We start from the raw sequence: 57,671 nt of genomic DNA, 5'->3' as shown, positions 1-57,671 counted from the left end.
ACAGGTGGCAGATTTATCCCCCACCTTTGCGGTAACGATAACAGAGTCGGTGGCTTTCAGGGCCTTAATTTCTGCAATGTAGTTATTCTCTCCGGAGGAAGTCAGAGAGACAAACTCGCTCTTATAATCCCATTCTACATTTTTTTCAGACGTGGTATCTGATGGTTCATAGCTTACTTGCAGTTCAACAGTGCCATCAACCTCGAGCGAGTAGGAAGAGTGGTTGAGAGAAATGTTGGTGAGGGTCTTGTCGTCTTGAGCAGACGGTCCATCAGGACCTTCCGCCGCCCATGCGGTGGGCAGCATGGTAAAAATCATGGCCAGGGTCAGAAGCGCCGAGAGAATCCGGGCGCGTGAGCGTGTTTTCATCATAAAAGACTCCTTCCAAACTCTGTTTTGCTTGGTGTGCGCTCATCTATATCATACATCGATTTTAGACGGAGAAATGTGACAAAGGTTTCAAAAAATTCTTACAAATTTCTAAGGAATTTCGTTAGAAGGGCAATAGACCTCTGAAGCAAGGGAGATGAGGGCCAAAAGAAGGGCGCATAGCAGCAGAAGAGAACCCAACCCCATGGGGAAGGCGTAGCGCAGGAGCAGGTAGGCGTGGTAGGCCCCCAGGGAGGCGATCTGGGTGAGGACGGCGGGCAGGATGCCCCGACGGTCAACGCAGGCCCAGGTCAGGGTGAGAACGTCGGCCAGGAAGAAGTAGCGGTCGTGCATGTGGGGCAGGAGGAGGGGGATGCCGATGGCAAAGACCACCCCCGCCAGAAAGACGGCCCGGCGGGATAGGTCCTTCCGGCGGAGGAGCAGCCAGCCCAGCACCCCCAGCACCAGGACAAAGGCGGCCAGGATGCCCACCCGGGCGGCGAGGGCAACGTTGACCGGCATGTCAGAGGGAATCAGGGCGTAGAGGGAGGGGGCATTGAGGGTGAGGTAGGCGCTGTACTCGGCGGCCTGGCCGAAATAGACCCCCAGCACGTCCCCCAGAGGCTTGCCCAGGGCCAGGGCGGGGAGGACGGAGAGCACACAGGCGGCGGGGAACCACAGCAGGTGCCGGAACCGGGTGCGCCCGGACATCCACAGCACCGCCCACACGGGCAGGAGAAAGACGGTCTGGAGCTTGCAGGCGAAGGCCAGTCCCGCCAGGAAGGCGGAGGAACGGGGCCGCCCTTCCAGACCGGCGGCCAGGCCGTGGAGGCACAGGGCGCCGTAGATAGCGTCGCACTGGGACCAGGCCGCGCCGTTTAATACCACCGTGGGCAGCAGCAGGAGCAGGCAGAAGGCGGCGGCGCCCCGGCACTGGTCTCCGGGGATCAGGGCCCGCACCAGTCGGCAGCCGCCCCAGGCCAGTATCACATCAAAGAGGATGGAGAAGAGCTTGATGAGGTAGAGGTCGTAGATGGGCAGGTAGGAGATGGCGGCCAAAAAATAGAGGTATGGGGCTGTATAGTTCCCCTTGGGGAGAGCCACCGCCGCCCAGCCGCCGTTTTCCCGGAAAAAGGCGGCCCAGTCTGAGAGAAAGGTCACATAGTCGTCGGTGACGTGGTCCAGGAGCAGGGTGCGGAGCAGTAGGGCCAGCCCCAACGGTACGATGGCAAGGAATACCGTCTCCCACCGCCGGCAGCACAGGAAGAGAAGCCCGGCTGACAACAGGAAAAGGAGGACCAGGGTGGCCATGACAAAGGACTGTGAAGGGGCATGGGAGAGGGCTGCCACCCGGGCCAGGGCACACAGCAGCAGAGCCGTGCCGCCGCTCAGACAATACCGGGAAAGGGGATTGAGATGGGACATGAAAAAACCTCCTGGTATGAAAAAAAGTTCGGATCACTCCGAACTTTCCAGGCAAAAGACTTGACGTGGGAAAAACTGCATGGTATACTTAAATGCTCTCGTGTGACTGCCACCATTTTGAGAGACCCTCCCACGGTGGGTCAAGTATAACAGTTTTGGTGGATATGCGCAAGAGGAAAGCACAAACAAAGCAACAACGCCGCCGCGTGTATCGAGCATGGCGGGAGCGGCGTTTTTGGCCAATTCCACGGGAAGCGGCCTGTGCAGCCATGAGAAAACAGCCGAAAGCCGCTGCTTTTGGCGCCGAATGCGAGAAAACGGAGTGTGATTTTCGGAATGGTCAACGACAACCTGAACGGCATGGTCAAGGACGTCTATTACGGCAAGACCCTGCGCAAGAGCTATGCCCGCCACCAGGAGATTCTGGAGATGCCCTACCTGCTGGACGTCCAGAAGCATTCCTACCAGTGGTTCCTGGACACCGGCCTGCGGGAAGTCTTCAAGGACGTGGCCGCCATCACGGACTACGCGGGCAACCTGGAGCTGAGCTTCATCGACTACACCATGGATGAAGCCCCCAAGTACAACGTGGAGGAGTGCAAGGCCCGGGATGCCACGTACGCCGCTCCCATCAAGGTCCGTGTGCGCCTGCGCAACAAGGAGACCGAGGAGATCAAGGAGCAGGAGATCTTCATGGGCGACTTCCCGCTGATGACCAACGCCGGCACCTTTGTCATCAACGGCGCTGAGCGTGTCATCGTCTCCCAGATCGTCCGTTCCCCCGGCGTCTACTTCGCCAAGAACGAGGATAAGGCGGGTAACGTCACCTTCGGCACCACCGTCATCCCCTACCGCGGCGCCTGGCTGGAGTACGAGACCGATCTCTCCGACATCTTCTATGTCCGCATCGACAAGAACCGCAAGCTGCCCATTACCTGCCTCATCCGCGCGGTGGGTCCCCGCACCGATGCCGAGATCATCGACATGTTCGGCGAGGATGCCCGCATCCTGGCCACAATGGAGAAGGACACCTGCAAGACCCGGGAGGACGCCCTCCTGGAGATCTACCGCAAGCTGCGTCCCGGCGAGCCCCCCACGGTGGACTCCGCCGAGAGCCTCCTCAACGCCCTCTTCTTTGATCCCCGCCGGTATGACCTGTCCGCCGTGGGCCGCTACAAGTTCAACAAGAAGCTGGCCATCTGGTCCCGCCTGAGCGGCCAGAAGCTGGCCCTGCCCATCGCCGACCCCATGACCGGCGAGATCATCGCCGAGGCCGGCGAGGTCCTGACCCGGGAGCGGGCCCAGGCCATCGAGGCCAAGGGTGTCAACGAGGCCGTCATCGATCTGGAGGGCACCCTGGTGCGGGTCTTCTCCAACAGCATGGTGGACGCCAAGGGCTTCCTGCCCTTCGACCCCGAGGAATGCGGCATCACCGAGAAGGTCTATTTCCCCCTCCTCCGGGAGCTGCTGGAGCAGTACGCCGGGGATGAGGAGGGCCTGAAAGAGGCCGTGAAGGACCGGGTGGACGACCTGGTGCCCAAGCACATCTTTGTGGAGGACATCATGTCCTCCATCAACTACCTCAACTGCCTGGCCAACGGTGTGGGCACCCACGACGACATCGACCACCTGGGCAACCGCCGCCTGCGCTGCGTGGGCGAGCTGCTCCAGAACCAGTTCCGCATCGGCTTCAGCCGTATGGAGCGTGTCATCCGGGAGCGCATGACCATCCAGGATCTGGACATCGTCACTCCCCAGTCCCTTATTAACATCCGGCCTGTCACCGCCGCCATCAAGGAGTTCTTCGGCTCCTCCCCCCTGAGCCAGTTTATGGACCAGACCAACCCCCTGGCCGAGCTGACCCACAAGCGCCGTATGTCCGCTCTGGGCCCCGGCGGTCTGTCCCGTGACCGTGCCTCCTTCGACGTCCGTGATATTCACTACTCTCACTACGGACGTCTGTGCCCCATCGAGACCCCCGAAGGTCCCAACATCGGCCTGATTTCCTACCTGGCCTCCTACGCCCGCATCAACCGGTACGGCTTCATTGAGGCCCCCTACCGGAAGATCGACAAGGCCACCGGTCGGGTCACCGATGAGATCGAGTATATGACTGCCGACATCGAGGACGAGTACACCATCGCCCAGGCCACCGAGCCCGTGGACGAGAACGGCTTCCTCCTCAACGCCCGTATCACCTGCCGTCACCGCAATGAGGTCATTGAGGTGGACCGGGAGCAGGTGGACTATATCGACGTCTCCCCCAAGATGATGGTGTCCATCGCTACCGCCATGATCCCCTTCCTGGAGAACGACGACGCCAACCGTGCCCTGATGGGCGCCAACATGCAGCGTCAGGCTGTGCCCCTGCTGACCACCGAGGCCCCCATTGTGGCCACCGGCCAGGAGCACAAGAACTGCATCGACTCCGAGATTGTCATTCTGGCCGAGGGCCCCGGTGAGGTCACCAAGGTTTCCGCCCAGTATATCACCGTCCGCTACGACGAGGGCCGTGTGGTGGAGTACAAGCTCACCAAGTTCATGCGCTCCAACCACGGCACCTGCATCAACCAGCGGCCCATCGTCAGCGTGGGTCAGCGGGTGGAGAAGGGCGACGTCCTGGTGGACGGCCCCTCCACCTCCAACGGCGAGATCGCCCTGGGCAAGAACATCCTCATGGGCTTCATGACCTGGGAAGGCTACAACTACGAGGACGCCATCCTGCTCAACGAGCGTATGGTCAAGGAGGACGTCTTTACCTCCATCCACATCGAGGAGTACGAGACCGAGTCCCGCGACACCAAGCTGGGGCCCGAGGAGATCACCCGCGACATTCCCAACGTGGGCGAGGACGCCCTGAAGGACCTGGACGAGCGCGGCATCATCCGCGTGGGCGCCGAGGTCCACGCCGGCGACATCCTGGTGGGCAAGGTCACTCCCAAGGGCGAGACCGACCTCACCGCTGAGGAGCGCCTGCTGCGGGCCATCTTTGGTGAGAAGGCCCGCGAGGTCCGTGACACCTCCCTGAAGGTGCCCCACGGCGAGAGCGGCATCATCGTGGACGTGAAGGTCTTCACCCGCGAGGCCGGCGACGAGCTGTCCCCCGGCGTCAACGAGGTGGTCCGTGTCTATATTGCCCAGAAGCGTAAGATCTCCGTAGGCGACAAGATGGCCGGCCGTCACGGCAACAAGGGTGTCGTGTCCCGGATCATGCCCCAGGAGGATATGCCCTTCCTGCCCGACGGCACCCCCCTGGACATCGTGCTGAACCCCCTGGGCGTGCCTTCCCGTATGAACATCGGTCAGGTGCTGGAGGTCCACTTGGGTTACGCCGCCCAAGCCCTGGGCTGGAAGGTAGCCACCCCCATCTTCAACGGCGCCAACGAGCCCGAGATCGCCGCCACCCTCCAGGCCGCCGGCCTGGCCGAGGACGGCAAGAGCTGGCTCTACGACGGCCGTACCGGCGAGCGGTTCGATAACCGCGTCACTGTGGGTTACGTCTACTTCCTCAAGCTCCACCACCTGGTGGATGATAAGATCCACGCCCGTTCCACCGGCCCCTACTCCCTGGTCACCCAGCAGCCTCTGGGCGGCAAGGCCCAGTTCGGCGGCCAGCGCTTCGGCGAGATGGAGGTGTGGGCTCTGGAGGCCTACGGCGCTGCCTACACCCTCCAGGAGATCCTCACCGTCAAGTCCGACGACGTCACCGGCCGTGTCCGCACCTACGAGGCTATCGTCAAGGGCCACAACGTGCCCAAGCCCGGTGTGCCCGAGTCCTTCAAGGTTCTGGTCAAGGAGCTCCAGGCCCTCTGCCTGGACATCCAGGTCCTGGACCACGACGGCAACGAGATCGAGCTCAAGGATGACGACGAGGACAACTACCAGCCCGACCGCATCCGGGACGACGACGACTTCTACGGCTACAACGCCGGTGGGGAGTCCGATTTCGCCGCCGCCGGCTTCACCCTCAAGGAGGGCAGCGACGACGATGACCTGGCGGCCTCCGACAGCGATGACGACGGCCTGGAGTTTGAAGAGGGAGAAATCTCTCTCGACGGCGACCAGGACGATATGGAATAAGAAAGGGAGGACGATAGAATTATGAGCTACGCTGAGTTTGACGCCATCCGAATTGGCATCGCCTCCCCGGAGCAGATCCTGGAGTGGTCCTACGGCGAGGTCCTCAAGCCGGAGACCATCAACTACCGCACCCTGAAGCCCGAGCGGGACGGCCTGTTCTGCGAGAAGATCTTCGGGCCCACCAAGGACTGGGAGTGCCACTGCGGCAAGTACAAGAAGATCCGTTACAAGGGCAAGATCTGCGACCGCTGCGGCGTGGAGGTCACCCGGGCCAAGGTCCGCCGTGAGCGCATGGGCCACATCCAACTGGCCGCCCCCGTGTCCCACATCTGGTACTTCAAGGGCATCCCCTCCCGGATGGGCCTGCTGCTGGACATCAGCCCCCGCATCCTGGAAAAGGTGCTCTACTTCGCCGCCTATATTGTCACTGACCCCGGCTTCTCTCCTCTGGCCAAGAACCAGATCCTCACCGAGAAGGAATACCGGGACATGCGGGAGAAGTACGAGGACGACTTTGAGGCCGCCATGGGCGCCGAGGCCGTGAAGAAGCTCCTTCAGGACATCAACCTGGAAGAGCTCTCGGAGCAGCTCCGTGCCGAGCTCAAGGACGCCTCCGGCCAGAAAAAGGCCCGCATCGTCAAGCGCCTGGAGGTGGTGGACGCCTTCCGCATCTCCGGCAACAAGCCCGAGTGGATGATTATCGATGTGCTGCCCGTCATTCCCCCTGAGCTGCGCCCCATGGTGCAGCTGGACGGCGGCCGCTTCGCCACCTCTGACCTCAACGACCTCTACCGCCGGGTCATCAACCGCAACAACCGCCTCAAGCGCCTCATCCAGCTCAACGCCCCCGACATCATCGTCCGGAACGAGAAGCGGATGCTCCAGGAGGCGGTGGATGCCCTCATCGACAACGGCCGCCGCGGCCGTGCCGTCACCGGCGCCAACAACCGTGCCCTCAAGTCCCTCTCCGACATGCTGAAAGGCAAGCAGGGCCGTTTCCGTCAGAACCTGCTGGGTAAGCGCGTGGACTACTCCGGTCGTTCCGTTATCGTGGTCGGCCCTGAAATGAAGATCTACCAGTGCGGCCTGCCCAAGGAGATGGCCATCGAGCTCTTCCGGCCCTTCGTCATGAAGAAGCTGGTGGAGGACGGCCTGGCCAACAACATCAAGTCCGCCAAGAAGATGGTGGACAAGGGCCGTCCCGAGGTGTGGGACGCCCTGGACTTCGTCATCAAGGAGCACCCCGTGATGCTCAACCGTGCGCCTACGCTGCACCGTCTGGGCATCCAGGCCTTCGAGCCCGTCCTGGTGGAGGGCCGCGCCATCAAGCTGCACCCCCTGGTGTGTACCGCCTTCAACGCCGACTTCGACGGCGACCAGATGGCCGTCCACGTGCCTCTGTCCGCCGAGGCCCAGGCTGAGGCCCGCATCCTGATGCTCTCCGCCAACAACCTGCTGCGTCCCCAGGACGGTGGCCCCGTCACCGTGCCCACCCAGGACATGGTGCTGGGTTCCTACTACCTCACCTATGAGAAGTACGAGGACCATGACTTCGCCTACGAGGACGTGGCTGCCGTGAAGGCCGCCCTGGCCGAGGGCACCGTCCAGCCCGACGACAAGGTGTGGGTGAAGCACCCCGGTTCCCTGGACGACATCCCCACCTACGCCGGCATCTGCGCCGACACCCCCGACGGAGAGCTGCCCCGTGAGATCTACCGGGTGTACTCCGACGATGGGGAGGCCCGTCTGGCCTATGACGAGGGCGAGCTGGATCTGCATATGCCCATCCTGGTCCGCCGCTCCATGGAGGTGGACGGCGAGACCCGCCACAAGCTGGTCCGCACCACTGTGGGCCGCCTGATCTTCAACGAGGGCATCCCCCAGGATCTGGACTTTGTGGACCGCACCGATCCTGAGACCATGTTCGATCCCGAGATCAACTTCATCACCGGTAAGAAGCAGCTGGGAAAGATCATTGACAAGTGCATTACCAAGCACGGCTTCACCGTTTCCGCCACCGTGTTGGACACCATCAAGGCCCGGGGCTATAAGTTCTCCACCCGGGGCGCCCTGACCGTCTCCATCCACGACATGACCGTGCCTCCCCAGAAGCCTGAGCTCATTGCCGCCACCGAGAAGGAGATCGTAAAGATCGACCGCCAGTACAAGCGCGGCTTCCTGACCAACGACGAGCGGTATCGTCTGGTGGTTCAGGCCTGGGAAAAGACCACCAAGGACGTGACTGACGCCCTGATGAACGTGCTGGACCGGTACAATCCTATCTGGATGATGGCCGACTCCGGCGCCCGTGGTTCCACCGCCCAGATCCGTCAGCTGGCCGCCATGCGTGGCCTGATGGCCGATACCTCCGGCCGTACCATCGAGATCCCCATCAAATCCAACTTCCGTGAGGGCCTGTCCGTCCTGGAGTACTTCATCTCATCCAGAGGCGCCCGTAAGGGTATGGCCGATACCGCTCTGCGTACCGCCGACTCCGGTTACCTGACCCGCCGTCTGGTGGACGTGTCTCAGGAGGTCATCATCCGCGAGCACGACTGCGGCACCCGCGACGGCATCCTGGCCAGCGAGATCGTGGAGAACGGTCAGGTCATCGAGACCTTCGGCGAGCGCCTGAAGGGCCGCTATCCTGTGGAGGACATCTGCGATCCCAAGACCGGTGAGCTCCTCATCAGCCGGGACACCATGATGACCCCCGACGACGCCAAGCTCCTGGAGGACCACGGCATCCACTCTGTTATGATCCGCTCCGTGCTCACCTGCGAGTCCCGCAGCGGCGTGTGCTCCAAGTGCTATGGCATCAACCTGGCCATCGGCGAGACCGTGGGCGAGGGCGAGGCTGTTGGCATCATTGCCGCCCAGTCCATCGGTGAGCCCGGTACCCAGCTGACCATGCGTACCTTCCACACCGGCGGCGTGGCCGGCGGCGATATCACCCAGGGTCTTCCCCGTGTTGAGGAGCTCTTCGAGGCCCGCCGTCCCAAGAAGATGGCCCAGCTGGCCGAGATCAGCGGTAAGATCAGCATGGAGGATGCCAAGAAGGGCGGTATGGTCAACGTCAGCATCACAGCCAACGACGGTGAGGTGGTCACCTACACCCTGGCCTACAACTCCGGTATCCGGGTGAAGGAGGGCGACACCGTCCAGAAGGGCGACATGCTCACCGACGGTGCCCTGTACCCCGCCGATGTGCTGCGCATCCGCGGCATCCACGCCGTGTACGACTACCTCATCCAGGAAGTCCAGAAGCCCTACCGTCAGCAGGGCGTTGATATCAACGACAAGCACATCGAGGTCATCGCCCGTCAGATGATGCGGAAGGTCCGCGTGGAGGACGCCGGCGACTCCGACCTCCTCAGCGGCTCCACCATCGACCTCATTGAGTTCAAGGACGCCGAGCGCGCCGTCCAGGCCCGCATCGACGCCGGCGAGACCAACAATGGTCTGGAGCTGAAGCTCCCCGTGGCCACCCGCCTCATCATGGGTATCACCAAGGCCTCCCTGGCCACCGAGTCCTTCCTGTCCGCCGCCTCCTTCCAGGAGACCACCAAGGTCCTCACCGAGGCCGCCATCAAGGGTAAGGTGGACCACCTGCTGGGCCTGAAGGAGAACGTCATCATCGGTAAGCTCATCCCCGCCGGCTCCGGTCTGGCCCGGTATCGCCAGTTCGACTGGGATACCATGAGCCCCGACGACGAGCCCCCTGCCGAGCACCCTGTGGAGGCCGAGGAGGCCCCCGTGGAGGCTGACGAGGACGCCTCCGCCGAGAGTGACGACACCATCACCGTGGAATAAGGGCTGTTCTAAGCCTGTGAAGAGCACCGGCGCACAGATTTTTGTCTGTGCGCCGGTGCTTTTTTCCTTGCAAATATGAACGGCTGGAGCTAAAATATTTTTAGTAAAATTATCTTGAGCATTGGAAAGGAGGGGAGCCCATGGCCACCCTGAAGGAGCTCTCGGAGCGGACGGGGTATGCTCCGGCCACCATCTCCCGCATTCTCACTGGGGACCCGGGTCTTGCGGTGAGCCCGGAGGCCCGGAAGAAGGTGCTGGAGGAGGCGGGTAAGCTCAACTACGCCGCCACCAAATCCCGGCGGGGCCGGGCGCCCAAGACTCTCATGCGGGCGGCGGCGGCGGAGCGGCTGACCCCGGCCCAGCAGTTGGAGGACCCCTTCTACCTCTATCTCCGGGGCTATGTGGAGCAGGCTTGTCTGGATCAGCGCATCGCCTTTCAGTATTTGTCCAGAAGGGGGGAAGGTTTCGCTCCTCCGGAGGGAGCGGTGGACGGGGTGGTGGCCATCGGCCGCTTTCCTCTCCGGGAGGCCGAGGCCCTGGCGGCGGTGAGCCCCAACCTGGTCTTCCTCAACTCCTCTCCCGATGAGTCCCGGTTCGACTCAGTGGTCCTCAACTACGACCTGGGCATTCGGCTGGCGGTGGATTACCTGCTGGGGCTTGGACACCGGAGGGTGGGCTTTATCGGCCCCGCGCTCCGGCCTGACGACCGGGGGGAGCCGGCGCCAGAGGTCCGCCGGGAGCGGTTTATGGCCCATATGGCCGCCCACGGCCTGCTGGACCCCGCCTATCTGGTGGAGGCCCCTATGGATGCCCACTCCACCGCCGCCGCCATGGGCGCCTACCTGGCCTCCGGCGCCCCACGTCCCACCGCCTTCCTGGCCGCCAGCGAGGAGACCGCCCTGGGTGCCATCCGGGCCATCACCGAGGCGGGGCTCTCCATCCCCGGGGACCTCTCCCTGGTCTCCTTCAACGACACTCCTCTCTCCGCCCTGGTCACCCCCGCCCTCACCTCGGTGTCCACCCACGCCGAGGAGATGGGCCAGGCCGCTGTCCGACTCCTGGCGGAGCGAGCCGACCTCCCGAACAGGCCGCCGGTGCGTACCCTGCCGGTGAAGGTGGTGGTGCCCCCCTCCCTGGTGGTTCGGGAGAGTGCCGCCCCTCCGTCAGAATGCCCATAAGAGACCGGGTGCAACTGTGCGCTCTGACAAAGTTGAATTTTTAGTAAAAATTCAACTTGCTATTTGATCTCGGTATGGATATACTGGAATTACCAGAGGAAATGTGGAAAGGAAGGCGCATCAGAATGGCGATCTTAGTGTTGGGCGGGGCCGGCTACATCGGCTCCCATACGGTGTACGAGCTCATCGACGCGGGCCGGGACGTGGTGGTGGCGGATAACCTCCTCACCGGCTTCAAGCAGGCGGTCCACCCCAAGGCCCGGTTCTATCAGCTGGACATCCGGGACAAGGGGGCGCTGGACACCCTGTTCCAGGCGGAAAAGATTGAGGGCGTGATCCACTTTGCCGCCTCCTCCCAGGTGGGGGAGAGCATGTCCGACCCCCTGAAGTACTATGACAACAACCTCTACGGGACCATGGTGCTCCTGAAGTCCATGGTGGAGCACGGGGTGGACAAGATCGTCTTCTCCTCCACCGCCGCCACCTACGGGGAGCCGGAGCGGGTGCCCATCCTGGAGAGCGACAAGACCGTGCCCACCAACTGCTACGGCAACACCAAGCTGTCCATGGAGCAGATGATGGGATGGGTGTCCAAGGCCCACGGCCTTCGGTATGTGGCCCTGCGGTACTTCAACGCCGCCGGCGCCCACATCTCCGGCGCCATCGGTGAGGCCCATGACCCGGAGACTCATCTGATCCCCATCATCCTCCAGGTGCCCAACGGCCAGCGGGACCACGTGGGCATCTTCGGGGACGACTATCCCACTCCCGACGGCACCTGTATCCGGGACTACATCCACGTCACCGACCTGGCCCAGGCTCACATCCTGGCCCTGGATTACCTGCTCAAGGGCGGCGAAAACAACGTCTTCAATCTGGGCAACGGCGTGGGCTTCTCGGTGAAGGAGGTCATCGACGTGGCCCGGAGCGTCACCGGACACCCCATTCCCGCAGAGGTCTCCCCCCGCCGCTCCGGAGATCCCGCCCAGCTCATTGCCTCCTCTGCCAAGGCCGTGGAGGTTCTGGGGTGGAAGCCCAAGTACAACGACCTGAGCACCATCATCTCCACCGCCTGGAAGTGGCATCAGGCTCACCCCCACGGCTATGGGGAGGGCTGAGCACATGGTGGACAGAGAGATCCAGGCCCTTGTTGCCTACGCCCTGGATACCGGCCTCATCGAGCCCTGTGAGCAGGTGTGGGCGGTGAACGCCCTGCTGGAGGCCCTGGGGCTGGACAGCTATACCGAGCCGGAGACCCCGCCACAGCGGCCCGTGGACCTGCCCGCTGTGCTCACCGCCCTCATGGACGATGCTCACGCCCGGGACGTGCTCAAGGAGGATTCGGTGGTCTACCGGGACCTCTTCGACACCAAGCTGATGGGGGTGCTCACCCCACGGCCCGCTCAGGTCATCAGAAAGTTCCAGACCCTCTGCGCCGAGAGCCCGGAAAAGGCCACCGACTGGTACTACAAGTTCAGCCAGGACACCAACTATATCCGCCGGGACCGCATCGCCAAGGACGTGAAGTGGATCGCCCCCACGGAGTACGGGGACCTGGACATCACCATCAACCTCTCCAAGCCGGAGAAGGACCCCAAGGCCATTGCCGCCGCCCGGAACTTGCCTGCCTCGGCCTACCCCCGGTGCCAGCTGTGCGCTGAGAACGAGGGCTATGCCGGCCGGGTCAACCACCCCGCCCGGGCCAACCACCGCATCGTCCCCATCACCATCAACGGCTCGCCCTGGTTTTTGCAGTACTCCCCCTATGTCTACTACAATGAGCACTGCATCTGCCTCAACAGTGAGCACGTGCCCATGAAGATCGACCGGGCCTGCTTTGCCAAGCTGCTGGACTTTGTGGGCCAGTTCCCCCACTATTTTGTGGGTTCCAACGCCGACCTGCCCATCGTAGGCGGCTCCATCCTGGCCCATGACCACTTCCAGGGCGGCCACTACACCTTCGCCATGGAAAGGGCGCCAGTGGAGACCCCCTTCACCTTCCCCGGCTACGAGGATGTGAAGGCCGGTATCGTGAAGTGGCCCATGTCGGTGGTCCGCCTCACCGCCGCCGACCCGGCCAGGCTCATCGATCTGGCCGACAAGATCCTGCGCTCCTGGCGGGGCTATACCGACGAGGCCGCCTTCATCTTCGCCGAGACAGATGGGGAGCCCCACAACACCATCACCCCCATCGCCCGCCGCCGCGGCAGCGACTACGAGCTGGACCTGGTGCTCCGCAATAACATCACCACGAAGGAGCACCCCCTGGGGGTCTACCACCCCCACGCCGAGCTCCACCACATCAAGAAGGAGAACATCGGTCTCATCGAGGTCATGGGCCTGGCCGTCCTCCCCGCCCGGCTGAAGGAGGAGCTCTCCGCCGTGGCCGACGCCCTGGTGAGGGGTGCCGACCTCCGTGCCGACGAGCGCACCGCCAAGCACGCCGACTGGGCCGATTGTTTCAAGGGCAAGTACGCTATCACGGCGGACAACGCCCTGGACATCGTGGAGAAGGAGACCGGCCTGGTCTTTGCCCAGGTGCTGGAGCACGCCGGCGTCTACAAGCGCACCGCCGAGGGCAAGGCCGCCTTCCTGCGCTTCCTGGAACAGATTTGAAACAGGTAAAAAACGGTCCCGCCTTTTTTAGGCGGGACCGTTTTTTAATGTTCCGAGGTGGGCGGCTCCTCCCGGCGGACCTGGGCGATCTCAGAGAGAAGGGCCTGCTGGGTGTCGTTGAAGAGGAGGGACTTGTTGTGGCGGTAATAGGCCTCGCAGCCGAAGTTCTGGATGAACCAGGAGGTGTGGGTGCCGGCGGTGAGCTCGGTGGCAAAGATGACCAGCTCCTGGCCTTCCCCCAGGGCGGACTCCAGGAAGGCAAAGGACTGCTCCAGATGGTCCCCCACCTGGGCGGCGGCGCTGGCCCGGAGGGCCACATCGGACTGGAAGTCGGCCTTCAGAATGTCAAAGGCGGCGGCGCTGTTGGTGGGGACGGCCTTTTCCAGGTGGCGGAGGAGCTCCTCCAGCCGCCCCAGATGGGCCAGGACCAGCCGCTCTCCCTGGCGGTCGCCGGAGCCGGCGGAGCGGCGGCGGGAGAGGTCCTGCCGGAGGGCGTCGGCCTTCTCCGTCAGGAAGGCGTCAGGCCGGACGGCAGGGAGCTGTCCTTTCAGGGCGGCCAGGTCGGCGTGGAGGGCGTCGGCCAGGGCGTCCAGCTCCCATACCTTCCGGCACTCCTCCCGGAGCCGGGAGAGGAGCAGCCCCAGAATGCTCAGCCGCTGGTCGAAGGGGGCGGCGGAGAGCTCCCGGACCATCAGGGGGGACCACGTTCCGGTAAGGATCTCGTCCACGTGGTAGACCTTGCGGTACTGGTCGTAGAGAGCCAGATAGTCGGCAAAGTCCCGGGCGATGCGGGGGAGCTGGAGGTATTCCCCCACCACCTCCCGGTCGGCGGGGATGCCCAGAGCCTCGTAGGAGAGGAGGAGCTCGGAGAGGTCCTCCCAGCCCCGGGCGGTGACGAACTGGAGGCCGTCGGCGGTGCGCTCCACGGCGTAGAAATTCTCCTTGCGCAGGTCCAGATAGGAGAGGATGGCCCCGTGGATGCCCCGGGCCTGGGCGTACTCCTTCCACACGCCGTAGTCGGCGGTGATGTCCATGCGCTTCACCCGGTCCAGGGTGACCACGTCGAACTCTCGCACCGACTTGTTGTACTCCGGCGGGTTGCCGGCGGCGGCGATGATCCAGCCCTCGGGGAGGCGCTGATTGCCGAAGGTCTTGCACTGGAGGAACTGGAGCATCATGGGGGCCAGAGTTTCGGAGATGCAGTTGATCTCGTCCAGGAAGAGGATGCCCTCCCGGACGCCGGTCTCCTCCATGGTCCGGTAGACCGAGGCCAAAATCTCGCTCATGGTGTACTCGGTGACCGAGTGGACCTGGCCGCCGAAGGTCTCCTCCTTGATGAAGGGGAGGCCCAGGGCAGACTGGCGGGTGTGGTGGGTGATGGTGTAGCTCACCAGGCCAATGCCCAGCTCGCCGGCGATCTGCTCCATGATCTGGGTCTTGCCGATACCCGGCGGGCCCATGAGGAGGAGGGGCCGCTGCCGCACCGGCGGGATGCGCCAGGCCCCCAGTTCGTCTTTGGACAGGTAGGCCCGGACGGTGTTTTGGATCTCCTCTTTGGCGCGTTTGATGTTCATGGATCTTCCTCCTCGGAAAGGGTGTCAGGGTGGGCGTCGGCCTGGATGAGCTCGTCCTCGTCCAGCAGCACCTGGATGCCCCAGGGGGGCACCCGCTCCGGGAAACCCTGCTGGGCCAGCATGACGAAGGCGGCGTCGTAGGCGGGCCGCCGGGCGGGGTAGATCCCCAGGCCGTCGGTGAAATAGAGGAGCCCCCGCAGGTCCCGGAGCTCCCCATTCCGGAGCAGGCCGTCCACATGTTCAAAGACGGGCCGGAAGTCGGTGGCGCTCTGGCCGGTGAGCTGGAAACGCTCCATGGCGGTCTTCAATTCCGCTTCATTGGTGATGAGCTGGTCGGAGCGGAGCTGGTCGTCGCACTGGAGGAGCCGCAGGCGGAAGGTGCGGAAAAAGCTCTCCGATTCCTTCAAAATGGTGTAGGTGTAGGAGAGAAACTCCCGTACCAGTTCCCCGGAGGTGGACATGGAGGTGTCGATGGCGATGACCAGGTCCCGGACCCGGCGGGTCTCCCGGGTCTCCAGGGGCTCGATGAGGGGCATGTTGCCGTAGCGGCGCAGGCCGTAGGCGTAGTAGCCGTAGTCAAAGGCGTCGGCGTCCACACCCAGCTCCTCCCCCAGCACGGCAAAGCGCTGGAGGAAGGCCCGGTAATTGTGCTTCTCCCGGGCCTCCACGCGAAGCTGCTCCAGCATCGCCTGGCCGCCTGTGGCGTTCTGGCTGAACACTGTCTCCATGCCGGTCTGCACCCGCTGGGCGGCCCGCTGCCACTGCTCCTCGTTCTCCTGGGTCTGCTTCTGCTCCCAAAGACTGTGGTCGTCCTGGAGAAATTCCCGGGCCAGGGTGGCCCGCTCGTAAGGGGAGAGGCGCTCCCGGCGGAAGGCGCGATAGATGGCCTCGGCGGTGAGGGCTTTGTCCCCGCCCCCCAGCCGGGCGTAGAGGGCCTGCCGCCGGCTCACCGCCACCGGGGCGGTAAGGCAGGGGTAGTCCAGGCCGTCCAGAACGGACTCCACCGCGATGTCGCAGCACAGGTCCCATAGCTCCCCATCCCTGCCCCTGCGCTTGGGGAGGTGGCGGAGGAGACAGTGAAGGACGGTGTGGAGGTAGGCCCGGCACACCAGGGTGCGGCTGCGCTCATACCGGGCGGAGAGCCAGGTGCCGCAGTAGTAGAGGGCCCGGCCGTCGGTGGCCAGGGTGGGGGTGTCAAAGCCGGTCTCCGGCCGGAGGGCGCCCAGGGCGGCGTCCAGAAAGGGTAGGTTGAGGTAGAGCTCGTTCCGGGCGGCAAACAGGATTTTTTGGCCTAAAGTCTGCCATTCACTGCGTTCTGCCATGGTCCACCTCACAGATCAAAGGACTTGTCCAGGCCCTGCCCCGGGGCGGGACGCAGGTCCTCCAGCAGGAGGGCCAAGGCCTCGGTGTTTCCCCGTTGCCGGGCGGCGTCACAGGCGGCAGCGCGCTGGGCGGGGGAGAGGAGCCTTTGGGCCAGGAGAAAGGAGAGGCCTTCTGTGTCCCGGCGGTCCAGCAGGAGGGCGACGGCCTCCTCCCCGTGGTCGGAGAGGGCGGAGCGGTAGGCCGCCTCCGCCCCGGCGGAGAGCCGGAGGGGCCAGCGGAGCCGATCCAGGGCCATCCGACAGACGGATAAGAAGTCGTGCTCGGCCAGAAACCGTTCCAGGCAGCCGTCGTAGGCGCCGAAGTCCACTACGCCGTCCCGGACGCACTGTCGGCAGGCGTAGCCGCCCCCCTGGATGCGGGTCTGGAAGATATGGGGGGCGGCCAGCAGCTCCAGCTCCTCGTGCCAGGCAGGAAAGAAGAGCCGGGCTTCTGCCCCGTCAGGGAAACGGAGGGCCACCTCCAGGTCGGCCACGCAGTCGGCCAGCAGAGGGCGCAGGCAGCTCCTGCCGTCCTCACCCAGGGTCAGGGTAATTTTTTGAAGGGGACAATTCATGAAGGAGTCGCTGCCCAGCCGCTCCACGGACCCGGTGAGGGTGAGCTGGGCCAGGTTCCGACAGTTGTAGAAGGTGTAATCCCCTACGGTTTTGAGCATGGCGGGGAGGACCACTGAGCGGATGGCGGAGGCGTCGTGCCGGGGCTCCGGCCCGCCGCAGGTGACGCGGACCTGGAATAAGTCGGCACAGCCGGAGAGGTCGGGCTCCCGCTGGGAGAGGGCGTAGGGTCCCAGGGCGGTCACCGGCTCGTCCAGCACCCGGTCGGGCAGCACTACATGGGCGGCGTCGGCGGTGCAGCGCAGGATGGCGATGCCCTCCGGTGTCCTGCGGCAGGTGAGGAGCAGCTCGCTCTCACCGGTCTGTTGTTCCATATAGGTCCCTCCCTTCGGTTTCAGCAGGCAACATGATACCACCTCCGTTCCAGCGAGGCAAGAGGGACAAATGGACAAAAAGGCTCCGCCGTGACCGGCGGAGCCTTTTGGACCTGAGCAGGGACAGAGTTGTTTTACGCGTCATCCATCTCGGAGAGGGTGGCCAGCAGGGCGGAAAAGGCATCATCGTCCTCCGTGGTGGAGAAGAGCATGATGTTGATAAGGTAGTCCCCCTGCTTGCGCAGATACTGCCGCTGATAGGGGGTGTCCTGGCCCTCCATGGTCAGGGGTACCATGATATAGGCGTGGCCGGGCAGCTGAACGGTGACGGAGGTGCCCACGGAGTAGGTGGCGCCCTCCAGCTCGGCGCCGGCCTCCAGGCCGTCAATGTAGTCGTTGGCGTTGCCGCTGTAGCTCTGCACCAGGATGAGGATGCCGTTTCCGGTCTCGGTGTCCTTGGCGGAGAGCTCATAGTGATAGACAGAATCGGGGTCCTCGCCGGTGCCGCCCCGCTGGAGGTCCAGGGCCTTATCGGCCTCGGCGCTCATAGCATCCAGATCCTCCTGACTGGTGGCCTCCCAGCCCTGGGGCAGGGTGAAGCGGAGATCCACAAAGGCGTCGTAGAAGATGCTGTCCCGCCAGTAGCCGGGGGAGTAGTGGTTGCGTTTGTCTTCGCTGCAGCTCGTCAGCAGTACGCCCAGCAGGGCGGTCAGCAGGAGCAGCGCGATGGTGCGCTTTTTCATGTCTGTCCTCCTGTGCAGATGAGATTCTTTTCGTATCATACCACAAAAAAGGGGAGAAGAAAACACCCATCTATGTCCGGCAACAGGTCAGAGGGGACCGGGGTCACCGGCGGAGGCCGGATGCTCGGAGTCGCCGCCCGGGTGCATGGTGAGCATGCGGTAAATCATCCCGCCGTACCGGCGCTCCAGCTCGGGCACCTCCCGGTGGTCGAAGCACCGGCAGGCGCTCAGGGACTGGAGGTGCTCCAGGTAGCGCTGGGCGGCCTGGATCAGAATGTCGCTCTGGACGGTGTAAAACATGGGCCCTTCCCCCGTCAAATAGGCGCCCGGACTCTTCAGGAAGAGCTTTTTGGGACTCAGATAGACCCCAAAGCCCGGCTGCGGCCCCGGCGGAAGGGCGTCGTCATCCAGGACAAAAAAGCGGATGTCGTGGTTGGCCAGGACCCGCTCCTTAATGTTCTCCAGATGCTCCAGGCGCTGGGCATACGACATGCGGTAGGGGATGTCGGCAAAGAGCAGCTCGCCGGAGTCCAGATAGCGCAGAAGGGAGGATTTGAGCAGGTAAAAGTCGATGTGGCTCTTTTGAAAGACCTCCTCCCAGGTGATAAACAGCCGCCTGAGGTCCCAGACGGGACCGGCGGCGGGGCCGCCGGCCTGGAGAATGGGTTCACAGACGGAGGGGGGCAGCAGGAATTCAAAGCCGTAGGGGGAGAAGAACTGAAATTGATCCCGGCTGTAAAAATCAGTGCGGTATCCGCCGCGGCGCATGTCCTCCGGCTGGGCGGGGCTCAGCAGGACGGGCCGCTCGGAAAGACGGGCCATGGCAGTTTCCCGCAGATGGGTTCCCGCCGCGCCCTGAGCCATGACGAGGGCGTCCAGCTCGCCGCGGCCGTCCATGCTCATGAGCATGCCGCAGTGCTCACCAACCGCCAGGAGCCCTTCCCGCTCCAGCCCCGCGCCGTCGTACAGGGTGAGGAAGCTCTCCCGGTTCCGGCTGAGGAAGCCGTAGAGCAGCCCCATCTCCTCTTGGCCGCCCTGGCGGAAGGAGGTCAGGTCCAGGGCGGCGTGGATATGGACCCCTTTGCCGTGGAAGAGATGTTCCAGGGCGGGGAGATCCCTGCTTTTGAGCAGAGTGAGGAGGTCGATGGTGCAGATCACCGTCTCCCCCTTGCCGGGAGTCGGGATGGCCCGCAGCCGCTCCAGAATTTCGTGGTGCCGGACCAGGAGCTCTGCCTCAGACGCGGCGGCGGACCCGGTGGCGGTCCGGTGGTGGACGGAGGCGTCGTAGGCCTCGGACAAAAGGGTGGTGATCCGCGATTCTAACCCTTCCTGGGCGCCCGCGCCCGGGAAGGCGGTGTCAAAGGCGGCCTCCGCGCCGTCCCGGCGGATGGCGTCCCCAAAAAAACGCCCCAGCGCCACATCCACCGTGTGGGCGGTCTTGGGCGCGGGGAGCAGGTCCTTGTTGCACCACTTGCTGATATAGGAGACGTCGTAGCCCACCTCATCGGCTACCGCGTAGAGCTTGCTGCCTGTGAAGTCCACCAGCCGCCGGAGCAGAGCGCCATACTCCGTCATAACAGATCCCTCCCTGTGTCCCTGTTGGGGTCAGTATACCATAGGTGGAACCACTTTTCAAATCCGCCATGCAACTTGAATCAAGTTGCATGGCGGATTCAAGTTTGATGCAACTCATTTCCAGAAAAGTCCATTGCATTTCATGGCTTCACGCCGGAGGCCGTGCTACACTGATGCCACTTCAAAAGAAAGGGTGACCCATATGAAACCCCTGCGGATGCACCATGTGGGAGTGGTCCTCCCCACTGTGGAACAGGCGGAACATCTCATCGAGCTTTTTGGCCTGGAAGTGGATTATCGAGGCTACGTGAAGAGCTATCACGCCGACCTGATCTTTACCAAGTACGGCCCACGGGAGAGTCCTATTGAGTTCATCATTCCCCATGAGGGGGTGCTCACCCGCTTCAACGGCGGCAAGGGCGGCATCGCCCACATCGCCTTCGAGGTAGAGGACGTAGAGGCCGCCAGCCGGGAGCTGGAGGCCCAGGGCCTGGAGATGCTGGAGAAAGAGGCGGTGGAGGGCACCTCCGATATCATCGTCAATTTCCTCCGCCCCCGGTACTCTGAGGGCGTCCTCTTCGAACTGGTCCAGACCGTGGCTCCCATCGACCGCGGCGAACAGCACTGAGGGAGGAAACGGCATGTATACCATGGGCATCGACGTGGGCTCCGCCTCCTCCAAGGCGGTCATCCTCCGGGATGGCAAAGAGGTGGTGGCGGGGCTGGCCGTCCAGGCGGGCACCGGCAGCAGCGGTCCCGGACGGGTGCTGGAGGAGATCGCCGCCACGAGCGGGCTTGATCTAAAGGATATGGCCTTCATCCTGGCTACCGGCTACGGCCGCACGGCCCTGCCGATGGCCGACAAGCAAATGAGCGAGATCACCTGTCACGCCAAGGGGGTCTTTTTCCAGGACCCCTCTGTCCGCACCATCATCGACATCGGCGGACAGGACGTGAAGGCCATCGCCCTGGACAACCGGGGCGGTATCCGCCAGTTCTATATGAACGACAAGTGCGCCGCCGGTACCGGCCGGTTTCTGGAGGTCATGGCCCGGGTGCTGGAGGTGCCCCTGGAGGAGATGGCGGAGTACCACTTTCGCTCTAAAAATCCCGCCCAGGTGAGCAGCACCTGTACGGTCTTTGCCGAGTCCGAGGTCATCTCCCTCCTCTCCCGGGGGACGGCCAAGGAGGACATCATTGCCGGCGTCCATTTCAGCGTGGCGGCCAAGGCCTGCGCCCTGGCCCAGCGCGTGGGGGTCCGGCGGGAGGTGGTCCTGTGCGGCGGCGCCGCCAAGAACGGCGGCGTGGCTGACGCCATTGAGAAGGAACTGGGGGCGCCCCTGGTGGTGGCCCAAAACCCGCAGCTCACCGGCGCGCTGGGCGCCGCCCTGCTGGCCTATGAGGAAATGATGCGAAAGGAGCGTTCCGCATGAGTGAGAAATCCACCCAAGAGATGACGGCGAAAGAGCTTCTGGCCTATTACCAGGCCAAACTGGATGAAGAGGCCCGCCAGGCCAAGGCCGACGGCAAGCTGGTGTGCTGGTCGGCCTCGGTGGCACCGCCGGAGATGTGCGTGGCCATGGATATCGCCATGGTCTACCCCGAGACCCACGCCGCCGGCATTGGCGCCCGCAAGGGGGCCATGGATATGCTGGAGGTGGCCGACCGCATGGGCTACTCCGTGGACTGCTGCTCTTATGGCCGGGTGAACATGGGCTATATGGAGCTGCTGAAGGAGGAGGCCATGACGGGCAAGACCCCTGAGGCCCTGGCCAACTCCCCCGCCGCCCGGGTCCCCCTCCCCGACCTGGTCATCACCTGCAACAACATCTGTAACACCCTTCTCAAGTGGTATGAGAACCTGGCCGCCGAGCTGAACATCCCCTGCATCGTCATCGACGTGCCCTTCAACCACACCATGCCCGTGTCCGAGCACGCCAAGGAGTACATCGCCGACGAGTTCCGCAACGCCATCTCCCAGCTGGAGGTTATCTGTGGCCGGCCCTTCGACTATGAGAAGTTCCACCAGGTACGCCGTCAGACCCAGCGCTCCATCGCCCAGTGGAACCGCATTGCCTCCATGAGCCGCTATAAACCCTCCCCCCTCAACGGCTTCGATCTCTTCAACTATATGGCTCTGGTGGTGTGCGCCCGCAGCCGGGACTACGCCGAGATCACCTTCAAGAAGTTCGCCGACGAGCTGGAGGAGAAGTATAAGAAGGGAGAGTCCGCCTTCAAGGGCGCTGAGCAGAACCGCATTGCCTGGGAGGGCATCGCTGTGTGGCCCTATCTGGGGCACACCTTCAAGACTCTGAAGAACCAGGGTACCATCATGACCGGTTCAGCCTACCCCAACATGTGGGACCTGAGCTATGATGCCGAGGACGAGTCCCTCCATTCCATGGCCGAGGCCTATACCCGTACCTATATCAACACCTGCCTGGACAACAAGGTGGCCGTCCTGCGGCGGATCATGGAGGAGGGCCAGTGCGACGGCGTCCTCTACCACCTCAACCGCAGCTGTAAGCTCATGAGCTTTTTGAACGTGGAGACCGCTGAGCGCATCCAGGAGAAGAACGGTCTGCCCTACGTAAGCTTTGACGGCGATCAGACCGATCCCCGGAACTTTGCTCCCGCCCAGTACGATACCCGGGTTCAGGCTCTGGGCGAGATGATGGAGCAGGCTGCCGACGGCGGCCAGGCATGAGGAAGGAGCGGTAGTCATGGAAGAGAACATCAAAGCCCTGCTGGAGCAGTTCAGAGCCATCGCCGGCGATCCCAAAAAGGCCATGGCTGACCACCTGGCCGAGACGGGAAAAGGCGCCATCGGCATGATGCCCATCTACGCCCCCGAGGAGCTGGTACACGCCACCGGCTTCCTCCCTGTGGGCCTCTGGGGCGGCAGCCGCCCCGTGACCAAGGCCCGGACCTATCTGCCCCCCTTTGCCTGCTCCGTTATGCAGCAGGTCATGGAGCTGGAGTGCGAGGGGGCCTATGACGACCTGGCCGCCGTGGTCTTCTCCGTCCCCTGCGATACCCTCAAGTGCATGTCCCAGAAGTGGAAGGGGACCTCTCCCGTGCTGGTTTTCACCCACCCCCAGAACCGGGGTCTGGAGGCGGCCAACCGCTTCCTGGAGCGGGAGTATGCCATTTTGAAGGAGAAGCTGGAGGACATCACCGGGGTGAAGATCACCAACGCCGCCCTGGAGCGCTCCATTCAGATCTACAATGAGAACCGGGCCGTCATGCGGGAGTTCTCCGCCCTGGCCGCCCAGTATCCCCAGGTCATCTCCGCCGTGGACCGCCACGCCGTCTTTAAGGCCCGGCTCTTCATGGAGAAGTCCCGCCATACCGCCCTGGTGCGGGCACTGATGGAGGCCGTCCGGGCGTCAGAGCCCCAGCCCTGGACCGGCAAAAAGGTGGTGGTTACCGGCATCCTGCTGGAGCCCAACGGCCTGCTGGAGCTCTTTGACCGGCTGGGTCTGGCCATCGTGGCCGACGACCTGGCCCAGGAGTCCCGTCAGATCCGGGTGGATGTGCCCGACGGCGACGAGGCACCCCTCTACCGCCTGGCCAAGGTATGGCAGAAGATGTACGGCTGTTCTGTGGCCACCGACACCCAAAAGCAGCGGGGGCCCATGCTCTTGGATATGGTCCGCAAGACCGGCGCCGACGCCGTTGTGGTGGCCATGATGAAATTCTGTGACCCAGAGGAGTGGGACTACCCCATCTACTACAAGCAGTTTGAGGCCCAGGGGGTCCGCAGCCTCATGATCGAGGTGGACCAGGAGTCCACATCCTTTGAACAGCTCCACACCCGGCTCCAGAGCCTGGTGGAGACCCTGTAAGGGGGCAGGAGCATGGGCAAGGTCAAGATCATCTCCCCGGCGGCGGCGGCCGGCCTCCTCAAGGATGGGGATACCTTCACCACCAGCGGCTTTGTGGCCAGCTGCATCCCGGAGGCGCTGAACAAGGCAGTGGAGCGCCGCTTCCTGGAGACAGGCCACCCCAGGGACCTCACCTATGTCTACGCCGGCTCCCAGGGCAACAAGGACGGCAGCGGCGGGGAGCACTATGCCCATAAGGGCTTGCTCAAACGCTTCATCGCCGGCCACTGGGCCACCGTGCCCGCCCTGGGCGAGATGGCGCTGCGCAATGAGATTGAGGCCTATAACCTCTCCCAGGGAGCCCTGTGCCATCTCTTCCGGGACATCGCCGCCCACAAGCCGGGCACCATCACGCCGGTGGGCCTGGGGACCTTCATCGATCCCCAAAACGGCGGCGGAAAGGTCAACAGCATCACCACGGAGGACCTGGTGGAGCGCATCACCATCAAGGGGAAGGACTACCTCTTCTATCCCGCCTTCCCCATTCACGTGGCCTTCCTGCGGGGGACCTACGCCGATGAGCGCGGCAATGTGACCCTGGAGAAGGAGGTGGCCACCCTGGAGGCCACCTCGGTGGCCCAGGCCGTGAAAAACAGCGGCGGCGTGGTGGTGGTCCAGGTGGAGGAGGTGGTCCGGGCGGGCAGTCTGGACCCCAGACTGGTCAAGGTCCCCGGCATCTATGTGGACTATGTGGTGGTGGCCGGGCCGGAGGACCACGCGCAGTCCATCGGCTGCCGGTACGACCCTGTCCTCGCCGGGGCGCTCCGGGCGCCGGATGCGGAAGCGGCGCCGCTGCCCCTGAGCGCCAAGAAAATCATCGGCCGCCGGGGTGCCCTGGAGCTGCGGCCGGATATCACGGTGAACCTGGGCGTGGGGGCGCCGGAATACGTGGCCTCCGTGGCCGCGGAGGAGGGGGTCGGCGACCGGATGACCCTGACGGTAGAGGGCGGCCCTGTGGGCGGCATCCCCCAGGGCGGTCCCCGGTTCGGCGCCTCCGCCAACGCCGACGCCATCCTGGACCAGGGCTATCAGTTCGACTTCTATGACGGCGGCGGATTGGATCAGGCCTATCTGGGACTGGCCCAGTGTGACCAGCACGGCAACATCAACGTCAGCCGCTTCGGACCCAAGATCGCCGGCTGCGGCGGCTTTATCGATATCAGTCAGAACACCAGGAAGGTCTTCTTCTGCGGGACCTTCACCGCCGACGGGCTGAAGGTCCGTATCCAGGACGGGACCGTCCACATCGACCGGGAGGGACGGAGCAAAAAGTTCCTCCGGCAGGTGGAGCAGGTGACCTTCAGCGGCGATATGGCGGTGCAGAACGGCCAGCAGGTGACCTATATCACGGAACGTTGCGTCTTCCACCTGGAGCCTGACGGCCTTCACCTGACAGAAATTGCCCCCGGCATCGACCTCCAGCGGGATATTTTGGACCAGATGGAGTTCGTGCCGATCATTGAATACAAGGACGGCGCGGTTCCGCTGATGGACCACCGGATCTTCCAGGAAGCTCCCATGGGTCTGGGCAGTGTCTGAGTCGCCGTCAGGAGTCTTTGAACGTTTTTTTCTTTGAATCCAGCCCTCGACTTGAGGGTCTCTCCCTCTCTATCTATCTCAGTTCATGCCGTACGGCCCGCTGAAACAGCGGGCCGTACGGCATTTTTTCGCCCCATTTGTGCTGCGGGGAGCGTTGCAAAGCGGCTGGGAACTTGATATAATATCTTATTCACAACATGGTAGGATAGGGAGTGTGTGCCTTTGTACCTCAAGGCGCTGGAGATCCAGGGCTTCAAATCGTTCCCGGACAAGACGGTTCTGACCTTTGACCACGATGTCACAGCCATCGTGGGTCCCAACGGCAGCGGCAAATCCAATATCTCCGACGCCATCCGCTGGGTCATGGGGGAGCAGTCCACCCGTGCCCTCCGGGGCGGCAAGATGGAGGACGTCATCTTCGGCGGCACCGCCAAGCGCAAGCAGCTGGGGTTTGCCGAAGTCTCCCTGGTGCTGGACAACACCGGTCACCTCTTTGACCGGGAGGAGAGCGAGATCATGGTCACCCGGCGGTATTACCGCTCGGGGGAGAGCGAGTACTTCATCAACCGCCACACCGTGCGCCTCCGGGACGTAAACGAGCTCTTCATGGACACCGGCCTGGGTCGGGAGGGCTACTCCATCATCAGCCAGGGCAAGATCGACGAGATATTGTCCGTCAAGAGCACCGACCGCCGGGAGGTCTTTGAGGAGGCCGCCGGCATCTCCCGCTACCGCCACCGGAAGGAGGAGGCGGAGCGGAAGCTGGAGCGCACCCAGGATAACCTGGTCCGGGTCAACGACAAGATCGACGAGCTGGAGCTCCAGGTGGAGCCCCTGCGGGCCCAGGCGGAGAAGGCCAAAAAATTCCTGGTCCTCCGGGACGAGCTCCGGGGGCTGGAGATCTCCCTTTGGATGGACCAGCTGGACAAGGTGCGGGCAAACAGCCGAAAGCTCCTCTCCGACTATGAGAACGCCGTCCGTCAGAAGGAGGAGGCCAAGGTCCTGGTGGAGCAGCTCTACGCCGCCGCCGAGGACTACGCCGCCAAAATGCGGGAGAAGGATATGGAGGCCGAGGGCGTCCGGTTCCAGATCCAGCAGCGCCAGGCCGACGCCAACGAGTGCGAGCGGGCGGTGGCGGTGCTCCGGGCCCAGATCCAGAGCAACCTGGAAAACGCCGACCGGGTCAGGCGGGAGCTGGACCAGCAGGAGGGCCGGGCCGGGTCCATTTCGGAGCAGATCGACCAGCGTCGCACCCGCCTGGAGGAGATCGCCGCCCGCCGGACCGGGCTGGAGGAGGAGCTCTCCGCCGCCCGGCAGGCCGACCAGGACGAGCGCCGCAGTGCCGGCACCCTGGAGAGCGAGCTGGAGGCCCTGCGGGAGAAGGAGACCGTGGAGAACGCCTCCGCCGCCGAGGCCAAGGCCCTCCTCTCCGCCCTGGCCGCCGCCGCCCAGGAGCTGCTGGACCGGGACGAGGCCGTCCGGCAGGAGCTGTCTGCCGGGGAGGAGAAGCTCTCCGCCGCCCACAAGGTGGCCGGAGAGATCGCCGCCGACCTCAAAAAGGCCAAAGAGGACCGGGAGGCCCTGGGCAACGTCATCAGCGGCTATACCATGCGTGCCGAGTCCCGGAAGCGGAAGGTGGAGACCGCCCAGGAGACCCACCGAAAACTCCAGATGGACGAGCACGCCCTCACCTCCCGGGTCCATATGCTCTCCGAGATGGAGAAGCTCTACGAGGGCTACTCCAAGGCGGTGAAGCTGGTGATGGGGGAGGCCCAGCGGGGGAACCTCCGCCACATCCACGGCCCAGTGGCCGGACTGGTCCACGTGCCCGACCCCTACACAGTGGCGGTGGAGATTGCCCTGGGGGGCGCTATGCAGAACATCGTGGTGGACAGCGAGGAGGACGGCAAGGCGGCCATCGGCTTCCTGAAGCGACGGGATGGCGGCCGGTGTACCTTCCTCCCTCTGAGCGCCATCCGTCCCTCCGAGTTTCGGGACACCGCCGTGGAGCACGAGCCCGGCTTCGTGGGCATGGGGGACCGGCTGGTGGAGTTCGACCCCAGATATAAGAATATCTTTTCCAATTTGCTGGGCCGGGTGGTGGTGGCCGAGGACATGGACGCCGCCATCGCCATGGCCCGGAAATACCGCTACCGCTTTAAGATCGTCACCCTGGACGGCCAGGTCCTCAACCCCGGCGGCTCCATGACGGGCGGCTCGGCCTCTCGCTCGGCGGGCATCCTCAGCCGGGCCAACGAGCTGGAGCGCCTGAACGCCCAGGTGGACGGGGTGCGGGCCCAGCTGGACCAGGCGGCCAAGGCCCTGGAGGAGGCCCGGCGGGAGTCCGCCGTGGCCATCTACGAGCTGGAGACCGCCCAATCCCAATGCCGTGAGCTGGAGGACAGGATTCTTCAGCTGGAGGAGCGGAGCGCCGCCCAGGAGAAGACCTGCGCCGACCTGGAGGGCCAGCGGGGGAGCCTGCGGGAGGAGCTCACCGAGATCGAAGGCCGTTCCCGTCAGACCGAGGCGGACACCGCCAACGCCAGAGCTCGGATCGAGGCATTGGAGGGTGCCGCCGCCGCCCTGCGGCTGGAGGCCGAGGGCAAGGCTGCGGGCCAGGCGGAGATCAGGGCCCGGATGGAGGCAGTGAGTGCCAGGATTGCCCAGCTCAGCCAGGAGACGGCTGCCCTGGAGGCCGAGCGGGCCGCTACCGAGCAGGCCCTCACTGAGCTGGAGGACCTGCGCCGGGACATCACCGGCGACAAGGAGCAGCGGGAAAATATGCTCCGGGAGCTGGAGATCAAAAATGACGACCTCAATAGAAAGATCCGGACCCAGGAGGAGAAGCTCCAGGCCATCCGGGTGGAGAACGAGGGACGGCAGGCCGAGATCGGGAGGCTCAACCAGGAGCGTCTGGCCCTGGAGGCAGAGCGGAACCGAGCCGACAAGGAGAGCCGGGACAAGAACAGCGAGCTGCTGAACATGGAGCGGGAGGTCTCGGTGCTGGAGCAGAAAAAGGTGACCGCCTCCATGGAGGAGAAGCAGATCCTGGACAAGCTCTGGGAGACCTACGAGCTCTCCCACGAGGCGGCCCGGGCCCAGCGCCAGGAGCTGGAGAGCGTGCCCAGGGCCCAGAAGCGGGTGGGAGAGCTCAAGCGGAGCATCTCCGGCCTGGGCAACATCAACCTGGACGCCATCGAGGAGTTCGACCGGGTCAACCAGCGCTATACTTACCTCACCGACCAGCGGGACGACGTGCGCCGGTCCAAGGAGGAGCTGGAGAAGGTCATCGCCGAGATCACCGGGGAAATGAAGTCCATTTTCTCCCAGCGATTCGGTGTCATCAACTCCGCTTTTGGGGAGACTTTTACCGAGCTCTTCGGCGGCGGCATGGCCACCCTGGAGCTGGACGACCCGGAGGACATCCTGGGCTGCGGCATCGAGATCAAGGTCCAGCCCCCGGGCAAGGCCCTGAAAGTCCTTTCCCTCCTCTCTGGCGGCGAGAAGGCCTTCGTGGCCATCGCCCTCTACTTCGCCATCCTGAAGGTGCGGCCCACCCCCTTCTGCGTCATGGACGAGATCGAGGCCGCCCTGGACGACGTCAATGTCACCCGGTTCGCCCGGTACCTCCGGGGCATGAGCACCAAGACCCAGTTTATTGTCATCACCCACCGCCGGGGCACCATGGAGGAGGCCGACGTCCTCTACGGTGTCACCATGCAGGAACAAGGAGTCAGCCGTCTGCTGACCATCAACCTCAACGATGTGGAAAAGGAACTGAATATCAAATAAAGTATTCTCCTGACCATCAACCTGAACGGCATAGAGAAGAACGGAAACAGTGAGACAGCCATTGAGCATTGATCTGGTGCGAAATGGAGGGGAAACGCATGAAAAAGTTCCATATCGACCATCGGAATGTGAGAAAAATCACGGGGCCTTTATGCTGGGTCATCGTTGTGGTGTCGCTGATCATCGTGCTCAACCCCAAGGCTCTGGTCCCCATCCTGATCGTGGACGGGCTGCTGCTGTTGGTCGGTGGGGTCCTGTCTATGCTGTTCTGGCGCTGCCCCTACTGTGAGCGGCGGCTGCCCGGCAGGAGGACGATCTGGGACGGAGAAATGGAATACTGCCCCTACTGTGGAAAAAGTTTGAGATGACCGGAGGAAAGGCATGAAAAAGTTTCGCATGGACCACCGAAACGCCCGAAAGATCATGTGGGTGTTTTATGGCGCGGGCTTCCTGCTTCTGCTGCTTGGGATGATCGGCCCCCAGGCAATGATCCTGACAGCTGTAGGGGTGGCCCTCATATTAGTCGGTGGCGTGATCGTGCTGTTGTTCTGGCGCTGTCCCCACTGCGGGATGGGGCTTCCCACCCGGGAGGGAAACATCCAGTACTGTCCCCACTGCGGTGGAAAACTATAAAATCAATAAGAGGAAGAAATATATGGGATTTTTTGACAAAATCAAAAAGCTGAACATTTTTGCGGGCTTCTCCGCCATCGACGATGACTTCTACGATGAGCTGGAGGAGACCCTCATCCTGTCCGATATGGGTATGGACACCACCCTCAAGGCGGTGGAGGAGCTCAAGCGCCGGGTGAAGAGCGAGAAGCTCAAGGACAAGGAAGAGGTCCGTAATTGCCTACGCCGGGTGCTCCAGGACATGCTGACGGTGGGAGACCAGGGGCTGGACCTCTCCACCCGCCCCTCGGTGATCCTCTTCATCGGCGTCAACGGCGTGGGCAAGACTACCACCATCGGCAAGCTGGCCGCTACCCTGAAGGCCCAGGGGAAGAAGGTCCTCCTCTGTGCCGGCGACACCTTCCGGGCCGCCGCCGCCGACCAGCTCACCATCTGGTCCCAGCGGGCGGGGGTGGAGATCGTCAAGCAGCACGAGGGGGCCGATCCCGCCTCGGTGGTCTTTGACGCGGTGACCGCCGCCAAGGCCCGGAACAGCGACGTCATCCTGGTGGACACCGCCGGACGGCTTCACAACAAGCAGAATCTGATGAATGAGCTCAATAAGATCTCCCGCATCATCGACCGGGAGCTCCCCGACTGCGCCAAGGAGACCCTGCTGGTGCTGGACGCCACCACCGGCCAGAACGGCCTTATCCAGGCCAAACAGTTCCGGGAGGCCGCCGGCGTCACCGGCATCGTCCTCACCAAGCTGGACGGCACCGCCAAGGGCGGTATCACCGTGGCCATCGCCGACACCCTCCAGATCCCCGTGAAGTATGTGGGTCTGGGCGAGGGCATCGAGGACCTGCGCCCCTTCGACGCCGAGGGCTTCACCGAGGCGCTGGTGTAATCCATCACAATAACGGCCATACGGCCTTGATTTTGGAGGAATCGAAACATGGCAAGGATCGACGGACGGGCCTGGGATCAGCTCCGGCCCATTGAGATCACCCCCGGCTTTAACAAATTCGCGGAGGGCTCCTGCCTCATCCGCTGCGGCAACACCATGGTGCTGTGCACCGCCTCTGTGGAGGAAAAGACCCCGCCCCATGTCCCGGAAGGGGAGGGCTGGGTCACCGCCGAGTACTCCATGCTGCCCCGGGCCAACCGGGAGCGGAGCAAGCGGGATATCTCCAAGCTGAAGCTCTCTCCCCGGTCGGCGGAGATCCAGCGCCTGGTGGGCCGTGCCCTCCGGGCTGCGGTGGACATGAAGAAGCTGGGGGAGCGCACCATCAACATCGACTGCGACGTGCTCCAGGGGGACGGCGGCACCCGTACCGCCAGCGTCACCGGCGGCTATGTGGCCCTGGCCCTGGCGGTGAAGAAGCTGATGGCCCAGGGCGTCCTGGCCGAGAATCCCATCATCACCCCGGTGGCCGCCATCTCCGCCGGCATCGTCCACGACCAGCTGCTGCTGGACCTGTGCTATGAGGAGGACTCCTCCGCCCAGGTGGACCTCAACTGTGTCATGACCGGCGAGGGCGGCATTGTGGAGCTCCAGGGTACCGGCGAGGGCCGGGCCTTCACCGTTCAGGAGCAGCGGGATCTGGTGGACCTGTGCGCCAAGGGCATCCGGGAGGTCATGACCTTCCAGGCCAAGGCGCTGGAGGGCTGAGCCGTGAAAGTGGTGCTTGCCAGCAAGAACCAGCACAAGCTGGTGGAGATGCGGGACATCCTCTCTGCCCAGGGGGTGGAGGTGGTCCTGGAGTCCGACGTGGGTGTGGACGTAGGTGTAGAGGAGACGGGGAGCACCTTTGAGGAGAACTCCCTTCTGAAGGCCAGGGCCGTCATGGAGGCCAGCGGTCTCCCCGCCATCGCCGACGACTCCGGCCTGTCCGTGGACGCCCTGAACGGCGCCCCCGGGGTCTACTCCGCCCGGTACGGCGGGGAGGGCCTGGACGACGTGGGCCGGTACCGCCTGCTGCTGGAGAACATGCGGGGGCAGCTGGACCGGAAGTGCAAATTCGTCTCGGTCATCACCCTGTGCATGCCCAACGGCGACGTCATCACCGCCCGTGGGGAGTGCCCCGGCACCCTGGCCTACGCCCCCCAGGGGGAGAACGGCTTCGGCTACGACCCCATCTTCTTCGTGCCGGAGAAGAAAAAGACCTTCGCCCAGCTCAGTCCCGAGGAGAAGAACGCCATCTCCCACCGGGGGAACGCGTTGAAACTCTTTCAGCAGAAGCTGGCCGACTATCTGTCCGGCCAGAGCAAATAAAACGATTTTAAGGAGATATTATGGATCTGACAAGCAAGCAGCGGGCCCAGCTTCGGGGCCTGGCAAACGGCATCGACACCATTCTGCACGTGGGCAAGGACGGTCTGGGGGACAACCTCATCAAGCAGGCCGACGACGCCCTGGAGGCCCGGGAGCTCATCAAGGGCAAGGTGCTGGAGAACTCCATGCTCACCGCCCGGGAGGCCGCCGAGGACCTGGCCAAAGCCACCCGCAGCGAGGTGGTCCAGGTCATCGGAACAAAGTTTGTATTATATCGTCAAAGTCATAACAAGGACAAGAAGGACCGGATCGTGCTGGTGAAGGACAAGCGGCAGAACTGATTTTTTCGGAAAATCGGAAAACGATTTCACGGTCCGGAGCGTCTAAAGGAGTATCCGCGCAGACCGGACGCGAAAAAGCCCACACAGCGGAATCTGGAAGAACAGTCAAGGGGAGAGGAGTGTTCACAATGAAGATCGGCGTGTATGGCGGAACCTTTGACCCACCCCACCTGGGGCATATGGAGGCGGCCCGGGCGGCGGCGGCTCTGCTGGAGCTGGACAAGATCCTGTTCGTGCCGGTGGCCATCCCGCCCCACAAGGCGCTGCCGCCGGAGGCCGTGCCGGCGGAGGACCGGTTGGCCATGACAGCCCTGATGGCGGACGGCGTCTGCCTGGAGATGGGGCGGCCCGGCCTGGCCCAGGCCGACGGTCTGGAGCTCTCCCGTCAGGGCAAGAGCTACACGGTGGACACCCTGGAGGAGCTGCGCCGGCGCTATCCCGATGACGAGCTGTGGCTCCTCATGGGGACGGACATGTTCCTTACCCTTCAGAACTGGCGGAACCCGGAGCGGATCACCGCCCTGGCCGGCATCGCCGCCTTTGCCCGGCGGGAGTCGGACGCCGGAGAGCTGCTGAAGACCCAGGGCCATTACCTCCAGGAGCGCTTCGGCGCCCGGGTGGCGGTGGTGGAGCTGCCCCAGATCATCGACCTCTCCTCCACCCAGGTCCGGGCTCTGCTGGACACCGACCGGGCCCAGGTGCGGGACGCCCTCTGGTGCCAGGTCTACGGCTATATCCTCCGCAATGGGCTCTATGACGTGAAGGCCGATCTCAAGCACCTGGATGACGACGACCTCCGCTGCGCATCTCTCTCCATGGTGAAGGCCAAGCGCATCCCCCACATCCGGGGCTGCGAGGAGGAGGCGGTACGCTTGGCCCAGCGCTGGGGCGCCGACACCCACCTGGCCCGCCGGGCGGGCATCCTCCACGACTGCACCAAGTACCTGGATCTGGAGGAACAGCTGGCCCTGTGCGAGCAGTACCACATCCAGCTGGACGAGCTGGAGCGGGTGGCGGTGAAGCTCCTCCACTCCAAGACCGGCGCCGCCATCGCCCGGCACGTGTTCGGCGAGCCGGAGGAGGTGTGCAACGCCATCTACTGGCACACCACCGGCAAGGCGGACATGGACCTCCTCTCCAAGGTGCTCTATCTGGCCGACTACATCGAGCCCTCCCGGTCCGACTTCGAGGGGCTGGAGGAGCTGCGGCGGCTGGCCTACACAGACATTGACGAAGCTCTGCTCCTGGGCTGTGAGCTGACCATCCAGGACATGGAAGAGCGGGGGGGCCCCGTGCACACCAACACCCTCCAGGCGAGAGATTTCCTGAAAGGACGGACCTGATGAACCCGGAGAAAGAGAACAGAAATGGCGGCAAGCACCTGCCCAAAAAAGGAGACCAGAGTCAAACGTCTCCCAAACAGCCGAAAAAGACCCTGACGCCCAAGCAAAAGGCCCTCCGGGCAGTCTATCTCATCATCACCATCCTGGCCGCCCTGGTAGTGGTGGTTTTCGCGGTGTCCCAGTTCCTCTTTGTCAAGCCGGAAATCCCCGTCAAGACAGACCCCAAACCCACAGAGAGCATCGCGCCGACGGAGTCCAGCGAATCTCCTGAGATTACTGGAGACGAGGCCCCGGACCTGGCGGCGGCCGGTCGGAAGGAGGACTATTACACCTTCCTGCTGGTGGGCCGTGACACGGGGGGCGGCGGCAATACCGACACCATCATGGTGGTCTCCTACGACGTGAAGAACCAGGAGCTCAACGCCATGAGCATTCCCCGGGACACCATCGTCAACAAGTCCTGGGACATTAAGAAGATCAACTCGGTCTACAACTACGCCGGTGGCGGCGAGAAGGGTATGGCGGCCCTGATGGACACCGTGTCCGACACCATCGGCTTTGCCCCCGATTTCCACATCGTGGTGGAGTGGGAGGCGGTGGGCAAGCTGGCCACCGCCATCGGCGGGGTGGACTTCGATGTCCCCGTGAACATGAACTACGACGACCCCACCCAGGACCTCCACATCCACATCAACAAGGGCTTCCAGCACCTGGATGGGGAGCAGGTCATGCAGGTCCTCCGGTTCCGCAAGAACAACAACGGCGCCCCAGGCATCTATAACCAGGGCGACATCGGCCGCATCCAGGTCCAGCAGGACCTGCTGATGGCCATTGCGGAAAAGCTCCTCCAGCCCTCGGTGGTCTCCCACATCCCCGATCTGGTAAACATTTTTGTGGAGAACGTTGAGACCGACCTCACCATCCCCAACCTGTTGTGGCTGGCCAAGTCGGCCATCCAGGGGGGACTGCGGACGGACAGCGTCAGCTTCGTCACCATGCCCGCCAACTACAACGGCTACTTCTGGAGCTACTCCATCGGCCGGAATGAGTCCTATGTATTCCCCTACGCAAGTGAGATCGTGGAGCTGGTCAATGAGGACTTCAACCCCTACCTCACTGACGTGACCAAGGCCAACCTGAACATCGTCTATAAAAATTCCGACGGTTCCATCGCCGCCACCCGCGGAGCCATCAAGGACAGCAGGGCCAACGCGGCCTACTACAACTCTCTGAAGCCGGCGGAGACAAAACCTCCCGCCGAGACTGAGCCGCCGGCGGAGACGCCCACGGAGAGCCCTCTGCCCAGCCAGAGCGGCACACCCACGGAGAGTGTACCGCCCGCTGAAACGGCGACGCCCACGGAGACGGTGCCGCCGGCGGCCACCGAGACCTCTACCGGGACCGGGACGCCGGAAAACACTACTCCACCGGCGGAGACCCAGGCCCCGGTCGTCAGCACCGCCCCTGAGGAGACCTCCGTCCCCTCCCAGGTCCCTGTGGAGACCCCTTCCGACGGGGCGACGTCCCCTGGTGACATCGGGATTCCGATTTTTACGCCGCCCGAGGTACCGGCCGCCTGAGGAAGATGGTTGCATTTTCAAAGAAATTATGGTATCTTACAGGACGAATCGCGAGAAATCAGTCCCAATTTGACGGCACATGGACCGGGGACATTGTGAAAGGACGACGCACATGACCTCAGAGAGAGAACAGAAAAAGGGCGGCAGCCGCTTGGCCGGCAGCACAGAGCCGAAGTCCCCAAAGAGGCCGCGCAAGAAACTTACACCCAAGCAGAAGGCTATGCGGGCGGTGTATATTATCGTCACGGTATTGGCCGCCCTGGCGGTGATTGGCTTTGCGGCCTCCAAGCTGCTGTTCGTCAAGCCGGACATCTCCCAGAGCGGCGGGCGGCCAGAGGTGTCCACGGAGGACGGCGAGGCCGATACCGAGACCCCCAGCGTGTACGGCAGCGGACGGAAGGAGGACTTCTTCACCTTCCTGGTCATCGGCCGGGATACGGGGGGAGGTGGCAACACCGACACCATCCTGGTGGCCTCCTACGACGTGCCCAACCAGAAGCTTAACGTCATGAGCATCCCCCGGGATACCATGGTCAATGTGTCCTGGGATATTAAAAAGATCAACTCGGTCTACAACTATGCCGGTGGCGGAGATGACGGCATCGACGCCCTGGATAAGGAGATCAGCCAGCTGGTGGGCTTTGTGCCCGACTTCCAGGTGGTAGTGGAGTGGGATGCCGTGGGCGAGCTGGTGGACGCCATCGGCGGCGTGTGGTTTGATGTGCCCCGGAACATGAACTATGACGATCCCACCCAGGACCTTCACATCCATATCAACAAGGGCTATCAGCTTTTGGACGGTGAGGCCGCCATGGGGGTCATTCGCTATCGCCACGACAACGACATGCGCTACGGCTACCCTGACGGTGACCTGGGCCGCATCAAGACCCAGCAGGCATTCCTGAAGGCGGTGGTGGAGCAGTGCCTGCAGATTAAGAACGTGACCAAGATCCAGCAGCTGGCGGAGGTCTTTAACAAAAACGTCACCACCAACCTTACCGTCCAGAATCTCCTCTGGTTCGGTCAGCGGGCCATCTTTGGCGGCCTGGAGATGGAGAACGTGAACTTCGTCACCATGCCCTGCACCAACAAGTCGGTATGGAGCCGCAGTATCGGCGGCATGCTGTCCTACGTGGTGCCCAACACCGACGAGCTGGTGGACCTGGTGAACGAGTGCTTCAATCCCTATCTGGAGGATCTGAGCTCCAAGGAACTGGACATCATGTATGTGAACTCCGACGGCACCATCGGTTCCAGTACCGGCCGTCTGGAGGACACCACCCACAATTCCCAGGTGCACTCCCAGTCCAGCCGGCCCAGCACCAATCCGGCACCCGTCGAGAGCGAGATGCCGGTGGAGACCGAGACCACTGCACCGGAGGGGACCGCCGCACCGGAGGAGACCACCACCCCGTCGGTGACGGAGCCGCCGGCCCCGTCAGAATCCCCCAGCACCACGCCTGATGCGGGAAGCGGGGAGAGCACCGCGCAGCCGTCCGAGACGCCGGAGGCGTCTGCGGAGCCCAGCCTCCAGCCGTCTGAGACGCCGGCGGCCACACCCACCCCGGTGCTCACCCCTGTCCCCAAGCCGGACAATCAGGATGGCCCTCCCGAGGGCATCCCCATCTTATGATCGAAAAAGGAGAGAACGTCTATGACGTCTAAGGAAATGGCACTGACCATCGCCGGAGCCCTGGACAGTAAGAAGGGCCTGGACATCAAGGTCCTGGAGACCGGCGCCCTCACCACCCTGGCCGACTACTTTGTCATCTGCACCGCCACCTCTACCACCCAGGTGAAGGCACTGGCCGACGAGTGCGAGAAGGTGATGAAGGAGCACGGCGAGCTGCCCCACCACATCGAGGGACACCGGGGCGGCACCTGGATCCTCATGGATTTCTCCTCCGTGGTGGTCCACCTCTTCATGGACGAGGCAAGAAAGTTCTATGATCTGGAGCGGCTGTGGAAAGACGCAGCGGAAGTAGATCTGAGCGATATTCTGAAGCCCAACTGAGGGCGTTTGACTCCCAACGGCGGGCGTCCCGGAAAGGCTTCCGGGACGCCCGTTTTGCGATTTTGGGGCAGAAATGTGGAGATGCAACCGCTGGTTGCGCACATTCCAAGGCGGCTTGGTGGACAAAACTGTTCGCTGCCTGCTACTCTAAGGCCGAACAGAAGGGAGGCTTGCCCATGACATTGGGAGAAAACATCGCCCGCCTGCGGGCGGAAAAACGGCTGTCCCAGGGCGACCTGGCCGACGCCCTGGGGGTGTCCCGGCAGTCGGTGTCCAAATGGGAGACCGACGCCTCGGTGCCCGAGCTGGACAAGCTGGTCCGGCTCAGCGAGCTCTTCGGCGTGACCCTGGACCGGTTGGTGAAGGGAGAGGCGGCGGACGAGGAGTTAAAGCAGGAGGTCACTCCTACGGTGCCGGCGGAGGGGACCTGCCATGTCTCACTGGCCCGGACAGTGGCGGGCGGCGTGTTGCTGGCGGTGGGGCTGCTGGGCCTGTTGACGGTACTTTTCTTTTGCGGCCCAGATGGACTATTGCCCGTAGTGCTGCTCTTATCTGTGCCGGTCCTGTGCGGGATTATCTGCCTGAAAGTTCGCCGTCGGGCGGGAATATGGTGTGCCTGGACGGTGTATGCGACACAACAAATCTATTGGACACATGCCAGCGGTGTCACATGGAAAACACCTTTCTGGACGACCATGTGGGTGCCGGGGATGAAGATGAGTCCGACACACCTCATCATTTTCTGTTCCATGCTATTGGCTATGGTGGGGCTGCTGGTTGGAACTTTATGGTCCTTCCGAAATACCTGTTTAGCACCAATATTAAAATCTCGAGCCATGTTGGTGGGAGCCGGTATGCTGGCAGTTCTCTGCCTGCTGGTACCCGATTTTCTCCCGATCTTTGGATCGTACGGAGGGGCGGTAAGGGGGGGCATTTCAGTTCTGGGTCTGGCCGCTCTTACGGTAGTTTTGAGCATTGCCTTGCCACTTCGCCGGTATGAGAAAAACGAATGATAGTCGAGCATCGGGCGGTCAGCAGTGACCGCCCGGTATTTTTTTACCTGCCGGGGATGGGAGAGACAGGGAAAAAACGGTGGCGGCCCTTGCAATCACTGTGGTTATCGGATATAATAGTACGGATTTCTACCGATACTTGCCGAAGCGTCCGCTTCGGCGCAGAAATAGAGGGAAGTGTGATCGCTTTGAAGTACGATTTCGCAAGCATCGAGCCCAAATGGCAGAAAAGGTGGCACGACGAGGGGACCTACAAGACCCCCGACCACAGCGAGAAGCCCAAGTTCTACGCGCTGGTAGAGTTCCCCTACCCCTCCGGCCAGGGCCTGCACGTGGGCCACGCCCGGCCCTATACCGCCATGGACGTGGTGGCCCGGAAGCGCCGCATGGACGGCTATAACGTGCTGTTCCCCATGGGCTATGATGCCTTCGGCCTGCCCACCGAGAACTACGCCATCAAGAACCACATCCACCCCGCCAAGGTGACCCACGACAACATTGCCAACTTCACCAAGCAGCTGCAGATGCTGGGCTACTCCTTTGACTGGGACCGGGTCATCAACACCACCGACCCCAGCTACTACAAGTGGACCCAGTGGATCTTCCTCCAGCTGTGGAAGCACGGTCTGGCCTACAAGACCACTATGCCCGTGAACTGGTGCACCTCCTGCAAGTGCGTGCTGGCCAACGAAGAGGTGGTGGAGGGCGTGTGCGAGCGCTGCGGCTCCCCCGTCATCCGCAAGGAGAAGAGCCAGTGGATGCTCAAGATCACCGAGTACGCCCAGCGCCTTATTGACGACCTGGACGACCTGGACTTCATCGAGCGGGTGAAGATCCAGCAGAAGAACTGGATTGGCCGTTCCACCGGCGCCGAGGTCACCTTCAAGGCCACCACCGGCGAGGACATCGTGGTCTTCACCACCCGGCCCGACACCCTCTTCGGTGCCACCTATATGGTCCTCTCCCCCGAGCACGCCCTGGTGAAGGGCTGGCTGGAGAACGGCGTCCTGAAGAACGCCGACGACGTGAAGGCCTACCAGGCCGCCGCCGCCTCCAAGTCCGACCTGGAGCGCACCGAGCTCAACAAGGAGAAGACCGGTGTGTGTCTGGACGGTGTGAAAGGCGTCAATCCGGTCAACGGCAAGGAGATCCCCATCTTTATCTCCGACTACGTCCTGGCCACCTACGGCACCGGTGCCATCATGGCCGTGCCCGCCCACGACGACCGCGACTGGGAGTTTGCCAAGAAATTTGGCTGTGAGATCATCGAGGTGGTTTCCGGCGGCGAGGACGTGCAGAAGGCCGCCTTCACCGCCAAGGACGAGACCGGTATTCTGGTCAACTCCGACTTCCTCAACGGCCTCACCGTGAAGGACGCCATCCCCGTCATCACCAAGTGGCTGGAGGAGAAGGGCATCGGCAAGGCCAAGGTCAACTATAAGCTGCGCGACTGGGTCTTCTCCCGTCAGCGCTACTGGGGCGAGCCCATTCCCATGGTGTGGTGTGACAAGTGCGGCTGGCAGCCCCTGCCCGAGGACCAGCTGCCCCTGCTGCTGCCCGATGTGGAGAGCTATGAGCCCACCGACGACGGCGAGAGCCCCATCTCCAAGATGACCGACTGGGTCAACACCACCTGCCCCTGCTGCGGCGGTCCCGCCAAGCGTGAGACCGACACCATGCCCCAGTGGGCCGGCTCCAGCTGGTACTTCCTGCGGTATATGGACCCCCACAACGACAAGGCCCTGGCCTCTCCCGAGGCCCTGAAGTACTGGTCTCCCGTGGACTGGTACAACGGCGGCATGGAGCACACCACCCTCCACCTGCTGTACAGCCGGTTCTGGCACAAGTTCCTCTACGACATCGGCGTGGTGCCCACCAAGGAGCCCTACCAGAAGCGCACCTCCCACGGTATGATCCTGGGCGAGGGTGGCGAGAAGATGTCCAAGAGCCGCGGCAACGTGGTCAACCCCAACGATGTCATTGCCGCCTACGGCGCCGACACCATGCGCACCTATATCATGTTCATCGGCGATTTTGAGAAGGCTGCCGCCTGGAGCGACAACGCCGTGAAGGGTTGTAAACGCTTCCTGGACCGTGTGTGGAATCTCTCCGAGCAGGCCACCGACAGCATGGAATACAGCGCCGCCAACGAGGGCTGCATCCACCGGACCATCAAGAAGGTCTCCCAGGATATCGAGGCCATGAAGTTCAACACCGCCATCGCCGCCCTCATGGCCATGGTCAACGATTTCTACGCCAACGGCTGCTCCAAGGGCGACTACAAGGCCCTGCTGCTGCTCCTCTCCCCCTTCGCTCCCCACATGGTGGAGGAGCTGTGGGAGACCATGGGCTACGCTGCCGAGACCGGCGCCATGGCCTGTCAGCAATCCTGGCCCGTCTATGACGAGAGCAAGACCGTGGAGGCTGAGGTCACCCTGGCTGTCCAGGTGGGCGGTAAGCTGAAGGGCACCGTCACCGTGCCACTGGACAGCGACGACCAGACCTGTGTGGACGCCGCTTTGGCTCTGGACAAGGTGGCCAAGATGCTGGAGACTATGCAGGTGGTCAAGACCATCGTGGTCAAAAATAAGTTGGTCAACGTGGTGATGAAGCCCAAGGCCTGAGTATGGGTCTCGTACCTTTTTCCACCACTTGTGGAAAAAGAGCACGGACGCGGCGGAATTGACCTCTTGACAAGTACCGCAGAATTGCATATAATACTACTGTTAAAGCCATAAATATGGCCCTTTATGTGGTGGTTCTCCCATCACTTCGGAGGGAGGGGAAATAGATGTCGGAAGTCCATGTGAGAGAAAACGAGTCTCTGGAGAGCGCTCTGAAGCGTTTTAAGCGCAGCTGCGCCAAGTCCGGAGTGCTGGCTGAGGTGCGTAAGCGCGAGCACTACGAGAGTCCCAGTGTCAAGCGCCGCAAGAAGTCCGAGGCCGCCCGTAAGAACCGTAAGAAGTTCTATTGATGCGCATAAAAGCCCAGCGCCGTAAGGCGCTGGGCTTTCGTATTGCTGCGGGATGAGATTTTCAGACACGGCCCATGTCCCGGCAGGGGAGCGCGAGGGGGCGGCGGCCTGCCTCGCGTGAGATCGAATGCCCCGCGGCGCTTGCGGCGCAGTGAGCACAGCGAAGACTTTTCCGGCCTGTTCGGGCCGGAAAAGTACCGGCATTTTGACCCAGCGTCGCAAGGCGCTGGGCTTTCGTGTTTTTCAGGCCAGAATGTCCGGCAGCAGGTCAGAGACCTCGGGGTAGAAGAGCAACGCCCGGTCGATGCCCAAGGCCTCGGCCAGCCGCAGCTTTTTCCGGATGGAGCCGGCGTCGTCAAAGAGGACGAAGTGGGCGCCGCTCTGACGGTTCATGTAGGTGAAATACCGGGCGCATAACTCATCGGAGAAGAAGATAGATGGGGAGAGCTCCTTCCGCTTGGCCTCCAGCTCCTCCCGGGTGAGGGGACGACCCTGGCCGGTGGGAGAGGGGAGGAAGAAATCCTCTGCCGACCGCTCTACCGCCAGAGCCACCCGGCCAGTGCCGTAGCGCTCCGCTGCCTCACTGAGCCGCTGTCGAAGGCTGCCGCCGGAGAGGGCGGTGGGGATCAGGACCCGACCAACGGCGGTATGGCGGCCGTAGGGCTCTGAGACGTAAAAGCTCCGGTTCTGCCGGGCCAGCATGGGACCCAGTTGGGCCACTATGGTGGAGAGTAGGGGGAGGCTCCGGTCAAAGGCGCAAATGACGCCCCCGAACCCCCGGGCGGAACACTCCCGGACCACCTCCTGACAGAAGGTGTCCGGGGTGCCCCGGCCGTCAAAGCCGCTGTCGTCGATGTACATGAGCCCGCCCCGGACCGGGATGGGTAGGTTGGACCGGAACAGGTGGGGGCCTCCCCCAACCCGGTAGGCCACGTGGGCCAGTGTGAGGCCGTAGGTCTGGGCCGCCGTCACCTCGTCCGGCGGGACGGCCAGAATCAGTTGGGATCTCGTTCCCATGCGCATTGCTCCCCCTTGTCCATTTTGTTGGAAACTGGTATAATGCAGTCTATGCGGACAAGATCAGTTTCATGAGGTGCAGTATGGCTTTTTCTCTCATCCCGGACGGGGTCTATCCCTCCGTCTATCAGATCGACGGCAAAGTCCTGGCCCGGCGGGGGATCACCCTGCTGCTGGCCGACCTGGACAATACCCTGGCAAAGTACACCCAGATGGAGCCGGACCAGGCCCTGCGGACCTGGAAAGACGATCTGGCGGCATCTGGGGTAGCGCTCTGTATTCTCTCCAACAGCCGAAAGCCGAATCGGGTGGAGTGCTTTGCGAAAGCGCTGGAGGTGCCATTTTGGGGCCATGCAGGCAAGCCCAAGTCCGGGGGCTTCCTCCGGGCCATGGAGCAGATGGGGCGCACCAGTGCCCAAACCGCCATGGTGGGAGATCAGATCTTTACCGATATTCTGGGCGCCAAGCGGACAGGGGTACTGGCCCTCATGGTGGAGCCCATAGAGCTGGCCGGCAACCCCGGCCGCTATCTCCGGTACGCCGTAGAGGAGCCCTTCCGGGCCCTGGGACGGCGCCGGACGAGGAAGGAGTGATCGTATTAGCGTACGATTCGGACCCGCTGGACAGGCGGAAAACTATAAGGGCAAGAGTTCGGTCAAATACCCTGCCTGGCTGGCAGAGAGGGGCCTGAATGCTTTTGAATACCAGTGCGGCAAGGGGGTCAATATAGGGGAGGAGACGGCCCGGGCCGTGGGTGAGGCCGCCAAGGCCAGCGGCATCGCCCTCTCCCTCCACGCCCCTTATTTCATCAATCTGGCCAACCCAGACCCGGAGAGCCTGAAGAAGACCACGGGCTACATTCTCTCTGCCTGTCAGGCGGCGGACTGGATGGGGGCCACGCGGGTCACGGTCCACACCGGTGCCCTCATGAAGCGCACCCGGCGGGAGGCTTTGGATATCGCCTTAAAATCCCTGCGGGAGGTCATGGCTGTCTGTGACGGGGAGGGCTTTGGCCACATCACCCTGTGTCCCGAGACCATGGGCAAGATCAACCAGCTGGGGGATCTGGACGAGGTGCTGGAGCTGTGCCAGCTGGACGAGCGACTCCTGCCCTGCATCGACTTTGGCCATCTTTACGCCCGCTCCCTGGGGGAACTGGAGGGCCTAGAAGCCACGGTGAAGATGCTGGACCGGGTGGAGGAACTGCTGGGTCCCGACCGGGCCAGCCGTTTCCACAGCCACTTCTCCAAGATCGCCTTCACCCCCAACGGCGGGGAGAAGGTCCACCTCACCTTTGACCAGGAGGACTTCGGCCCTGATCCGGCCCCCCTGATGGCGGAGCTGGCCCGGCGGGACTGGAGTCCCATCATCATCTGTGAGTCGGCGGGCACCCAGGATGTGGACGCCCTGACCATGAAGGGGCTCTATCTGGACTGCATCGGCCGAAAGGCATGACCATATAAAATCAAGACGAAAGGAAGTCTTTTACATGAACCATCTCAAAGCCATTGCGGCCAAGCTGCCGGAGTACGGCATCGACGCCATGCTGCTCAACAGTGAGCCCGGCGAGTTCTACGCCGTGGGCTTCCACGGCGAGGGCAACGTGGTGGTGACGCCGGAGGTCTGCTACTACTTCACCGACTCCCGGTACATTGAGGCCGCCAACGACCTCATCACCGGGGCCGAGATCACCATGACCGACAGGAACCGGAACTACCGGGCCATGGTCCAGGAGGTCATCGATAAGCACGGCATTCAGAAGCTGGGCTTCGAGGAGGAGTACATGTCGGTGTCCGCCTTCCACGTGTGGGAGGAGGGCCTCACCGCCGCCCTGGTGCCCGCCCAGAAGTTAGTCAATGACCTCCGGGCTGCCAAGGACGAGGAGGAGATTGCCCTCATGGTAAAGGCCCAGGAGATCACCGACAAGGCCTTTGACGAGATCTGCAAGTTCATCCAGCCCGGTATGACCGAGCAGGAGATCGCCGCCAAGCTCCAGTACGACATGCTCCGCTTCGGGGCCATGCGCATGTCCTTCGACCCCATTGTGGCCTCCGGACCCAACGGCAGCAAACCCCACGCCATCCCCGGCGAGCGGAAGGTCCAGAAGGGCGACTTCATCACCATGGACTTCGGCTGCGTCTACGGCGGCTACTGCTCCGACATGACCCGCACCGTGGCCCTGGGTGAGCCCACCGAGGAGATGAAGAAGGTCTACCACATCGTGCTGGAAGCCCAGAAGGCCGGCATCGCCGTCACCAAGGCGGGTGTCCCCGGCAAGAGCATCGACGCCGCCGCCCGCAAGGTCATCGAGGACGCCGGCTATGGAGAGTACTTTGGCCATGGTTACGGCCACAGCGTGGGCATCGAGATCCACGAGTCCCCCAACGCCAATACCCGGGACGAGACCCTGCTGCCCGTGGGCACCGTCATGTCCGCCGAGCCGGGCATCTACCTGCCTGGGAAGTTCGGCGTCCGCATCGAAGATGTGACGGTTTTGACCGCGGACGGCTGCATCGATATCACCAAATCGCCCAAAGAACTGATCATTCTCTGAAAGTAGGGGAAAACCCCTTGCAAATCCGGGAATAATAGGGTAAAATAACTTAGATAATTCATGGGCAAGGGGCCATTGCGCCCCGACGTGGAAAAACAGATGCTTCTTTTGGAGGATGAGTACCAATGCCTATTACTGCCAGTGATTTCCGTAACGGCGTGACCTTCGAGATGGACGGTCAGGTCATGCAGGTCGTGGAGTTCCAGCACGTGAAGCCCGGCAAGGGCGCCGCTTTCGTGCGGACCAAGATGAAGAACGTCATGACCGGCGCTGTCACCGAGACCTCCTTCAACCCCACCGCTAAGTTCGAGACCGCCTACGTGGAGCGCAAGGACATGGAGTACAGCTATAACGACGGCGACCTGTACTACTTTATGGACCCCGAGACCTTTGACCTGGTCCCCGTGAGCAAGGACACTCTGGGCGACGACTTCCGCTTCGTCAAGGAGAACATGCCCTGCAAGATCAACAGCTACAAGGGCAAGATCTTCATGGTGGAGCCCCCCACCTTCGTGGAGCTGGAGGTCACCGAGACCGATCCCGGCTTCCGCGGCGACACCGCCACCAACGTGACCAAGCCCGCCACTTTGGAGACCGGCACTGAGATCAAGGTGCCCCTCTTCATCAACCCCGGCGACAAGATCAAGATCGACACCCGGTCCGGCGAGTACCTGGAGCGCTGCAAGAAGTAAGTCTTGGATCCCAACAACCAGGCCCTTTGTGGCCGCATGGATAAGGAGAGTTTATTATGACGATCACCGAGAAGGTCGCTTATCTGAAGGGTCTGGCCGACGGCCTCGCCATCGACATCGAGAAGTCCAAGGAGGGCAAGCTCATCTCCGTCATCATCGACATCCTGGAGGAGATGGGCATGTCCATCGAGGACCTGGAGGAGAACACCACCGCCCTGGGCGAGGAGCTGGACGCTGTGTCCGACGACCTGGCCGATGTGGAGGAGATTCTCTACGAGGACGATGAGGACGAGGACGACGACGAGTGCTGCTGCGGCGAGGACGACGAAGACTTCTTTGAGGTCGAGTGCCCCAACTGCCACAGCCAGTTTGCCGTGTCCGATGACTGCGACTGTGACGACGAGGACGGCTGCGGCTGTGACTGCGGCTGTGGTCACGACCACGACGAGGAGTAAGCCTCACATCTGATTTCCCAGGTGCCCGCCCGGTTTGACCCGGCCGGCACCATTCGTCTAAGGACAAGAAAAAGAACCGGCCTGCCGCAGTGAGCGGCAGGCCGGTTTGCTGTCCAGGGCATTTACTTGGTGGCGATGTTGAGGATGCCGTCGGTGACGGTGACGGTGGCACCCAGCAGGGTGGCCAGGCCCTCAGCGGTGACACAGTAGTTGCCAGGGCTCATAAGGGCGGCAGGGACCTCCACGGTCTCATCGCCCACTTGGGCAGACAGGGTGGTTTCCACGGCGGTGGGGGACATGTTGCTGTCGGCCACGGCCTCGGCGGTGTAGGTGCCGCCCACGGTGAGGACCACGCCGTTGTCCCAGGACACATCAAAGGCGGCGGCGGTGCCCTTTACGGCGAAGGCGATGTCACGGAGGCGGTAGTAGGTGACGGTGCCGTCAGCAGCTTCTACGGTGTAGGTGAAGGCCTTGCCCACGTCAGTGCCGTCCACGCTGACGTTGTTGGCCTGAGCGGCGGCGTTGGCCTGGGCCTGGGCTACCAGGGCATCGTAGTCGGCCAGGTTGTAGCTGGCGGCATAGGGGGTGTCCAGCAGACCGTCGTTGATGTAGCTGATGAGCTCGGCCCGGCGGGGATCGTCCTCGCTCAGGTCCACGCCTACGATCTTCCAGTTGTTGTCCACCTCGGGGGCTACGGGGGAGTGCTCGGCGAAGTAGGCCACGATCATGTCGCGGATGGAGTTGGAGGACTCCCACTCCTTGGTGCCGGAGACGAGACCCTCGGTCTTCAGGGCGGAGGAGTAGCGGTAGTTGTTCACGGCCAGGTTCAGGGTCTGATCGTCCTGGAGGGGCTCGCCCTTGAACATGACGTTCCTGATGCGCTCGCCCTTGGGCTGGGACAGGTCGATTTCATAGTCCACGCCGGCAAACATGTCGTAGAGGTAGTCGGGATACTCGGGGTCGAAGGAGATGTTGATGTCCCCTTCCTTCCACTGGTTATAGCACTCGGCGGACCACTCCATGTAGGCCTTCAGCTCGGCGCCGGTGACGGTGACCCGGTAGAGGGTGTTGTCGAACTTGTAGATGTCAAAGATGTTGCCGTAGTTGATGTCGCCGGCGGGCAGGTCGCTGGTGTCCTTGAAAAGGGCGGCGGCGGAGACGTCGGCGCCGGAGTTCTCCAGCTGGACCTTGTTGATGAGGTCCATGACAGCGGTGTCCATGACACGGCCGGCGGGGATGCCGCGGATCTCGTTCTCAGGCTGGAACTTGGCGGTGGTGGAGCCCAGGGGAGGCAGAGGCTCGCCGCTCTCGTCGGTGCCGCCGGCGATGTAGTCAATGGTCTTCTGATGGGCCTCGGCCACCAGGGGAATGTCCCGGATCTCCTGGCTGGGGGCCACGTCGGTCATGTCCACCACTTCCACGGTGGCGTCCACAACGTTGTTGTCGGCATCCAGGGTGAGGTCGAAGCGGGCAATGTCACGGCCGCCATTGCGCACGCCTCCGATGACCACGTCGCCCTGCTTCTCATTGACCACCACGTGGTTGTGAGCTACCTGGAGCACGTCGATCTCCGGGTTGTCATCCAGGATCTTCTGGGCGGAGTCGGAGCCGCCCTCCTCGTCGAACTCGGCGTACATGCCCATGTGAGCGGAGACCACGATCACGTCGGCCTGGTCGCCGATCTCGTCGATGGCCTTGCCCACGGCCACGTTGGCGGCCTCAAAGGTGGCGCCGTCGATGCCCTCCTTGCCGCCGTCCCAGATGGGCACGTCGGGGGTGACCACGCCGATGATGGCCACCTTCACGCCGTCCCGCTCCACGATGGTCCAGCCGGCGCCGGTGACCAGCTCGCCCTTCTCATCGGTGACGTTGGCGGCCAGTACCGGGAAATCAGCCTGACCCAGGATGGTCTGCATGGTGGGGATGCCCCAGTTGAACTCGTGGTTGCCCAGAGTCATGGCGTCATAGCCCATGTAGTTCATGGCGGTGATGACAGGATGGGGCTCTTCGGGGGTCTTGTTGTAGAGGTCGTCGGTCATGATGGTGCCCTGGATATCATCACCGGCGTCGATGAGGATGGTGTTGGGGTTCTCCGCGCGCACCTGCTGGATGTAGGTGTACAGGCGGGCCATGCCGTTGTTGGTGCTCTCGGCGTTGTCCTCGTAGGAAAAGCCCCAGATATTGCCGTGCATATCCGAGGTGCCCAGGATGGTGATATGCTTCTCACCGGTGTCGGCCTCGGCGGCCAGGGCAGCAGCGGGGAGCATGGATGCCGCCATGCTCAGGGTGAGCAGGATGGGCAGCAGCCGTTTTCCGAGCTTCATCTTTCTATTCCTCCTAATCATTCCATGAATTACGGGTATGGGACAAGATAATTTTATCATTCTGCTCCAAAAAAGACAATAGAAACACCGGCATTTTACATGATACTGACAAAAAATAAAAAACCGGCCACCCATGATGGGCGGCCGGTTATATGCGTGTGTTTAAAGTTCGATGCTCTGACCGTGCTCCAGCAGCACCTTACCGGAGCAGGAGAGCCGGTCGGCCTGGGTGCGGTTGTACTGGTAGCTGGGGTCGGTGTGGATGGGGATGGTGTGCTTGCCGCTGATGCGCTTGGCGCAGGTACTGGCCTCGGCGGGGTCCATGTTGTAGACGCCATCCACGGGGAGGAGGACCCAGTCCAGCTTCCGGGGCGCCAGGACGCTCATATGGGGCATGGTGGAGGTGTCACCGGCGTGGTAGAGGGTGGTGCCGTCCATGGTGAGGATGTAGCCCACGCACTCCTTGGGGTCGTGGCTGCGGTTGCCGGCGGGGACGGTCTGGATGTGAACACCGGCTACGTCGAAGTTGTGGTACTGGCCGCCGGCCAGGGCGTCGGCGGAGCGGATGACCACGCCGTCGGGCTTGAGTGTCACCTTGCTCAGGTCGTTGTGGTCCCCGTGCTCGTGGGTGACGAGCACCAGGTCGGCGGGCAGGTCGTAGCCCTCGCCGGCAAAGGGGTCGATGTAGATGACCGCACCGGCCCGAGTGGTGATGCGGCAGCTGGCGTGTCCCTGAAAAAGCAGTGTTGCCATGGTAATACCTCCTTGTGTCACAGTCTTTGTTTTCGGAAACAGAATGTCACGGCGAAGAAGATCGCCAGGTAGAGGGTAATGGAAGCGCCCGCGGAGGAGCCGATATAGTAAGAGGTGAGGAGCCCAGCGATGCCGGCGGCCAGCGCAGACAGAAGGGAGATGAGGTGGTACTGCCGCATGTTCCGGGCCACGTTCCGGGCGGCGGCGCCGGGGAGGACCAGCAGGGAGTTGATGACCAGCAGACCCACCCAGGTCATGGTCACCGTCACCACCACGGCGATGGCGGCGGAGAAGAGGGCCTCCTGCCAGAAGACCCGGATGCCCCGGCTGTCGGCCAGGGCGGGGTGGACGGAGGAGAGCATGAGCTGGTTGAAGGAGCACACCCACAGTACAACGACCACCAGCAATATGAGGGCCATGAGGCCGATCTTCACCGGCTCCACACTGAGGATGTCGCCGATGAGGAGGGCGTTGTACTTGGTGAAGCTGCCGCCGCCGAAGGTGGCCAGGAAGATGCCCAGGGCCACGGCGGTGGAGGAGAAAACGCCGATGACGGTGTCACTGGCCAGGCTGGTCCGCCGCCGGACCACGCTGAAGAGGAGGGAGAAGGCCAGGGCGAAGAGGACGGCGATCCACATGGGGTCCACCCCGGCGAAGAGCTTCCAGGCGGAGGCCAGGAGGGTGCCGATGGCGATCCCGGTGAAGGCGGAGTGCCCCAGGGCATCGGAGAAGAAGGACATGCGGCTTTCCACCACCATGGTGGAGAGGAGGCCGAAGAGGGGGGAGATGACCAGCACCGCCAGAAGGGCGTTTTTCATGAAGTACATGGAGCCCGGCTGAGCCCATTCAAAGGGCAGCAGGTCCACGATGGCATACCACAGCTCCATCACACCACCCCCTTTCCCAGGGTCAGGTGGAAGACTTCACGGAACTCGGGGGAGGTGAGGACCTCGGCGGGTTTGCCCGCCTTGAGGACCGTGCTCTGGAGGAGGATAACCTTGTCGGCATACTCCTCCAATGTGGCAAAGTCGTGGGTGGAAAGGAGGATGGAGAGGTCGTACTGGGTACGCACCTCGTCCAGCATGTCCAGGAGCTGCTTCTCCCCTTCGATGTCCACACCGGAGAGGGGCTCGTCCAGAATGAGAATGTGGGGAACCGGTTCCAATGCCATGGCCAGCAGCACTCTCTGGAGCTCGCCGCCGGAGAGGGCGCCGATGCGCTTATCGATGAGGCCCTCGGCGTGGACCCGGCTCAGGCACTCGGCCACCCGGGCCCGGAGCCGTTTGGGGGTGGGGAGAAAGACGGGCCAGTCCGAGATGGAGGCGGAAAAGAGGTCCAGCACGCTCACCGGGTCGCCCCGATCGAAGGAAGGGGACTGAGGTACATAGCCGATGAGGGGGCGGGTGTGTTTGCCGCCCGCCTGCTGGAAATCGATGGTCCCAGTATGGGGAAGCTGGCCCAACACCGTCTTGAAAAGAGTGGATTTGCCTGCGCCGTTGGGGCCGATGAGAGCGGTGATCTCCCCACAGTGGAGGTGGAAGTCCACGTCGTGGAGGATGACCTGGTCCCCGGCGGTCACCCCCAGGCCCTCGGCCCGGAGACAGCAGGCCCGGGAGCACCCCGCCCCGGCGGGCAGGTCGTCGTGCTTGTGTACGCTCATCCCAGGGCCTCCAGTATTGTGTCGATGTTCTGGTTCATGGCGTCGACGTAGGGCTGGATGCCGCTGCCGTCGCCGCTCATGACCAGGTCCAACTGGGCCACGCCGCAGCCGGTCTCCCGGGAGATGGCCTGGGCAGTGGCGTCGGAGCCGTTCTTCTCGGTGAAGATGGCGGGGATGTCATATTCCCCGATGAGGCCCACGATCTCCTTGATCTCGGCGGCGCTGGCCTCGGCACCCTCCTCCTCCTCGATGGCCTTCAGCAGGTCCAGGCCGGTGGCCTGGGCAAAGTACTGGAAGCCATCATGGAAGGTGATGAGAGGCTTTCCGGAGAGCTGGGAGAGCTTGTCGGCGTCATAACCCAGGGCGGCGTCGGCCGCGGCGCGGTTGGCCTCGTAGGTCTCCCCGTGGTCCGGGTCCAGGTCGGACAGCCCTTTCGTGATATTCTCCAGCATGACAGAGACATTCCCCTCGTCCATCCAGATGTGGGGATCGTATTCGGTGTCATGGTCGTGGCCCTCGTGGCCCATGGCTTCCAGGAGCTCCACCCCCTCGGAGCAGTCGATGACGGGGGCGTCGGAGGTGGCCAGGGCGTCGGACATGAAGTCCTCCAGCCCCACGCCGTTCATGACGATGACATCGGCGGCCTCGATGGCCTTCATGTCGTTGACGGTGAGAGTGTAATCGTGGAGACAGGAGATCTCTTCCTGGATGAGACGGGTGACCTCCACCCCTTCAACGCCCTCAGTGACGGCGGTGGTAAAGAGGTAGACGGGGTAGGTGGTGGCCAGGATGTGAATGGTATCGTTGTCCTCCACCGGCGCGGGGGTGGCCGCCGTCCCGCCGCCGCAGGCGGTGAGCAGGAGCAGGCCGGAGAGGAGCAGAGAGAGCATGGTTTTTTTCACGGGAACACCTCATAATGGTTTTGATTTTCTAACAGCATATATTATACCTCATCGCTGGACATTTGTAAAACAAAAACGCGGGCCAGATGTGCTCCGGCCCGCGTTTGGTGTGGGGAAATTATTTGGCGTAGTAGTTGATGAGGCAGCCTGCCAGTACGATGTCCCGCTCCTCCTGGGTCATGCCGGGGAGGGTGAGGGTGACGTTCTTCTCCTGGCCGTTCTGAATGAGGACGGCGGGGATGGACTCGTCTCCCCGCTCCAGGGCGGCGCGGACGCCGGGGATATAGAGCTTGTCGCCGGGCTGAATGTTCCAGTCCTTCACGTCGGCGGCCTGGAAGGGCAGCATGCCCCAGTTGACCACGTTGGAACGGTAACGCTTGGTGGCGAACTCGGCGCACAGGTTGGCGCAGCCGCCCAGCACCCGCTGGCAGGAGGCGGCCTGCTCCCGGGCGGAGCCGTCGCCGGGCTTGAGAGCCATGACAAAGGAGCCCAGGCCGGTGGTCTTGGGATCGTGGCCCATGAGGGCATCAGTGGTCTCACCGGCCCGGCGCTTGGTCTCCTCTGCCTGGATGGCCTTAGCCCGAGGGACATACTGGGGGTCCTTCCGGGAGAGGGCGAACTCGGAGAGGCGCAGGGGGTTGGACCGGTAAGAGGAGGTCTCTCCGGAGGGGATAAGCTCGTCGGTGGTGGTGACGGGGTCGTAGATGGCGGCAGCGGCGGTGAGGAGAAGGTTCTCCGGCAGGGGGATCTGCTCCGGCCAGTCGGCGATGTTGGGGCCGTAGACCAGCTCGGTGTCCGGCTGGGCTTTGCCCACGCCGAAGTAGACCCGGGCCTTGTAGGCGGAGTCGTCATAGGCCCAGCACTCGTCGGGGCGGTCGGCGGGCACGTCGGGCAGCTCGTCGGCGGCGGTGAGGATGCCGCCGTTGCGGGCGGTGGCGGCGATGCTCCGGGCGTCCATGAGGGCCACATAGGAGATCTGGCCCTCGCCAGGCTTGGAGCCCTCCCGGTTGGGGAAGTTCCGGGTGGAGTGGCGGATGGAGAAAGCGCCATTAGCAGGCACGTCGCCGGCGCCGAAGCAGGGACCGCAGAAGCAGGAGCGGATGGAGGCGCCAGCGGCCATGAGGGAGGCGATATAGCCCTTCTTGGTGAGCTCCAGGTTGATGGGCATGGAGCCGGGGTAGCAGGAGAGCCAGAAGGCGTCGGAGCCGATGGGCTGGCCGCCCAGGATCTCGGCGGCCCGGACCAGGTTCTGGTAGATGCCGCCGGAGCAGCCGGCGATGACGCCCTGGTCCACGTGGAACTGGCCGTTTACGATCTTGTGCTCCAGGGGAGCGGCGTTCTTGACGCCCAGCTGCTCGGCGGCGTCCACGTCCACCTGGTGGAGGAGGTCGGCCATGTTGGCCTTGAACTCCCGGATGGTGTAGGCGTTGGAGGGGTGGAAGGGCAGGGCGATCATGGGCTCGACGGCGGATAGGTCCACCTCGATGACGCCGTCGTAGTAGGCGCCCTCGGCGGGGGCCTGGGCTTGGAACTGGTCGCCCCGGCCCAGGGCGGTGAGGTGGGCCTTGGTGTAGTCGTCGGTGGACCACACGGAGGAGAGGCAGGCCGTCTCGGTGGTCATGACGTCGATGCCGGAGCGGTAGTCCATGGAGAGATTGGCCACACCGGGACCAAAGAACTCCATGACGGAGTTTTTCACGATGCCGGCCTTGAAGGTGGCGCCAATGAGGGCCAGGGCCACGTCCTGGGGACCCACGCCGGGCCGGGGAGCGCCGGTGAGGTAGATGGCCATGACCTTGGGGTAGGCGATGTCGTAGGTCTTGCAGAGAAGCTGCCGGGCCAGCTCGGGACCGCCCTCACCGATGGCCATGGTGCCGTAGGCGCCGTAGCGGGTGTGGGAGTCGGAGCCCAGGATCATCCGGCCGGGGGCAGCATACCGCTCCCGCATGTAGGAGTGGATGACTGCCTGGTGGGCGGGGACAAACTCACCGCCGTACTTCTTGGCGGCGGAGAGGCCGAAGACGTGGTCATCCTCGTTGATGGTGCCGCCCACGGCGCACAGGGAGTTGTGGCAGTTGGTGAGGACGTAGGGCAGGGGGAACTCCTTGAGGCCAGAGGCCCGGGCAGTCTGGATGATGCCCACGTAGGTGATGTCGTGGGAGGCCATGGCGTCGAAGCGGATGGCCAGGCGGTCCATACCGTCCAGGGTGTTGTGGGCCTTCAGGATGCCGTAGGCCATGGTGCCAGTCCGCTCTGCGGCGGGTCTGGGCGAGGTGGGTACGAAGGCGCCGCCCTGGAAGAGGACGGGGGACTGGGTAATCTTGATCATATTTGAAATACCTCCATCGGTAGAAAATGCGTCTCCGCGGCAAAACGCCGGGAAGGGTAAACCATTAAAATTATAGCATAAAGGGGGGGGGAGGACAAGGCTTTACCTTGCTGTAGAGGCAGAAAAAGCCCGGGACCCGCCGGTGCAATTGCGCTGGCAGGTCCCGAGCATCAGTTGAAAAGATTCGACTTCTATTTTGACCGCGTACGGCATATGTTTTTAAAAGCAACCGCTTTCTTGGGGCGGGGTCATGGGTCTGGATGGGATTTGCGAGAGGACCTCATCCAAATGCGCAGAGCGTACCGACAGCCCGGTTGGATATTCCCGACCATCCTGGAAGCGTGTGAGCTCACCGTTGGGACAGACGCCGGACAGACAAGCGGTGTGAGAGATGTAGGCGTCAGTATAAAGATTGTCCAGATAGTAGTCCAGGACCAGGGTAGGATAGCGCTGCTCGATCCGGGAGCGCCGAGCATACTGGTAGACCTGAGATCCGCACTGAGCGGGACAGTCCTGGCCCGCCACGCAGATGCTGCCGATGCCGGCCAGGGGGGAGAGCTGATCCGCCCACTTGCCGGAGGCGATATCCAAGGCCTCGTCGGGGCCGTCATAGGTCCGATAGAGGAAGTAGAGGGCACCCTCCTGACGAAGCTGGGTGGCCAGAGACTGCCACTGCGGACCTTCGCTGCTGATACCGAGCATCAGGTTTCGGGGGACCGTAAGGGACTGAATGACGTTGGCATCCGTCTGTTCCGGCGGAAGAAAGAGAAAGAAGGCGCAGTCCTCCGACGCTGTGACTGCGTCCAGGGCAGTAGAGATGGAGCGGCCCATGCCGTCTGGAAAAAGAAAGTAGGTGTAAATCCCCAGCTTCATTCCCTCGCGGATGATCCGAATTAGGATATGGGCGTCCAGATCCTCGGGCCCACCACCGATGTGGAGGGTCAGAGACCAGGGAATGCTCCAGGTCTGGGTCTGTTCCAGGGTGCGGATCTTCTTGGTGCCGACGGTGAGACAGTTCCATCCGAAATTGATACCGAAGGTCTTCAGACGCTCGCTGTCCGCCGACCGCACCGCATTGCACACCATAGTATAATAGGGGCTGTCCTCCTGCTCCAGCATGCGGCGAATCATGGTAAGAAATTTTTTTTGATAGGGACCGGCAGCCGTCATATCGCCCAGGTCAGCCAATCTCCGGATGCCGCGCCGGGGATTGCGCCGGATGTCACGCAGGCTCCGGTCCACAACAGATTCTACCACAGCGCGTTTAAATGCGTCTTGATCCATTTGCTCCCCTCCTGGAAACGAAAACTGGGTCCCGCAGAGCAGCCGTCACATTTTAACAAGATAAATGTGCACGACAAAAGGCCGTGCGAACAAGGCGCATGGCATTGACCTCTGGGACATTACAGTAGTTCTATCATAAAAAGCGGGCCGGCGGAAGAAAAGGGACAATTTGGATGAAATGTCCCGAAAGGTGACAATTTTGAAAAGTGTCAAAAAATGTCTCACTTTTCTCACCCTGTCCCATGACATCGAAGGTGCTCCCGCTTTAAAATGAAAGCAAACAGAAAAATCCAAGGCAATTCTGAGAAGCGGCGGAGCAGGCAGAGAAGAAATGAGGTTGATCATAATGAGCATTGCAGAGAAAGCCAAGAGCGCTGCCATCAGCGCGGCTGTCACCCAGGCCCTTGCCTATTTGGAAAAAGATCCCGAAACCAATATTCCCAAGGTCATGAACCTGGTGGATAAGCTGGTCCCCGAGGACTGGTACGTTGCTCAGCGTCAGGCGTTCCGCAAGTCCATCGAGGAGAAGAACCACTGGTATGACCTGATTATGAAGGTCTACGCCCTGGACCCCGGTGTGCGGAAGGCGTTTTTCCGCAACTTCATCGTTAATGCCAGCCTTCAGGGCAGCGCCACCCAGGAGGAGGTCGCCCGGAAGGAGAACTGCAACGTGCCCTGGGCCATCCTGCTGGACCCCACCAGCGCCTGTAATATGCACTGCACCGGCTGCTGGGCGGCCGAGTATGGCAATCGGCTGAACCTGACCTTTGAGGAGCTGGACTCTATCGTGACCCAGGGCAAGGAGCTGGGCACCTATATGTACATCTTTACCGGCGGCGAGCCTCTGGTCCGCAAGGCCGATATCCTGAAGCTGTGCGAGAAGCACAGCGACTGTGAGTTCCTCTCCTTCACCAACGGCACCCTTATCGACGAGGACTTCTGCCAGGAGATGCTGCGGGTGAAGAACTTTGTCCCCGCCATCAGCCTGGAGGGCTTCTCCGATGCCAATGACGGTCGCCGCGGCAGCGGTGACTTTGAGAAGGTCATGCACGCCATGAAGCTACTGAAGGACCACAAGCTACCCTTCGGTATCTCCACCTGCTATACCAGCCAGAATTACGCCGACGTGAGCAGCGAGAAGTTCTACGACATGATCATCGAGGCCGGTGCCCTCTTCATCTGGTTCTTCCACTACATGCCCGTGGGCAGCGGTGCCGCCACTGAACTGCTTCCCACTCCGGAGCAGCGCACCGAGATGTACCGCCGCATCCGCGCCTTCCGCGGCTCCAAGCCCATCTTCGCAATGGACTTCCAGAACGACGCCGAGTACGTGGGCGGCTGCATCGCCGGTGGCCGCCGGTACCTGCACATCAACGCCCGCGGCGATGTGGAGCCCTGCGTGTTCATCCACTACTCCAACGTGAACATCCGCGACTGCAGCCTGCTGGACGCCCTGAAGTCCCCCATCTTCATGGCCTACCACGACGGCCAGCCCTTCAACAAGAACATGCTCCGTCCCTGCCCCATGCTGGAGAATCCGGAGAAGCTGCGGGCCATGGTCAAGGCCACCGGTGCCAAGTCCACCGATTACGAGAGCCCTGAGGCGGCAGATACCCTGTGCGACCGCACCACCCCCTACGCCGAGAACTGGAAGGCCACCGCTGACCGGCTGTGGGCTGAGAGCGGCCACGACTGTGGCGCCTGCGCCGGCTGCGCGAAAGAGTAAGCCATGGCCTACCGGATCTTTACCGACGCCACCGCCGATCACAGCCCGGAGATGATGGCCAGGTTCCCAGAGGTGACCGTCCTCCCTATGGAGGTGATCCTGAACGGGAAGAGCCGGATCTATGGGCCGGGCGGAGATTTGGAGGTGGCGGAGTTCTATGCCGCCCTGCGGAGAGGTGCTACCGCCAGCACCACCCAGATCCGCCCTGACGTATATTTCAAGCATTTCACCCCCTGCCTGGAGGCTGGTGAGGACATTCTGTATCTGTGCTTCACCTCCGGCATGTCCGGCACCTACCAGACGGCCCAGATGTGCGCCGAGGAGCTGCGCGAATCCTTCCCGGAGCGTATCATCCGCTGTGTCGATACTCTTTGCGCCTCTGTGGGCGAGGGTTTTCTGGTCCGGGAGGCGGTCCGTAAAAAGGCCGAGGGTATGGGCCTTGATGAGCTGGGCGACTGGGTGGAGGTCAACCGGCTCTCCGTCTGCCACTGGTTCACAGTGGATACCCTGGAGTTTCTGCGCCGCGGTGGCCGTGTCTCCACTGCCGCTGCGGTTGTGGGTACGGCGCTTCAGATCAAGCCCATGCTCCACGTCTCCGAAGAGGGGAAGCTGGAGGTGGCCGAGAAGCTCAGAGGCGGCCGTCGGGCCATGTCCGCCCAGCTGGCCCGGATGAAGAAGGGCTGGGAGCCCTCCATGGGTAAACTGGTGGTCATTGGCCACGGTGACAGCCCTGAGAAAGCGGGAGAGCTGAAAGCTCTGGTGCAGGAGTCCTTCCCTGACAGCGAGATCCAGACGGCGCCCATCGGCCCGGTCATCGGTACCCACACCGGTCCCGGCATGCTGGCCCTTATCTTCTGGGGCAGTGAGCGCTGATCACTTGAAAGCAAGAGGCGGGCGCCCCGCCCGGCGCGGGCCCCCCGG

At 62.9% G+C, this 57,671-nt stretch carries 46 protein-coding genes (1 of these 46 running past the window's edge); 31 read left to right on the top strand and 15 right to left on the bottom strand.

Annotated elements, in window-relative coordinates; translation table 11 throughout:
* Together ACTNBK_RS06380 and ACTNBK_RS06375 are read right to left on the bottom strand one after the other, a co-directional pair.
* Positions 1-369: the beginning of an Ig-like domain-containing protein gene (locus ACTNBK_RS06380; RefSeq protein WP_441144592.1), read on the bottom strand. 3,087 nt of this gene lie to the left of the window's left edge; 369 of the gene's 3,456 nt are visible here — the first part of the coding sequence; its start codon is at positions 367-369; the stop codon falls past the left edge of the window.
* A gap of 111 nt (positions 370-480) precedes the next feature.
* On the bottom strand, positions 481-1,794 hold the full coding sequence (locus ACTNBK_RS06375) for a conjugal transfer protein TraL (RefSeq protein WP_441144590.1): 1,314 nt from the start codon (positions 1,792-1,794) through the stop codon (positions 481-483).
* 360 nt (positions 1,795-2,154) lie between these two features.
* On the opposite strand from ACTNBK_RS06375, the gene rpoB reads away from it, so the two are divergent.
* The 5 genes from rpoB to galT all read left to right on the top strand — a co-directional run bounded on the left by rpoB (position 2,155) and on the right by galT (position 13,481).
* Positions 2,155-5,874 (top strand): DNA-directed RNA polymerase subunit beta, encoded by a 3,720-nt coding sequence (gene rpoB, locus ACTNBK_RS06370; RefSeq protein WP_441144609.1) that lies wholly within the window; start codon positions 2,155-2,157, stop codon positions 5,872-5,874.
* 21 nt (positions 5,875-5,895) lie between these two features.
* Complete coding sequence (gene rpoC / locus ACTNBK_RS06365) at positions 5,896-9,687, top strand: DNA-directed RNA polymerase subunit beta' (RefSeq protein WP_441144588.1); 3,792 nt, start codon at positions 5,896-5,898, stop codon at positions 9,685-9,687.
* 140 nt (positions 9,688-9,827) lie between these two features.
* Positions 9,828-10,865, top strand: a complete 1,038-nt coding sequence (locus ACTNBK_RS06360) for a LacI family DNA-binding transcriptional regulator (RefSeq protein ID WP_441144586.1) — start codon at positions 9,828-9,830, stop codon at positions 10,863-10,865.
* A 125-nt stretch (positions 10,866-10,990) separates the two neighbouring features.
* Complete coding sequence (gene galE / locus ACTNBK_RS06355; RefSeq protein WP_441144584.1) at positions 10,991-11,983, top strand: UDP-glucose 4-epimerase GalE; 993 nt, start codon at positions 10,991-10,993, stop codon at positions 11,981-11,983.
* A 4-nt stretch (positions 11,984-11,987) separates the two neighbouring features.
* On the top strand, positions 11,988-13,481 hold the full coding sequence (gene galT / locus ACTNBK_RS06350; protein WP_441144582.1) for a UDP-glucose--hexose-1-phosphate uridylyltransferase: 1,494 nt from the start codon (positions 11,988-11,990) through the stop codon (positions 13,479-13,481).
* A gap of 44 nt (positions 13,482-13,525) precedes the next feature.
* Here the strand turns inward: galT and ACTNBK_RS06345 are convergent, their stop codons facing one another.
* The 5 genes from ACTNBK_RS06345 to ACTNBK_RS06325 form a co-directional block, all read right to left on the bottom strand.
* Positions 13,526-15,055, bottom strand: coding sequence for an AAA family ATPase (locus ACTNBK_RS06345; protein WP_441144580.1), 1,530 nt, complete (start codon positions 15,053-15,055; stop codon positions 13,526-13,528).
* On the bottom strand, positions 15,052-16,377 hold the full coding sequence (locus ACTNBK_RS06340; RefSeq protein ID WP_441144578.1) for a vWA domain-containing protein: 1,326 nt from the start codon (positions 16,375-16,377) through the stop codon (positions 15,052-15,054). Before ACTNBK_RS06340 ends, ACTNBK_RS06345 begins: the two co-directional genes overlap by 4 nt.
* An 8-nt stretch (positions 16,378-16,385) precedes the next feature.
* On the bottom strand, positions 16,386-17,363 hold the full coding sequence (locus ACTNBK_RS06335; RefSeq protein WP_441144576.1) for a leucine-rich repeat protein: 978 nt from the start codon (positions 17,361-17,363) through the stop codon (positions 16,386-16,388).
* A gap of 134 nt (positions 17,364-17,497) precedes the next feature.
* Complete coding sequence (locus ACTNBK_RS06330) at positions 17,498-18,106, bottom strand: hypothetical protein (RefSeq protein ID WP_441144575.1); 609 nt, start codon at positions 18,104-18,106, stop codon at positions 17,498-17,500.
* Positions 18,107-18,193: 87 nt separating this feature from the next.
* Positions 18,194-19,681 carry a hypothetical protein gene (locus ACTNBK_RS06325; protein WP_441144574.1) on the bottom strand — a complete coding sequence of 496 codons (1,488 nt, stop codon included), beginning with the start codon at positions 19,679-19,681 and terminating at the stop codon, positions 18,194-18,196.
* A 202-nt stretch (positions 19,682-19,883) separates the two neighbouring features.
* On the opposite strand from ACTNBK_RS06325, the gene ACTNBK_RS06320 reads away from it, so the two are divergent.
* From ACTNBK_RS06320 to rpsU, 19 genes are all read left to right on the top strand, one after another.
* Positions 19,884-20,309, top strand: coding sequence for a VOC family protein (locus ACTNBK_RS06320; protein WP_441144572.1), 426 nt, complete (start codon positions 19,884-19,886; stop codon positions 20,307-20,309).
* Between the two features lie 13 nt (positions 20,310-20,322).
* The gene (locus ACTNBK_RS06315; RefSeq protein ID WP_441144571.1) at positions 20,323-21,114 is read left to right on the top strand and encodes an acyl-CoA dehydratase activase; all 792 of its coding nucleotides are present in this window, start codon (positions 20,323-20,325) and stop codon (positions 21,112-21,114) included.
* The gene (locus tag ACTNBK_RS06310; RefSeq protein WP_441144570.1) at positions 21,111-22,388 is read left to right on the top strand and encodes a 2-hydroxyacyl-CoA dehydratase subunit D; all 1,278 of its coding nucleotides are present in this window, start codon (positions 21,111-21,113) and stop codon (positions 22,386-22,388) included. Before ACTNBK_RS06315 ends, ACTNBK_RS06310 begins: the two co-directional genes overlap by 4 nt.
* A 16-nt stretch (positions 22,389-22,404) precedes the next feature.
* A complete protein-coding gene (locus tag ACTNBK_RS06305) occupies positions 22,405-23,529 on the top strand; it encodes a 2-hydroxyacyl-CoA dehydratase subunit D (RefSeq protein WP_441144568.1) in 1,125 nt (374 codons plus the stop codon).
* 12 nt (positions 23,530-23,541) lie between these two features.
* Complete coding sequence (locus ACTNBK_RS06300; protein WP_441144566.1) at positions 23,542-25,107, top strand: acyl CoA:acetate/3-ketoacid CoA transferase; 1,566 nt, start codon at positions 23,542-23,544, stop codon at positions 25,105-25,107.
* 222 nt (positions 25,108-25,329) lie between these two features.
* Complete coding sequence (gene smc, locus ACTNBK_RS06295) at positions 25,330-28,899, top strand: chromosome segregation protein SMC (protein WP_441144564.1); 3,570 nt, start codon at positions 25,330-25,332, stop codon at positions 28,897-28,899.
* A gap of 98 nt (positions 28,900-28,997) precedes the next feature.
* Positions 28,998-29,267 (top strand): hypothetical protein, encoded by a 270-nt coding sequence (locus ACTNBK_RS06290; protein ID WP_441144562.1) that lies wholly within the window; start codon positions 28,998-29,000, stop codon positions 29,265-29,267.
* Positions 29,268-29,280: 13 nt separating this feature from the next.
* Positions 29,281-29,532 (top strand): hypothetical protein, encoded by a 252-nt coding sequence (locus ACTNBK_RS06285; RefSeq protein ID WP_441144560.1) that lies wholly within the window; start codon positions 29,281-29,283, stop codon positions 29,530-29,532.
* 22 nt (positions 29,533-29,554) lie between these two features.
* Positions 29,555-30,421: a signal recognition particle-docking protein FtsY gene (ftsY, locus tag ACTNBK_RS06280; RefSeq protein ID WP_294513154.1), complete on the top strand. Its 867-nt coding sequence runs from the start codon at positions 29,555-29,557 to the stop codon at positions 30,419-30,421.
* Positions 30,422-30,469: 48 nt separating this feature from the next.
* A complete protein-coding gene (gene rph / locus ACTNBK_RS06275) occupies positions 30,470-31,186 on the top strand; it encodes a ribonuclease PH (RefSeq protein ID WP_441144558.1) in 717 nt (238 codons plus the stop codon).
* Positions 31,187-31,189: 3 nt separating this feature from the next.
* Positions 31,190-31,789 (top strand): XTP/dITP diphosphatase, encoded by a 600-nt coding sequence (locus ACTNBK_RS06270; RefSeq protein ID WP_441144556.1) that lies wholly within the window; start codon positions 31,190-31,192, stop codon positions 31,787-31,789.
* A gap of 20 nt (positions 31,790-31,809) precedes the next feature.
* Entirely contained in the window at positions 31,810-32,130 is a 321-nt protein-coding gene (yhbY, locus tag ACTNBK_RS06265; RefSeq protein ID WP_276857620.1) for a ribosome assembly RNA-binding protein YhbY, read from the top strand.
* A 128-nt stretch (positions 32,131-32,258) separates the two neighbouring features.
* Positions 32,259-33,473 (top strand): bis(5'-nucleosyl)-tetraphosphatase (symmetrical) YqeK, encoded by a 1,215-nt coding sequence (gene yqeK, locus ACTNBK_RS06260; protein ID WP_441144554.1) that lies wholly within the window; start codon positions 32,259-32,261, stop codon positions 33,471-33,473.
* Positions 33,473-35,053, top strand: coding sequence for an LCP family glycopolymer transferase (locus tag ACTNBK_RS06255; RefSeq protein ID WP_441144553.1), 1,581 nt, complete (start codon positions 33,473-33,475; stop codon positions 35,051-35,053). The genes yqeK and ACTNBK_RS06255 overlap by 1 nt, the downstream gene beginning before the upstream one ends.
* A gap of 112 nt (positions 35,054-35,165) precedes the next feature.
* The gene (locus ACTNBK_RS06250; protein WP_441144551.1) at positions 35,166-36,686 is read left to right on the top strand and encodes an LCP family glycopolymer transferase; all 1,521 of its coding nucleotides are present in this window, start codon (positions 35,166-35,168) and stop codon (positions 36,684-36,686) included.
* A gap of 21 nt (positions 36,687-36,707) precedes the next feature.
* On the top strand, positions 36,708-37,067 hold the full coding sequence (gene rsfS / locus ACTNBK_RS06245) for a ribosome silencing factor (protein ID WP_294515765.1): 360 nt from the start codon (positions 36,708-36,710) through the stop codon (positions 37,065-37,067).
* A 176-nt stretch (positions 37,068-37,243) separates the two neighbouring features.
* Entirely contained in the window at positions 37,244-38,080 is an 837-nt protein-coding gene (locus ACTNBK_RS06240; RefSeq protein ID WP_441144549.1) for a helix-turn-helix domain-containing protein, read from the top strand.
* 188 nt (positions 38,081-38,268) lie between these two features.
* Positions 38,269-40,704, top strand: a complete 2,436-nt coding sequence (gene leuS, locus ACTNBK_RS06235) for a leucine--tRNA ligase (RefSeq protein ID WP_441144607.1) — start codon at positions 38,269-38,271, stop codon at positions 40,702-40,704.
* Between the two features lie 167 nt (positions 40,705-40,871).
* The gene (gene rpsU / locus ACTNBK_RS06230) at positions 40,872-41,054 is read left to right on the top strand and encodes a 30S ribosomal protein S21 (protein ID WP_050618074.1); all 183 of its coding nucleotides are present in this window, start codon (positions 40,872-40,874) and stop codon (positions 41,052-41,054) included.
* 243 nt (positions 41,055-41,297) lie between these two features.
* Here the strand turns inward: rpsU and ACTNBK_RS06225 are convergent, their stop codons facing one another.
* Positions 41,298-42,071, bottom strand: a complete 774-nt coding sequence (locus ACTNBK_RS06225; RefSeq protein ID WP_441144547.1) for a hypothetical protein — start codon at positions 42,069-42,071, stop codon at positions 41,298-41,300.
* An 83-nt stretch (positions 42,072-42,154) separates the two neighbouring features.
* On the opposite strand from ACTNBK_RS06225, the gene ACTNBK_RS06220 reads away from it, so the two are divergent.
* The 5 genes from ACTNBK_RS06220 to ACTNBK_RS06200 all read left to right on the top strand — a co-directional run bounded on the left by ACTNBK_RS06220 (position 42,155) and on the right by ACTNBK_RS06200 (position 45,772).
* Positions 42,155-42,664 (top strand): YqeG family HAD IIIA-type phosphatase, encoded by a 510-nt coding sequence (locus ACTNBK_RS06220; protein ID WP_441144545.1) that lies wholly within the window; start codon positions 42,155-42,157, stop codon positions 42,662-42,664.
* 4 nt (positions 42,665-42,668) lie between these two features.
* Entirely contained in the window at positions 42,669-43,526 is an 858-nt protein-coding gene (locus ACTNBK_RS06215) for a TIM barrel protein (RefSeq protein ID WP_441144605.1), read from the top strand.
* A gap of 34 nt (positions 43,527-43,560) precedes the next feature.
* Entirely contained in the window at positions 43,561-44,625 is a 1,065-nt protein-coding gene (locus ACTNBK_RS06210) for a M24 family metallopeptidase (protein WP_441144543.1), read from the top strand.
* A 125-nt stretch (positions 44,626-44,750) separates the two neighbouring features.
* The gene (efp, locus tag ACTNBK_RS06205) at positions 44,751-45,317 is read left to right on the top strand and encodes an elongation factor P (protein ID WP_441144542.1); all 567 of its coding nucleotides are present in this window, start codon (positions 44,751-44,753) and stop codon (positions 45,315-45,317) included.
* A 56-nt stretch (positions 45,318-45,373) separates the two neighbouring features.
* On the top strand, positions 45,374-45,772 hold the full coding sequence (locus tag ACTNBK_RS06200; RefSeq protein WP_441144540.1) for a CD1247 N-terminal domain-containing protein: 399 nt from the start codon (positions 45,374-45,376) through the stop codon (positions 45,770-45,772).
* Positions 45,773-45,894: 122 nt separating this feature from the next.
* Here ACTNBK_RS06200 and ACTNBK_RS06195 read toward each other — a convergent pair whose 3' ends face one another.
* The 7 genes from ACTNBK_RS06195 to ACTNBK_RS06165 form a co-directional block, all read right to left on the bottom strand.
* A complete protein-coding gene (locus ACTNBK_RS06195; protein WP_441144538.1) occupies positions 45,895-48,096 on the bottom strand; it encodes a bifunctional metallophosphatase/5'-nucleotidase in 2,202 nt (733 codons plus the stop codon).
* A 162-nt stretch (positions 48,097-48,258) separates the two neighbouring features.
* Entirely contained in the window at positions 48,259-48,849 is a 591-nt protein-coding gene (locus ACTNBK_RS06190; RefSeq protein ID WP_441144536.1) for an MBL fold metallo-hydrolase, read from the bottom strand.
* A 17-nt stretch (positions 48,850-48,866) separates the two neighbouring features.
* The gene (locus ACTNBK_RS06185) at positions 48,867-49,736 is read right to left on the bottom strand and encodes a metal ABC transporter permease (protein WP_441144534.1); all 870 of its coding nucleotides are present in this window, start codon (positions 49,734-49,736) and stop codon (positions 48,867-48,869) included.
* Complete coding sequence (locus ACTNBK_RS06180) at positions 49,736-50,509, bottom strand: metal ABC transporter ATP-binding protein (protein ID WP_441144532.1); 774 nt, start codon at positions 50,507-50,509, stop codon at positions 49,736-49,738. The genes ACTNBK_RS06185 and ACTNBK_RS06180 overlap by 1 nt, the downstream gene beginning before the upstream one ends.
* A complete protein-coding gene (locus ACTNBK_RS06175) occupies positions 50,506-51,411 on the bottom strand; it encodes a metal ABC transporter substrate-binding protein (RefSeq protein ID WP_441144530.1) in 906 nt (301 codons plus the stop codon). The genes ACTNBK_RS06180 and ACTNBK_RS06175 overlap by 4 nt, the downstream gene beginning before the upstream one ends.
* Positions 51,412-51,529: 118 nt before the next feature.
* Positions 51,530-53,740: a hydratase gene (locus ACTNBK_RS06170; protein ID WP_441144528.1), complete on the bottom strand. Its 2,211-nt coding sequence runs from the start codon at positions 53,738-53,740 to the stop codon at positions 51,530-51,532.
* Between the two features lie 219 nt (positions 53,741-53,959).
* Positions 53,960-55,024, bottom strand: a complete 1,065-nt coding sequence (locus ACTNBK_RS06165; RefSeq protein ID WP_441144527.1) for a hypothetical protein — start codon at positions 55,022-55,024, stop codon at positions 53,960-53,962.
* A gap of 346 nt (positions 55,025-55,370) precedes the next feature.
* Between ACTNBK_RS06165 and ACTNBK_RS06160 the strand changes: the two genes are divergently transcribed.
* Positions 55,371-56,750, top strand: coding sequence for a radical SAM protein (locus tag ACTNBK_RS06160; RefSeq protein WP_441144525.1), 1,380 nt, complete (start codon positions 55,371-55,373; stop codon positions 56,748-56,750).
* A gap of 3 nt (positions 56,751-56,753) precedes the next feature.
* Positions 56,754-57,623: a DegV family protein gene (locus tag ACTNBK_RS06155; protein ID WP_441144523.1), complete on the top strand. Its 870-nt coding sequence runs from the start codon at positions 56,754-56,756 to the stop codon at positions 57,621-57,623.
* Positions 57,624-57,671: the final 48 nt, after the last annotated feature.

The sequence above is a fragment of the Intestinimonas sp. HCP28S3_D6 genome (assembly GCF_052065695.1).
GTDB lineage: Bacteria > Bacillota > Clostridia > Oscillospirales > Oscillospiraceae > Intestinimonas.
This window is presented reverse-complemented; position numbering and strand designations above follow the sequence as displayed.

What these genes read in the sequence shown, in the direction of transcription:
- ACTNBK_RS06375 (WP_441144590.1), bottom strand. Translation starts at nt 1,794, where the DNA reads ATGTCCCATCTCAATCCCCTTTCCCGGTATTGTCTGAGCGGCGGCACG.
- rpoB (WP_441144609.1), top strand. Translation starts at nt 2,155, where the DNA reads ATGGTCAAGGACGTCTATTACGGCAAGACCCTGCGCAAGAGCTATGCC.
- rpoC (WP_441144588.1), top strand. Translation starts at nt 5,896, where the DNA reads ATGAGCTACGCTGAGTTTGACGCCATCCGAATTGGCATCGCCTCCCCG.
- ACTNBK_RS06360 (WP_441144586.1), top strand. Translation starts at nt 9,828, where the DNA reads ATGGCCACCCTGAAGGAGCTCTCGGAGCGGACGGGGTATGCTCCGGCC.
- galE (WP_441144584.1), top strand. Translation starts at nt 10,991, where the DNA reads ATGGCGATCTTAGTGTTGGGCGGGGCCGGCTACATCGGCTCCCATACG.
- galT (WP_441144582.1), top strand. Translation starts at nt 11,988, where the DNA reads ATGGTGGACAGAGAGATCCAGGCCCTTGTTGCCTACGCCCTGGATACC.
- ACTNBK_RS06345 (WP_441144580.1), bottom strand. Translation starts at nt 15,055, where the DNA reads ATGAACATCAAACGCGCCAAAGAGGAGATCCAAAACACCGTCCGGGCC.
- ACTNBK_RS06340 (WP_441144578.1), bottom strand. Translation starts at nt 16,377, where the DNA reads ATGGCAGAACGCAGTGAATGGCAGACTTTAGGCCAAAAAATCCTGTTT.
- ACTNBK_RS06335 (WP_441144576.1), bottom strand. Translation starts at nt 17,363, where the DNA reads ATGGAACAACAGACCGGTGAGAGCGAGCTGCTCCTCACCTGCCGCAGG.
- ACTNBK_RS06330 (WP_441144575.1), bottom strand. Translation starts at nt 18,106, where the DNA reads ATGAAAAAGCGCACCATCGCGCTGCTCCTGCTGACCGCCCTGCTGGGC.
- ACTNBK_RS06325 (WP_441144574.1), bottom strand. Translation starts at nt 19,681, where the DNA reads ATGACGGAGTATGGCGCTCTGCTCCGGCGGCTGGTGGACTTCACAGGC.
- ACTNBK_RS06320 (WP_441144572.1), top strand. Translation starts at nt 19,884, where the DNA reads ATGAAACCCCTGCGGATGCACCATGTGGGAGTGGTCCTCCCCACTGTG.
- ACTNBK_RS06315 (WP_441144571.1), top strand. Translation starts at nt 20,323, where the DNA reads ATGTATACCATGGGCATCGACGTGGGCTCCGCCTCCTCCAAGGCGGTC.
- ACTNBK_RS06310 (WP_441144570.1), top strand. Translation starts at nt 21,111, where the DNA reads ATGAGTGAGAAATCCACCCAAGAGATGACGGCGAAAGAGCTTCTGGCC.
- ACTNBK_RS06305 (WP_441144568.1), top strand. Translation starts at nt 22,405, where the DNA reads ATGGAAGAGAACATCAAAGCCCTGCTGGAGCAGTTCAGAGCCATCGCC.
- ACTNBK_RS06300 (WP_441144566.1), top strand. Translation starts at nt 23,542, where the DNA reads ATGGGCAAGGTCAAGATCATCTCCCCGGCGGCGGCGGCCGGCCTCCTC.
- ACTNBK_RS06290 (WP_441144562.1), top strand. Translation starts at nt 28,998, where the DNA reads ATGAAAAAGTTCCATATCGACCATCGGAATGTGAGAAAAATCACGGGG.
- ACTNBK_RS06285 (WP_441144560.1), top strand. Translation starts at nt 29,281, where the DNA reads ATGAAAAAGTTTCGCATGGACCACCGAAACGCCCGAAAGATCATGTGG.
- ftsY (WP_294513154.1), top strand. Translation starts at nt 29,555, where the DNA reads ATGGGATTTTTTGACAAAATCAAAAAGCTGAACATTTTTGCGGGCTTC.
- rph (WP_441144558.1), top strand. Translation starts at nt 30,470, where the DNA reads ATGGCAAGGATCGACGGACGGGCCTGGGATCAGCTCCGGCCCATTGAG.
- yhbY (WP_276857620.1), top strand. Translation starts at nt 31,810, where the DNA reads ATGGATCTGACAAGCAAGCAGCGGGCCCAGCTTCGGGGCCTGGCAAAC.
- yqeK (WP_441144554.1), top strand. Translation starts at nt 32,259, where the DNA reads ATGAAGATCGGCGTGTATGGCGGAACCTTTGACCCACCCCACCTGGGG.
- ACTNBK_RS06255 (WP_441144553.1), top strand. Translation starts at nt 33,473, where the DNA reads ATGAACCCGGAGAAAGAGAACAGAAATGGCGGCAAGCACCTGCCCAAA.
- ACTNBK_RS06250 (WP_441144551.1), top strand. Translation starts at nt 35,166, where the DNA reads ATGACCTCAGAGAGAGAACAGAAAAAGGGCGGCAGCCGCTTGGCCGGC.
- rsfS (WP_294515765.1), top strand. Translation starts at nt 36,708, where the DNA reads ATGACGTCTAAGGAAATGGCACTGACCATCGCCGGAGCCCTGGACAGT.
- ACTNBK_RS06240 (WP_441144549.1), top strand. Translation starts at nt 37,244, where the DNA reads ATGACATTGGGAGAAAACATCGCCCGCCTGCGGGCGGAAAAACGGCTG.
- rpsU (WP_050618074.1), top strand. Translation starts at nt 40,872, where the DNA reads ATGTCGGAAGTCCATGTGAGAGAAAACGAGTCTCTGGAGAGCGCTCTG.
- ACTNBK_RS06225 (WP_441144547.1), bottom strand. Translation starts at nt 42,071, where the DNA reads ATGGGAACGAGATCCCAACTGATTCTGGCCGTCCCGCCGGACGAGGTG.
- ACTNBK_RS06220 (WP_441144545.1), top strand. Translation starts at nt 42,155, where the DNA reads ATGGCTTTTTCTCTCATCCCGGACGGGGTCTATCCCTCCGTCTATCAG.
- ACTNBK_RS06210 (WP_441144543.1), top strand. Translation starts at nt 43,561, where the DNA reads ATGAACCATCTCAAAGCCATTGCGGCCAAGCTGCCGGAGTACGGCATC.
- efp (WP_441144542.1), top strand. Translation starts at nt 44,751, where the DNA reads ATGCCTATTACTGCCAGTGATTTCCGTAACGGCGTGACCTTCGAGATG.
- ACTNBK_RS06200 (WP_441144540.1), top strand. Translation starts at nt 45,374, where the DNA reads ATGACGATCACCGAGAAGGTCGCTTATCTGAAGGGTCTGGCCGACGGC.
- ACTNBK_RS06195 (WP_441144538.1), bottom strand. Translation starts at nt 48,096, where the DNA reads ATGAAGCTCGGAAAACGGCTGCTGCCCATCCTGCTCACCCTGAGCATG.
- ACTNBK_RS06190 (WP_441144536.1), bottom strand. Translation starts at nt 48,849, where the DNA reads ATGGCAACACTGCTTTTTCAGGGACACGCCAGCTGCCGCATCACCACT.
- ACTNBK_RS06185 (WP_441144534.1), bottom strand. Translation starts at nt 49,736, where the DNA reads ATGGAGCTGTGGTATGCCATCGTGGACCTGCTGCCCTTTGAATGGGCT.
- ACTNBK_RS06180 (WP_441144532.1), bottom strand. Translation starts at nt 50,509, where the DNA reads ATGAGCGTACACAAGCACGACGACCTGCCCGCCGGGGCGGGGTGCTCC.
- ACTNBK_RS06170 (WP_441144528.1), bottom strand. Translation starts at nt 53,740, where the DNA reads ATGATCAAGATTACCCAGTCCCCCGTCCTCTTCCAGGGCGGCGCCTTC.
- ACTNBK_RS06165 (WP_441144527.1), bottom strand. Translation starts at nt 55,024, where the DNA reads ATGGATCAAGACGCATTTAAACGCGCTGTGGTAGAATCTGTTGTGGAC.
- ACTNBK_RS06160 (WP_441144525.1), top strand. Translation starts at nt 55,371, where the DNA reads ATGAGCATTGCAGAGAAAGCCAAGAGCGCTGCCATCAGCGCGGCTGTC.
- ACTNBK_RS06155 (WP_441144523.1), top strand. Translation starts at nt 56,754, where the DNA reads ATGGCCTACCGGATCTTTACCGACGCCACCGCCGATCACAGCCCGGAG.